Here is a 56,749-nt window from a genome sequence, read left to right as displayed (position 1 = left end):
ATATCTTCAGGATCATCATACGATGCCGCCTGCACAGCGTCGTTACCGGTTTTGACAGATTTGTTTTGGGAAGGAGTTTTCATAGTGGTGTGCTCTTTTTGATTTTCACAAATTTACGCATTCCCAAATGGAGTAGGAAACCGTTAAATCGTCACACGATAATTACTACTTCATAAACCTGATCAGCCCAATCTCGACTAACAGAAAGAACAGCGCCGCGTACAAAAAGAACTTCCATAGGTTGGTCCCCATATTCTGTTGCTGGAATGCGGTGGAAAAGGCGTCATCGTCGATGCGGTCGAAGACCTGGATGTTCTTTTTTCCGGAAAATGCGGCCCGCAACTCGTCGGGAGAATAATATTGTAGTCTGGACTCGGCGTGGTTGTGGTTGAGGGCGATAATCTGTTCTGTTTTGTTATCCAGGACAAGCTCGAAATAGCCGGCAGTGAGACCATCTGCGGCCTGGTCACCCTGCGGGATTTCGAGTAACAACTGGTTGCCAGCCACGCGCTGCACAGGGATTATCTCGGTTTTGTTGCGCCTTAGTTTGTAAACAGAATTGGGCTTGGGTTTATCGATCGTCAGACTGATCGGATTCTCATCGAAAGTGAATGAGGTCCGCTGCTGCCTTACGCTCGAAGCGGCGATTTTATACATTACAGGCACAAATATGGCGTGCTGGGCCACATTCCCATTCTCCTGATTTAAAGGTGCCGCGAATAGGTAGGTTTTTCCGGAGCCCGCCAGCACCTGATTAAGGTAAGTCTGTCCATTGCGCAGAGTGAGCAACTGCTGCCCAGCGCTTGCCCAGCTCCACACAGGCAATGCATTGGGCAGGTTAAGGTTCATTTCCTGCCGCATCGATTCCTCGAAAACATCGCTGAAAAACGGATTATTGCGGTCGGGTACTGCGAGTGGGAGAGCGCCCTGGGCTTTTTCCGAAGTGATTCCGTTCATCCCCAAAACGCTCAGGAAACGTCCGTAACTGTCGGCCGCTGGTGAGGCGGGAGGAATAATTGCCAGGCTCCCACCTTGCCTTACAAAGTCCTGCAAATCCTGCGGCAAGGTTCCGGAGAGCTGCGTCACACCTTCCAGTACTACCAGGTCCGAGTTTTTGATCAGGCCCGGGTCCACATTCTGGGCGCTGTAACTCTGGAGTGTAAAAAGGCTATCGTTGGCGTAAACATTCTCGATGTAATTTCCTTCCGGCTTTTGCCCATACACGTGCAGCACGCGGATGAGCGGCGAGGCATTGAGTACAAAATAGTAGTCGTTATCGAATGTGACAGGGAAATCGTCGAATGTGATCTGTCCTTTTTTATATCCTTTTCCTTTCAGATTGAAATTAAACTTCGCAGTCGCGCTGCCATTGGCAGGTACATTGACAGACGCCGTCGACGCCTGGGTATTATCGAGACTGAGCCTGAGCACCACATTCCGCGCCTCGCGGTTGCCGGAATTGCTCACTTTGACGAATAATATATTGTTCTGAAGTTCGCGGATGAACGGGGTATTGAGCCAGGCCGAATCTACAAATACATTCTTTTCGGCTTCCGCTTGCACAGGCACGAGGAAAATCTGGTTGGTCGAGTCGGTTTGTATGGCCGAAAGGTCGCCGGCGGTGCTTTTCTGGAAGTCCGAAAACCAGAAAAGCTGATTTTTGCCGGATTGGGAATGGCGGGCCATGAGGTTTTCCTGGCGCTTGTAAACCTGTTCGAGCGTGCGTGGTGTCCCCGACAGCCCGATGGTCGTCAGACGGTCACGCAGCTTTTCGGCAGGGTAGAGGCCTTGTTCCTGGGCGGAAAAATCGTTGGTGACAAGTTGTAGCGACGTCGCATTTTTGAATAGCCCTAACAAATCACCCAATCGGCCGGTAGCAATGTCGAGATAGCGCTTGTTGTTCAGTTCGCTTTCCATGCTCAGGGAATTATCCAGATACAGGCTCGTAATACCGCGCCTGTCGACAGCCACATTGCTTTCCGCGGGGATGAATGGCTGGGAGAACGCGAATGCCAGACAGGCGATAGCGAGTATTCGGGCGGCCATCACCAGCCAATGCTTGATCTGACGGATTGACTTTGTCTGGGTTTCAACCGCTTTCAGGAATGCTACGTTGGTAAAGTATACCCTTTTTGTCCGCCTGAAATTGAAAATATGTACGGCAATCGGAACCGATATGGCCAGCAAACCCCACAGGAAGGACGGAAAAAGGAAACTCATGTAGCTTAGGATAGTCTTATTTCAAGGATCAGTTGCCGAATATGGCTTCAAAACGGCACTTTTCAAATGTTCAACGCAGTTAGTAAAGACAAATTACACCAAATTCTCATAACAGTTTTTTATTTGAGGAGCTTTCTCATATCTCGGGCGCTTTTTTCTAACTTTGCACTTCATTTTGCCCGGACAATGTTTTGAACACCCGTCGCAAAAGGAGAAGATCGTTAATTTAAACAGAGTTATGGCCAAAGTTTCGGTAAACAAACACCAGCCCGTCTATCAAATGCCTACGAACCCGGCTGCGGTTCGTACCAAGAAGTACGCCTTACCTACCCAAAAATACATTTCCCTGGCCATGCGTTATTTTTTCAAGACGCAGCTTAAATGGGTACTGGTACCCGTGGCTCTGATCCTGATCAATGCGGTGATCAGCCTCACAGGCATTTATCCCAATTTGTGGATTTACTTCACCGTTGTGGTTGCTTCTCTCCTTTATGTGTTGTTCTGGTTGATCCAGTTTACGGGCATCACGCAGTTGGCGCAGTACAAGCCGATGTTCGAGAAGTTCTCTTACGAGATCGACAACCGTCAGATCATCATGAAGTTGAACATGAAGGAGGGTAGCGTGATGAAATGGGAGCAGATCCTGGAAGGTTATAAGGATAAGGACGCCTATGTGCTGGTCATTTCAAAAGGACAATTCCTGCATTTGCCGTTCAATATTTTCACTTCGGAGCACGATATCAAAGTTTTCGAACGGATTTTGAAACAAAAAGAAATTTTGAAAGCCTGATTCGACGGCATTCAACAAAAGAGGCCCGGCTTTTAAAGTCGGGCCTCTTTTGTTGAAATTTGATCCGAAGCTATTTGATGCTCGCTTCGTGATGTTGCTTGGTGAAATTCTTTTCGCCTGCCGCAACCGCGATCGCCAGATGGTTGTTTAGCGGTGGGATCGGGCAGTTGTAGCCGGTACTGTATGCACAATAGGGGTTGTAGGCCTTGTTGAAGTCGAGGACACAGGTTCCTCCTTTCAGATCGGTCGTTTTCAGATCGATGTAGCGGCCACCGCCATAGGTGTCGGCACCGTTGGTCTTGTCTTTAAAAGGAACAAAAAGATAATCTTTGTATTTGGCAAGTTGTTGCAGGCTAAGGCTGCGGTACACTGTCAGTTTTTGTCTACGGCCATTTACCTTGAATTTCAATACCCCGTACTTGACATAGGTCTTATTCATTCCGCTGTAAGTCGGCATTTCGAAGGATTTGCCTTTCGCTTTTTCAAAATGAGCTACCACGCGATACGTGGAATCGGGCTCATAGAATTGTAAATAGGACAAATCCGCTGCTTTGAGCGGTGAGTTCTCCGAGTGCAGGAACTCCTCCTTGTAATGATTTCTGTACTGATTAGTCTCTTCGGAAAAAGTTTGTGCTTGTGATCCAAACGCCGCGACCAGAACTGTAAACAGTGTGCTAAAAACAACTTTCATACGGTAGAGAAAAAAGAAATCCGGTAATTTTTACCGGATTTTATAAAATTTATTCCAAAAACCCAAAAATGCGGGAACTTTTTCCTTATTGAGCTGAAATTTTCTTCACTTTCGATTCGTCGATGTTGTATGCTTTCACAACTTCTTCGTAGTTGTTCAGATCCACTTCTGCATTGGCACGTTTGAGCGGGTCGGAAGGAATGACTATTACACGAAACTCGAAATTCCGGGTCCAGTCGGTTGCCAAGCTGCCCAAGTTCACATTGCCGTCCATGAAGATCATCATGTCGTCGTCAGTTCTATCGAAACTGTAAGTAATAATGCCATTCGGATTGGTAAGATAGGCTGTCTGAGGTAGCGGGCGATAGGCTTTCAGGCCTCCCGCATCGTTCCAATACACATATACAAGTACCGCGTCCGTTGGCACTACCTTGATATTCTGCTGTTTGAAATTTAATGTATAGGAATACTTGTTGGCCGCGGTAAAGTCAACTTTAACAATATCGAAAGTTTGTCCCACGTAAGAATCTCCTGGAACGCCCTGGGGGCCTGGGTCTCCTTTCGGACCAGTACAACTTTGAAATAATGCAAGGACAGCGAGTAACAATAGGGGCAAGAGTTTTCTGTTCATGACTCGTGAGTTGAGAAAAATGAGAAATCTGTTAAAAATTTGTGATTAGATAATGATGCAATTATAAAGTTTAAATCCCGATCGGGCATTAACCTTTGTTAACTAAAAAACGCCGTACCACGCATCACAAGGAGGCACATACTGGAACAGAGGACGGTAAGTAATTATTGTGTTTTTAATGCAGGGATTGTTTGCGTAGATATCGTTTGCATGCTACTTTTCCCGGAAACAACGATTTAGGATTTAACATTAAAGGAACAACGATGATTAACCGTAAAGCAACAGCCATTTGGAAAGGTACCGGCAAAGAAGGTACAGGTACGATCAGCACGCAAAGCACAGTTCTGGAAAATACCCAGTACTCTTTCAATACCCGCTTCGCGGACGGTAAGGGAACCAACCCCGAAGAGCTGGTTGCAGCTGCACATGCCGGATGTTTTGCGATGAAGCTGAGCTTCGAACTGAATGCTGCCGGTTTCACAGCCGACGAGCTGAACGCCACCGCTACCGTTTCGCTGGACCCTGCAAAGGGCCAGGTTGTCAAAAGCGCAATCGACCTGAAAGCACAGGTTCCGGGTATCAGCGCCGAGCAGTTCGCGCAGGTTGCCGACAAAGCGAAGAAAGAATGCCCTATTTCCCAGTTGCTTAATGCCGAAATTACATTGAACGCAGAGCTGGTATAAGTCAATGAATCGGTTCGCCAGGGCATGACAGCCCGGCGAACCGATTTCAATCAATAAAAAGATCGCTTGCAATGCGGTCGGCGAAGAGTTTGCCGGCCTCGGTGAGCAGCAATATCCCGGCATCTTCCCTGATCCAGCCCTTCCGGGTTATCCTTCCTAATTCCTCTTCGGCCTGTACTCCGAATTTTCCTGCCGAAAGTGCTTCCAGTTTTTGTAATTCAACGCCCCATTTGGTCCGCAGTCCGGTCAACAGGTACTCATTGGTCTGGTCAGCAGGAGAAAGCGTCTCTACCGTTGCCGGAATATGGTCGTTCCGGATTGCTTCGAGATATTTGGTATTATTGGAAATATTATACTCGCGGCTAACGCCATTGTGCGAGTGCGCGCTCGGGCCTACGCCCAGATAGGGATGCTGTTTCCAATAAGAGCTGTTATGGTTGCTGTAAAGGCTGTTTCGGGCAAAATTGGAGATTTCGTACTGCTCATAACCATTTTCACGGAGGGCGCCGATGAGTATTTCAAATTGCTGGGCCGCGTATTCCTCCTCGATAGGTTTTATCTTCTTCTTTTTCAGCCAGCTACCAAAAGCAGTTTGCGGCTCGATGGTAAGGCAGTAAGCTGAGATATGCGGGACGTTCAGTGTAAATGCTTTGGACAAATCACGCAGCAGAATGTCGTGATTCTCCGAGGGGATGGCGTAAATGAGGTCAATGGAAATATTGTCGATACCCGCGTCCTGAGCCACCTTGACGCATTGCTCGGCTTCGACCGCGGAATGCGCACGGTTCATAAAACGCAAATGCGGCTCGTGAAATGATTGAATACCAATGCTGAGGCGGTTAATACCCGCTCGGGCAAACATTTGAAGGGTGGCCGCATTCAAATCGTCCGGGTTTGCTTCGAGCGTTACCTCGGCATTGGGCGCTACCCGAAATTGTCGGTGAATGGTGTCAAGCAGGAAGCGCAGCTCCACTTCATCGAGCATTGAGGGGGTACCCCCGCCGAAATAGATGGTCTCCATATCCCCGTCCGGCAAATAGGACTGCCTCAAAACGATTTCCCGCGCGATGGCCTCCACTACGGCACGTTTGTGGGTGGTGTTGGTACTGAAATGGAAATCGCAATAGTGGCAAGCCTGTTTGCAAAAGGGGATATGGATGTATAAATGCATTATTTTGAGTTTTTCTGCCACTCCCAGCCGATCTTCACACCAGCCCAGAGGTTGTTTTTCGGCGCGCCATTGTAATAGCGGTTCCCGAACGCATTGAGGTCGTAGCCAAGGCTGTAAATGCCCGCATTGACCTTTTCTGCGGATGCCGACAGTTCACTGTACAAATGTTTTCCCCAACTTTTCTTCCAGCTAACACGCGCCATCCATTGGTTGTAAGCGGTGTTTTTAACCGTGTTCGCATCATTGAGATAGAACGAATCGCCGTGCTGGTAGGTGAGGAATGCGGAAATGCCGTATTTGAGCAATACATCCAGGCCTGTCGACTGCGAGAAACGCGGAATTCCCGGGATGAGTTTCCCGCTCAGATCTGCGTCGGCCTGCCGGAATTCTTCGTAAGTATATTTCGTGTAAGTCCCCGTATTCCAGAGTTTCAGCATAACTGGCAGTTTTGGATCGGAGAGGATGTCCCAATTGATGTTCCATTCCACGCCGTTCTGCCTGGTTTTTCCTGCATTGACAAAGTACTCGGCCCCCGCTTCATCGAGCCTGCGCACGATCGCATTGCGCAGCCCAAAATGATACAGGCTGATTTCCCCGGAAATGACTTTTCCCACTTTCCGGATGCCGATTTCAGTATTGTTACCTTTTTCAGCTTCCAGGTCCTTCCGGAAACCACCCGCCGACGGGCGCACTTCCTGCAAAGTAGGAGGGGAGAACCCACCGCTGTATGAGGCCGTAACCGACCAGTTGCCGGCGATCACCTTGTTGGCCGCAAAACGGGGAATGAATATGCCGTCGAAAGTCTTCTGATCTTTGTTGAATGGGAGCGGAAAATAGCGTTCGTATTTGTATCTCGAAGTATTGTAGCTCAAACCTGCGCTCAGGGTCAGGTCGGTGAGCAGAGTGGCTTCCAATTGACTAAATACGGACAGATTTGTGGTGCGGATATCCTCTACGGTTTGCTGCTTGTCGGCAATGCCACCTTTGTTGTCGTAATTGCGCTGCGCCGATTTACCATATTGCCATTCGAAACCGCTGGTCCAGTTGGTTTTCACATTCCCCCATTCCGATTTGTTTTGCCAGATATTTCGTCCGCCAATGCCATTTTCATCCCTTTTTTCGAAGTTGGAAATAAATGGGTTGGCAAAATCCGTGAAAGTCAGATATAGTGCTGTGGATTGCGTCCATTTCTCCGATAGTGGCAATACATAATTGCCGCCCAGTAATGCGAGTCGGGTATAAATCGCTGCTTTTTGAGCCTCGCTGCCCGGCACGGTCGGCGTCGACTGACGGGCGAGTTTGGGATCTGTCTGATACTGCGCAAGGTTGATTCCCCCGGGAGTTTGGTAATACAAATCCGAATACATTCCCAACAGCGACAAAGTGCCTTTCTCGCCAATGCTGGAAGTGGATGTAAACCGTATCGCATCGCGCACCATGCCGCTATTGTTGCGGTAGCCGTCCTGCTCGCTGTGACCATATTGAATGGAAATATCACCGATCTGCAAGGTGGAATTGCGGCTTTGGAAACCATATTTGCCAAAACTCACGCTTTGTTCCGCACGGTTCTGAAATTCATTGTCGGGGCGGCTATGCATAAGCACCACGCCCCCGGTACCTGCTCCATAAATGCTGCTACCCGGCCCTTTGATCACCTCCATGCTTTGAATAGCGCCGTAGTCGACCGAGTTCAACGGGGTATTGCCGCTCGCATCGGTGAAGGGGATACCATTCCAGTAAAACTTCACATTGCGCACACCAAATGGTGAGCGTATCAGGCTTCCGCGGACCGAAAACCGGTAGCTGCCCGGCGAGCGCTCTTCCATGCGCACACCCGGAATCGTGTTGACCGCATTCGCCCACGTATAATTGGAAAACCGGCCCAGTGAACGCGGCGTAAGCATTCCTACGGTTGCGGTAGTGGTAAGCGGGTCTTTCTCGGATTCAAATGCACGCACGGTGACCTCGCGCAGGTCGCGCGCTTGCAACGAATCGCTCTGGGCGAATGCCGGACCCGAATCGTGGAAAATGATAAAAGCCGCAAGAACGCCGGTAATAGAGATTTTGAACATAAGAGTTTAGGGGATATCAATAAAATGCAAAGCTGATCATAAATGCCAACAGTTTCAACCCATCGCTATCCGGTTAACCGTGCAGTATGATGCGAAGTTCACCGACTTCCGGCGGTCTGAGAAGAAATTTCCACAAAAACTACGTGCGTATACGCCATGCGCGCTGGTAAGATTTTTGCTCAGGCAATGGCATTCACATAGTAATTGCAACCAACCTTAATACCCAAAAACATGAAAAAGATCACCTGGATTGTCGCCTCTCTGCTACTCGTCGGTACGCTTTCGTTGACGAGCTGCTCGGACAAAACAAAAGACTCCGCGAAAGAGACCGTGGAGGAAGCGAAAAACGATATGGAAGAAAACGTGGCTGACGCCAAAGCCGATATCAAGGAAGCAGGGGATGATTTTGAGGCCAAAGTGAAGCAGGATAAGGACGATTTGAAGAAAGATATCGACGACGCTATCGGCAAGCTCGACCGTAAAATAGAAGAAGCCGACGCCAAAATAGACAAGGCCGCCGACAAGGAAAAAGCCAAATGGCGAGAGCGCAAAAAGGAGCTGAATGCCGAGAAAGAAGAATTACAGGCTTCCTGGAAACGCGCCCAGAACGAGACCGCCGACAAGTGGGACGAGTTCAAGGCCAACACCAAAGAAAAGATCGCCAAAGTGAAGGCAGATTTGAAGGACTAATAAATTGATGAGGGTTATGGATTAATGAAAAATGCTCCGTTTGTTTCGGAGCATTTTCATTATCTGACGGGCAAGTGAATCTCGGTCATCATACACCGGGCGGAGCCGCCTCCGTTGCCTTCGATCACCGAAAGGTCGGTGTGGAGCAACAGCGCGTAGTCGTCGAGCCGGTCCTTCTGCCGGGGCGTGAGCGATTCGTAGGCTTGCGTGGACATGACCAGGAACTTGTCGCCCTTTCCATTCCGCACCATGAGCATATTGCCCGCGAAATGCCGCATTTGTTCCAGCGATATTTCGATCACTTCTTTATGGGTCTCTTCCAGAACCGACCTCACCATTAACCGTTCATCCGGGTCTTTGATAGCTTCCAGGCACACGACAGCGAAGATATCACCTACGCACATGAGCACATTGGTATGGTAAATGGGTTTATCGTGCTCGTCGGAGGCCGAGAATGTAATAATTTCATAGCCCAATGCGTCCGCAAACGCATCCAGTACCTCCCTATGCGTGCGTGGGGACAGGCACGCGTAGGCGATCTTGTAACGGCGGTCGAATACCATGCTTCCAGTGCCTTCCAGGTACTTGCCCTCCGCTTCGAAATGAGTCAGATCAATCACTTCTTCCACTTTGAAATCGCCGGCAAGCGATTCGATAATGTCGTTTCGGCGTTCCAGCCGGCGGTTTTCGGCCATCATCGGGTACAGTACCACTTTTCCGCTCTGATGAAACGAAACCCAGTTGTTGGAAAAAACAGCGTCGGGGCGGTCCACCTCGTCGGTATCGTCAAAAATATGCAGTTCCAGACCGGCTTTTTGCAGCTGGTCGATCATCAGGTCGAATTCTTCGCGGGCCGTTTCCTGGGCTGTGCCTTTGGTTTGCTGCGCGAACGACTCCTGCTGAAACTCGTTGCTTCCGGCGGTTTCCTCATTGAAACCGAACCGCACAGGCCTGATCATCATGATCCGGCATGTCGACTGCGGCTGGATTTGAGCGGATGAAGTGATGACGCGCATAGGAGTATCTGGTAGTGATTGGGAATGTATTGTCAGAACAAAGTCATGTATTGTCCTGTATGCAATTTACGATTCTGACGGCTCGATTACAATAGTAAAATCGGGTAAATCTCGCGTGTCAGGCAGCTACCCACGAAGCAGCGGCATGCTCATGCAATGCGATCCGCCGCGTGCGCGGGAAAGCTCCGCCGAGGGTAATGTGATGAATGTGTCAGTAAGGTCTTCGGGCGCAAGCCCGTCGTGCTCGAACTTTTCGAGCAACCTTTTGGCGGTTATTACCTTAAAACCTTCTTTTTTGAATGCTTCGAGCGTTTTATCGTTGCGATCATAGCCGATCACGACGCCATCGCGCAATGCGAGCAGGTTGCACGAGTCGGTCCATTGCTCGCGCTCGCCATAGGGGAATTCATTGCCGCCCGAGTAAATAAAGCGGACTTTGCCACTGACGCCGAGATCGTCACGGCTGATTTCGGTCAGCAAATCTTCCAGGTTTTCGATTTCCCGCGGCTGTTGCTCATTGCCTTTGACAAATTGCAGAATCCTGAACTCCTTATTCACATCCACAGGCGCAAAGAAATGCAGTACGTCTTTTTTCTTAGCCTCGTCGCCCACGCGAGCCAGCGCGCTCAACAGCACCCAGGTATCCTTTTTAACCTGCGTAAAAATGGTGTCGATGTGCATATAATCCCGTTTTTTAGGGATTTTGATGATGGTAATCTTTTTAACCACATTTTTGTCAAACAAAATCTTCATCACCTGTTGCGCCGCGTAAATGGATGTGCGTTCGCTGCAACCGATCAGCAAATGCCCTGGTGCTACCATCATCACGTCACCTCCTTCAAGCGTACAGCGGTTGTAGTCACTGGCCTTTTCGTCGTCTGGTAGCAGGAAATGCCGCTCGTTTTCGGGTATTTCAATGATATTTTTCCGGATGTGGGCAAACATCGGGTGGTAGAAGAATACAAACTGTGCCAGTATGGATTCTCTCGTCCGCGCTGCTTTGGCCGGCTTGTTGAGCAGAATGTGGTCGTTGATCACAATGCCGATGTCGCGCGTGAAAATCAGGTTAGGCAGCGGCGCGAAAAGCATTCTTTTGTCCGAACAATATCCTGAAATGAAAATACGGGCCAGCTCATGTGCATCGAAACCGTGCAGCTCTTCCTGGATCTGGTAGGAGCAGCGTTCGATACCGCAAATGGCGGCGGTGAGTTTAATGCGGATATTCGGGTCTTCCAATATGTCGCCAAGCAGCCGCTGAATGTCCACCACGTGGTCGGAAGCGAAGTATTTATCCGTACCGGGAATGAAGAACGAACGTGTCGGATCGTCATTAATTTCGGCGAGCTTGCCTTTGATTTTTTCCGGGTCGAGGAAGTAGAGAAGCAATTTTACATAATAATCGTACTCTTTCCTGCGCATGGTGTCCAGGTGCACGATGTCCTCAAAAAGCCAGTCCTGCGCTTTGCTGGGTACTACTTTGCCCAGGCCACGGTCAGGACTGTGGATCAGCAGCCTTTGAAGGGTGCCTGTTTCGGAGGATACGCCGATGGGAAGTCCGGATATCGGATTAATAGCCATAAATGAAGTGTTTGGAACGCTGGGGGCACAAAGTAAATGTTTCTTGGGGAATTAAAAACCGGCGTTTCTTCAACCCGTTTATTCTCTGACCATTTAAGGCATAAATATCTCTTGTACGGGAACATCCTGCCACTTAAAAAGGTTGTACAAAAAGAGTGTCCCGCGGTTTAAGACATTGACGCTCATTTTCATTTACGGCTAATGCGTATTACTTTTGCGGGAAATTACCACGAACTATCTTTTAAGTATAAATCAGTTATGCTCTCTATTAATGACTTGCGTGCCTCCATTGAAGGTAAGGAAATATTAAAAGGCATCAATCTGGAAGTCAAGCCGGGTGAAGTGCATGCGATTATGGGGCCCAATGGTTCCGGTAAAAGTACTTTGGCTTCGGTGTTGGCAGGAAGGGAAGAGTACGAGGTTACTGGCGGAAATGTAGTTTTTGACGGAAAAGAAATCCTTGAAATGGCGCCTGAGGAAAGAGCGGCTGAAGGAATTTTCCTTGCATTCCAATATCCGGTGGAAATTCCGGGCGTTACGACCATTAACTTTCTGAAAACGGCTGTTAACGAAATCCGTAAATATAAAGGTGAAGCTCCGCTGGACGCCGCGCAGTTCCTGAAAATGGTGCGCGAAAAAGCCAAGCTGGTGAGCATGAACGACTCCCTGCTGAAACGTGCATTGAACGAAGGATTCTCCGGCGGTGAGAAAAAACGCAACGAAATCTTCCAGATGGCGGTGCTCGAACCGAAACTGGCGATCCTCGATGAAACCGATTCTGGTCTGGATATTGATGCGCTTCGCATTGTGGCAGAGGGTGTTAACTCACTTCGCTCACCTGAGCGTTCGACGATCGTTGTAACGCACTACCAACGCCTTTTGGATTATATCGTGCCTGACTATGTACACGTGTTGTACAAAGGACGAATCGTCAAATCCGGACCGAAGGAGCTTGCGCTCGAACTGGAAGAAAAAGGTTACGATTGGATCAAAGCGGAAGTTGAAGCGGTAGGTTAAGTATAAGGCGCATTGTCTATCCAAAACTTAACCCCATACAGCACCATACCCCATTATCGATGAGTACCGAGACCATAGATTTAAAAACCAGACTGATCACTGATTTTCATGCGCGTGAGGCGGTGATGAACGGTGAGGCGTCTTCTGAATTTCACCAAAAAAAGCGCGCAGGACTGGCCCTTTTTGAGCAATTAGGCTTCCCGACAATCAAGCACGAGGAGTGGAAATATAGCAATGTAAGAGACCTGATCAGTGTTTCTTATGATTTCAATGCGGAAAGCTCTATCGGCCTTGCCGAGCTGGAAGACCTGAAAGTTCCCAAACAGGAAGCGAATATCCTCTATTTCGTAAATGGCCGCTACAAAGCGGAGCTTTCAACGATCATTTCACCCGTTGAAAAAATTACGATCAGCGCGCTTTCGGAGGCGTATAAAAACGATCCGGTGAAGGTGGCATCGTATTTCAATGAGCTAACCAAGGATGCCAACGATGCATTCACTGCGTTGAATACCGCATTTACGCAGGACGGCGTGTTTATCCATATTCCTGATAACCAGTCGGTAGAGCACCCGATTATCCTGCGTTTCGTGAGCGATGCGCGTGAGCAGAATGTGGGCAGCCAGCCGCGGAATATCATTTCAGTGGGTAAAAATGCGCACGTGAAACTGGCAGAAGCGTTCCGTACACTGGGCGACCAGCGCTCATTTACCAATTCAGTGACTGAAATTCACGTGGCGGAAGAAGCCAACGTGCAATATTATAAAGTACAAAACGAGAGCGAGAATGCTTACCACGTGGGCACTACGCAGGTGCGTATGCTCGATGGCTCGCATTTCTACGCAGGTACTGTGACATTGAACGGCAAGTTCACACGCAATAACCTGAACATCGTTCTCGATGGCGAGCATTGCGATGCGCATATGTACGGCCTGTACTTCCCGGATGGCTCCCAGCATGTTGACAACCATACCGTTGCCGACCACCAAAAGCCTAACTCGGAAAGCAATGAGCTTTACAAAGGTATTTTGCGTGATAAATCGAAAGGTGTTTTCAATGGAAAGATCTTCGTTCGGCCTGACGCGCAGAAAACCAATGCGTTCCAGTCTTGCAAGAATATCGTTCTCTCGCCGGACGCGACGATGAACACCAAACCACAGCTGGAAATCTTTGCCGACGATGTGAAATGCTCGCACGGGACTACTACCGGGCAAATCGATGAGGAAGCGTTGTTTTACATGCGCTCCCGCGGGATTTCGCAATCGGAGGCCATGTCGCTGCTGATGTTTGCATTCTGTGCTGACGTAGTGCAGCAGATCAAGATCGATTCGGTTCGTGAATACCTCGAAAACGTGATCACGCAGAAGCTGGCTTCAAAATAGCTTTTAGCGGGTTTGAATACCCGAATTAATACATTTCCTGGTACCCAACCGCCATTTTTGGGGTTGGGTATTTTTCTTAAATGACGAATCACAATGAACCACAACCTCAATATCGCATCCATCCGCAACGACTTCCCGATTTTGAACGAAGTCGTCAATGGCAAACAACTCGTCTATTTTGATAATGCCGCAACGACCCAGAAGCCAAGGCTGGTGCTGGACGCGCTCTCGGGTTACTATGAGCATTACAATGCCAATATTCACCGGGGTATTCACCATTTGGCCGAAAAAGCTACCTCCGCATTCGAGCAGTCGCGGAAGCGTTTGCAGGCATTTCTGAATGCGGCGCATCCGGAGGAAATCATTTTTACCTACGGCACCACCGATGGTATCAACCTTGTGGCGTCGGCCTACGGTCGGAAATTTTTGAAGGAAGGCGATGAAGTGATCATCTCGACCATGGAGCACCATTCGAACATTGTGCCCTGGCAAATGCTTTGTGAGGAGAAAGGCTGCATCCTGAAAGTGATCCCGATCAATGATCAGGGTGAGCTGTTGATGGACGAATACGAGAAGTTGCTTACCGAAAAGACCAAATTCGTATCGGTCGTGCACGTTTCCAATGCATTGGGTACCATTAACCCGATCAAGGAGATTATCGCCAAGGCCCACGCGGTAGGCGCGAAAGTGCTCATTGATGGCGCGCAAGCTAGCTCTCACATTGAAATTGACGTGCAAGACCTGGATTGCGATTTTTATTCGCTTTCCCTGCACAAAATATACGGCCCTACCGGTATGGGTATCCTGTACGGCAAGCGCGATTTGTTGAATGCGATGCCTCCTTACCGCGGCGGTGGCGAGATGATCAAGGAAGTGACTTTCGCCAAAACGACATACAACGAGCTGCCTTACAAGTTTGAAGCGGGTACACCGAACATTGCGGATGTGGTGGCTGCTAAATTTGCATTGGATTATGTGGATGCATTGGGTAAGCCCAACATAGCAGCCTATGAGAATGAACTGCTGGCCTATGCTACCGAGGCTGTTAAAGAGATCGAAGGATTGCGCATTATCGGCCAGGCGAAAGAGAAGGTAAGTGTGCTGTCATTCGTCATCGACGGGATTCACCACCAGGACATCGGTGTGCTGCTCGACCAGCAAGGCATTGCCGTTCGCACGGGTCACCATTGTACACAACCCCTGATGAACCGCTTCGGCATTACCGGAACCTCACGTGCGTCGTTTGCTGTTTATAACACGACCGAGGAGATCGATAAGCTCATTCAGGGGCTGCATAAGGTGAAGCGGATGTTGGGATAATTTTTTAAATTACTGGCATTAATCACTTTAAAACTATGTACACATTATGGAAGAAACAGTAAGTGAAGCCAGAAGATATATAAACAATGCGAAGAAGCTGCTGCGAGAAAAAGCGGGGAAAGAAAATGGTGTGTATCAGGACCGAAAATACGTCAGGCTGGCTGGACATGCAGCTTATTTGGGAGTGTTGGTAGCCTTGGATAAATTGTTTGATGTAAAGAAAGGAACAAGAAAAAGCGTAGAATGGTATCAGGAACAGCTCCGTAAGACTGACAGGAAATTACTTGATTCGTTCAATTCGGCATATGATACCCTACACCTCGCAATGGGTTACGACGGTAACATTTCCGCGGGAGTTTCTGCTGACGGAATTACAACGGCTGAAAATATTATCAACTGGGTTGAAACCCGCACCGCAGCAGCTTGATTGCATAATTACACTAGCTTATTTACTTTCAATTTTTAGCTATATACGCATTATGGAAAATTCAGTACAGGAAGCGAGAAGGTACCTTGACAATGCAAAAGACCTACTCAGAGATAAGGCTAAGAAGGAGGGGAAATATTACCAGGATAAGAAGTATGTTAAACTAGCCGGACATGCGGCATATTCCGGTGTCCTGATTGCATTAGATGTTCTTATCGGAGGAAAGAAAGGCAGGAAGAGTGCCGAATGGTATCAGGAGAATCTTCGTAAAATAGATCGAAAGGCCCTGGATACATTTAATAGTATTTATAACATTCTGCACCTGTCGATGGCCTACGATGGTGAGCGAAATGTAGTTGTCTCAAAAGAAGGATTGGACGAAGCCGAAGAACTCATCAACTGGGTTGAAACCCGCACGGCAGCGGCTTAAAAATAGAATTACACAATGACCATAAACGAAACACAGGACGAACTAATTTCGGATTTTGAATTGTTTGATGACTGGGAGAGCAAGTACGAGTTCATTATCGACCTCGGAAAGCAGTTCCCGCCGTTGAAAGAACAATACAAAACCGAGGATAATATTATCAAAGGATGTCAGTCGCGGGTGTGGCTGAATGCTTACATGGACGGCGACCTTTTGAAATTTGAGGCGGACAGCGACGCGATCATCGTGCGAGGACTGGTAAGTATGCTGGTGAAAGTACTTTCGGGACACACACCCGAGGAGATCGCGAAAGCCGATGTGTATTTTATGGAAAAAGTCGGCCTGCATCAGCATTTGGCACAAACCCGGTCGAACGGGCTGGCGGCGATGCTGAAACAAATGAAGGCATATGGCTTTGCCTTCCAGGCCAAATCAATTAATGCATAACAATTAATAAGACTTGCGATGTCAGAGTCAGATTTGAAAGAAGAAGTTATCCGGGCGATCAAAACGGTTTACGACCCTGAAATACCGGTCGACGTGTATGAGCTTGGCTTGATATACGATCTGAAAGTATTTCCGATCAACAATGTATTTGTGTCGATGACACTGACGTCGCCTTCGTGTCCTTCGGCAGGAACGCTCCCCGGCGAAGTGGAGCAGAAGATCCGTGAAGTGGAAGGTGTGAACGATGTGAGCGTGGAGCTGACATTCGATCCGCCGTATTCGACCGAAATGATGTCCGAGGAGGCGAAACTTGAACTGGGGTTCATGTAGGAACTTGGGCTGTCGGCTATCGGCCGTCGGCTTTTTTTAAACTTCGATTGCCGACAGCCAAGGCAATATAAAGGCCGAAAGCCGATTGCCGACAGCCGAAGTACAAATTAGTACCAACAACTTTTAAACATTAACATATATGTATCCACCACAATTAGTGGCTCCCATGAAGGCCGAACTGGTAAATGTCGGTTTTCAGGATTTGACAACCGCCGAGGAAGTCGATAACTTCATGCAAAACACCAAAGGAACTGCTTTGGTAGTGATCAATTCGGTATGTGGCTGTGCGGCGGGTGCTGCACGTCCGGGTGTGCGCGCGGCGCTCGCAGGAAGCGATGTGAAGCCTGACCACCTGGCGACTGTGTTTGCAGGAGCTGACCTGGAAGCTACCGCTAAAATGCGTGAGTACACTTTGCCTTATCCACCTTCTTCGCCAGCCGTAGCGCTGTTCAAAGACGGTGAGCTGATCCACTTCGTAGAGCGTCACCACATCGAAGGCCGCTCGGCACAAATGATCGCTGAGCACCTGAAAATGGCTTTTGAAGAATTCTGCACAGAAGAGGCATAATTCAAAACCGATTTAACGACTGGACGGCTACTTTCGATTACATTTGAAAGTAGCCGTCTGTTTTCAATACCTGCCGATATGCGAGGACACCGTTTCACGAAATACATTCCGCCCGAGCAAGGGCCCAACAGCAAGTTCGATCAGCTTTTTGATATTTTTCAACAGCTGCTGCTGATGACTTCGGGCGATGTTTCCGAGGCCATGTCGTGGCTGAGCCAGCTCGACCGCCAGTATAATCTCACCAACGACTCCTACGGCATCGGCGATTTCTTCGACGATCTGAAAAAGAAAGGTTATGTGACCGAGGAAAAGCAGGAAGGTGAAGGGAGGCTCATTATGACGCCGAAAGCCGAGAAAAGCATTCGCAAAAGTGCATTGGACGAGATTTTCGGTAAACTCAAAAGGTCTAAATCCGGCGGTAACCATCACACGCCGCACCTGGGCGCGGGCGACGAGCTCACGAGCGATATCCGTGATTTCCAGTTCGGCGACACGCTCGACCAGATCTCCATGACCGAATCCATCAAAAATGCCCAGGTCAATCACGGGATCGGGGATTTTATGCTGATGGAAAACGATCTGGAAGTAGTGGAGCGCGAGCAGAAGACCACTACCGCAACGGTGGTGATGATCGATATCAGCCATTCGATGATCCTGTATGGCGAAGACCGCATTACGCCCGCCAAAAAAGTGGCATTGGCACTCGCGGAATTGATCAGGACCAAGTATCCCAAAGATTCACTGGACATTATCGTGTTTGGCAATGACGCCTGGCAAATCCAGCTCAAAGACCTGCCATACCTCGAAGTAGGCCCTTACCACACCAATACCGTAGCGGGTTTGGAGCTCGCGATGGACATTCTGCGCCGCAAAAAGACGCGTAACAAGCAGATTTTCATGATTACCGACGGTAAGCCGACGTGTTTGAAAGAAGGTATCCGCTATTACAAAAACAGCTTCGGCCTCGACCGCAAGATTATCAACAAAACGCTCACGTTAGCCGCGCAATGCCGCAGGCTCGACATTCCGGTGACGACGTTCATGATCGCGACCGATCCTTACCTGAAACAGTTCGTGCAGAATTTCACGCAGGTCAACAATGGCCGGGCCTATTACAGCAATTTACAGGGGCTAGGGGGATTTGTTCTCGAAGATTTTCAACGGAACAGGCGGAAGAACGTCAAGTAGGGTTAGGTGTGGTCAGGTGTGGTCAGGTGTGGTCATGTATTGTCAGATATAGTCATTTGAGAAATGCATATCTTTCCTGACAACATTTGACTATTCCTGACAACACCTGACTAAATTTGACAACACCTCACCATTTCTGACAACACCCGACAACTTCTTGACCAACGACGCTCATTACTTGGTGCGGCCGACCGAAATCATATTCGCGAACAGCCGGTACGCACCAGTAACGCCCGCAGGCAGCTCGCGGAAGAACGAAAGGCCGGTGTAGATGTAATGCCCTTTGCCATACTGCGCATAAAGCGTACTGCCTTCGCGGGCTGGTTCGTCTTTGTCGTGAGCCGAAAATAGCGCCACGTAGTTCTTTTTATCCCAATCCTGGGCGAAATACAGCCCACGCTCCTGGATCCAGCCCTCGAAATCTTTTTGCGTGATTTTATTGGGATAATTCAAAATGGGGTTTTCGGGTTGCAGAAAGTGCATTTCCGCATCTTCCTCAGTCACCCGCTCGCGTCCCAGTTCAATATCATAAGGGCCGATTTGCTTTACTTTTTGCCCGCCGGGAATGGTATATTGAACCACCATCGTTCCCCCGTTTTTGACATAATCCATCAGTTTTGCCTGATAATTGTTCAGGTACGCCTCCGTGTTGTACGCGCGTACGCCGACCACGATCGCGTCGTAAACGTTCAGATCTTTGGCCAATGCGGCTTCGTTGAGCATCGTTACCTGACAATCCATCTGCCGCAAGGCGGTGGGAACATCATCGCCCGCACCGGCAATGTAGCCTATGTTTTTGGCGCCAATCTTAACATCGATTTTTGCCAGTTTGGCCGCCGATTCTGGAAAAAGCGTCTGGCTCGGAATGTGCTGATAGGCAATGGTCTTGACCGATTTGTCGTAATTTTTGCCATTCACAATCGCCACGGCTTTGATAACAGCTTCCTGATTACCAGCCGGTGGCGTGACGATGAACGAGAAATATTGCTGTTGGTACTTATTGCTCAAATTGAATTCGGCCGATTCAGGAACAGCTTTCCAACCAACCGGGATTTGCGGTTTTAAAGTGCCTTTCACATTGCTGCGCTGGGCTTCCACGACGATGTTCACCGTTTTGGGCTCCATGGAAGGGAATATGAAAACAGGCTCGGTAATGGTCGTCGTTACAAGCGGCCGGATTTCAAATGGCCGGTAAATCTCGCCTTCCGCCGGATCGACTGATTTGTAAACCCAGGGCCTTTCAAATTCGAACTGCTGTCCGCCGATCTCGAACTTGTAGGTAGTTTTGGTTTCCGGACGGTTTTCCGGGTAACCGATATCCTGCTGATTATCGATCTGGAAAATGCCGCGTTCGATGGGTTTTTCGAGCCAGTAAGGCTGGCTGGTTTTCAAACTGGCCGGAAGCAATGCCATTTTTGGGAAAGCATTCATCTCGTTACTTTCCAATGGGAGGTTCAACACGCTGTCCACCGACTTGCCTGTCCAGCGTAGCGAAACGAGCTTCACAGGATAATCAGACCGTTTTACGATACCGATATTAATTCGCGCTTCGTCGCCGGCAACGCCGGAAAAGTCATGGGGATTTGTCTCAAACCAAAGCCCCACGCATTGCTGGATCAGGTCTTTGACTTCCTCTTTTTTAGTTTTGACATAAATATTTTCCCCATCCAGTTTATCCAGCTCTGTATTGATTTTCAAAAGTTCAGGAACGGAGGCAGATGGTTTATTGACCGAATAATTCTTAATCGCCGCGGCAATTAGCGCATGTACTTTCTCGCTCCCCTTCACGCGTTTCCAGCTCACATCGATGCCGTCAAAAAGATTCTTTTGCGCCGGCGTGCCTACTTTGTGCAGAAAGTAATCCACGCGATCACCCCGTTGTGGGGCGCTACCAAAGCCCTGACTGCGGTGCTGACTGCGGCTTAATGCGGCAATCTCCGTATACGATTTGCCTAAAACCGGGTTATAACCGCCAATTTCAATCGAAATGAACGGGTTCTTCTCGTCGCTAGGGGCTTTATTGGTGAAGCCGGGCGTGAATGTATTCCAAACAAGGCGTTTGGTTTGCCAGGTTTTTACAAATTTCAGCTGGTCCGGGTATGCTTTCGGGTCGGCAGCCAGATTAAAGCCTTCTTCGGCCAGGTAAGCCGAGGTCTGGTGGTGACCATGGCCCGCGCGGGGGTCGGGTGGAAAGCGGGTAATGATTACGTCGGGTTGGAATTTGCGGATCATCCACACCACATCGCCGAGTATTTTGTCACGGTCCCAGAAGTTAAGCGTTTCATCCCGGGTTTTGGAAAAACCGAAGTCGTATGCCCTTGAAAAGAACTGTTGCGCGCCGTCGACGCGCCGCGCCGCCAGCAACTCCTGTGTACGGATCACCCCGATATTATAGCCTTGTTCGGAGCCGATCAGGTTTTGACCGCCGTCACCGCGGGTAAGTGAGAGGTAACCGGTGCGCACGAGCTGGTCCTTGGACAGGTAGGAGAGCATCAGCGTATTTTCATCGTCAGGGTGGGCTGCAATGTAGAGCACCGAGCCCAGTACATCGAGTTTTTTAATGTTTTGAAAGATTTCACTGGACGACAGGGCGGGTGTCTGCGCGAAAAGCCTGGTGGCAAACAGTACGAGTACGAGCGTAAAGAAACGATGCATAACGGGTTAAGGTGGTTGATTTTGGGCTGGTTAAAGGGTCCAGGTCAGGACATAATCTTCAAATGTATCAAATTGAATCTGTATCGTTTCCGGCAAGTCCCCTTTTTGCAGGTTAACTTCAAATCGGCTGTTTTGGTTGCCGGAAAACGCATGAATGATAATATGTTTTTTCAGATCGATAGAAGCATCGCCGGCATACTTGAATACCGACTCCTTGGCCGACCAGATCAGGTGCATTTGCAGATTGTTGTCCAGGTCGGCCCATTGCAGCTCTTCATCATTCAAAAAATAGAATGCCCCCTTTGAAATGGATGGCTTCATCTGCTGAACATCGACCCCCACAGACGCGCCTTTGCGCAGGTACACGCACACATATTCGCCCGAATGCGACATGGATATTTCAACGTCTGTGTCGACCAGATGCGGCTTGCGCTCCGGGTCGTAGCCTATGATCGCATTCGTTCCGTGCATTTCCCTTACCAACATCCTGCAAGCCAGCCATTCCTGTTTGCGTTTTTCTTTCGAAATGCGGTCGAATACCGCCATTTCGGAAGCCGGTAAGTCGAGCATTCCAAGCAAATCTTCCCACGGTTCGGTCATACGCCAGAGCCCCAGTTTCGATACCGGTGAAATGGTTTTTATGGAAACGATACCCATTTATTGCTAATTTTGATATCAGATGCGGCGTCAGAGTATGCGCCCGTCCAGCTGATTTTATGTGGCCTAAAAACAAAGTCCTGCGTTCCGCACTCAAAGCATTCTCCATTTTCCTTCTGATCGTCGGGATACTCTTCGGATTGTTCATCTGGCGTATCCGTGTGCCAAAGCCGGAGCTTGAAAGTACTAAAACTGTTGAAAGTTACAAACGCGAGCAAGTGGGGGAGAACCATTACCGCGTGGGTAACAACTGGCTGCGGAAAAACAAGCATGGCATCTGGGAAATGTACCTGGAAGGGGCACCTTATGAGCGAGGGCTTATTTACGGCATCCTCGCCCGGGAGCTCATGGAAAAACAGGAAGTACATTTCGTAGGGCAGATTAAGGAAATGATCCCGAGTGCGATGTTCCTGCAAGTATTAAAAGGTTTTGTAGGCTGGTTCAACCGGGATATTTACAAATACATTCCCAAGGAAAATCAGCAGGAAATTTACGGCGTTTCGCAGTCGTTTTCGGATCAGTTCAATTATATAGGCCCCAAATATTACCGCATTCTCAATTACCACGCCGCGCACGACATCGGCCACGCATTGACCGACCTGAACATGGTGGGCTGCACCTCATTTGCGGTTAACCACTCGCTTACCGAAGATTCGACTTTGCTCATTGCCCGCAACTTCGACTTTTATATGGGCGATGCATTTGCAGAAGACAAGCTGATCGTCTTTATGAACCCCGATAAAGGCTACAAATTCGCCTCCTACGCGTGGGCGGGGCTTACGGGCGTGGTTTCGGGCATCAATGAAAAGGGTATTACTGTTACGCTCAATGCCTCGAAATCGGATATTCCATTCGCGGCGAAAGAGCCCATTTCTATTCTGGCCAGGGAGATTCTGCAATATGCGGGTACCATCGAAGAGGCACGGAAAATCGCTTCTAAAAGCGAGACATTCGTTTCGGAATCGCTGCTGATCGGCTCGGCAGCGGATGATAAAGCGGTGATTATCGAGAAATCGCCCCAGAAAATGGACGTGTATGACTCAGGTAAGGATGCCCTGGTTTGCGCGAACCATTACCAGAGCAATGCTTTCATCAAGGATTCGGTGAATATCCATAATATTAAAGATACCGATTCCAAAGCCCGTTTCGACCGGATGACTCAGCTCATCGGGCGCATGCATCCGATGGACGTCAACCAGGCCGCGGGCATTTTGCGTGACCAGAAGGGTGTGGACGATAAATTCATTGGTTACGGCAATTCCAAACTGCTCAACCAGCTCATAGCGCATCACGGTATTGTTTTCAAGCCGGCCAGAAAGGAATTCTGGATTTCGGCACCGCCTTATCAGCTGGGAGCGTTTGTAGGTTATGACCTGAATCGTGTTTTTTTGCAAAGAGGTCATTTTCAGTCATTTGACTCGCTGGATATTGACCGTGACCCTTTCCTGGAATCGGCCGGTTATAAAAAGTTTGAGGCATTTAAATCAGTGAGACAGAAAATCACTAAATATGTGATGCTGGATGCGCCGCTTTCGTTGACGCCACGGGATGAGGAGGCATTCATCGCGAATAATGCGCAGAGTTACCTCCCGTATTTTTTCCTTGGTGAGTACCATCAGAAGAAAGGCGATTTCAGCAAAGCGATCGGCTATTACGAGCAGGCTTTGAAACATGAAGTTTCTTCGTTGAACGAGGAGAAATCAATCCGGGAACGGATAGCCGAAAGCAAAAAGGGCAAGCATTAATGCCCCGTTGCATATTTAGCATTTCCATACCAACCTTTGAATGCCATGAGTCCAGATACACAGCAGCCCGCCTTGCAGCAGCTTTTGTTGCACGTTTCTAATTACTCGAATTACTACAAACGTATTTTCCGCGAGCACAATATCAACGTCGATGCGATCAAAACGATGGCCGACCTGGCTCAGCTGCCATTTACGACCAAAGACGATCTGGCGCAATACAACGACGACTTCCTGTGTGTGCCCAAAAGCCGCATTACTGATTTCGTAACTACCTCGGGCACGCTCTCGGACCCGGTAGCATTTTACCTTACGGACTCGGATGTCGAAAGGCTTGCTACCAACGAGTCGGAATCGTTCCGTTGTGCGGGAGGTTCTGAAAACGACATTTACCAGCTGATGACTACGATCGACCGCCGCTTTATGGCCGGGCTCGCGTACTGGATGGGCGCGCGCAAGATGGGCGCGGGGATGATCCGTGTAGGGCCGGGAGCCCCGTTTCTGCAATGGGAGTCGATCCAGCGGTTTTCGCCGACGGTGATCATTGCCATCCCTTCATTTATCCCCAGGCTGATCGACTACGCCGTGGCGAACGATATCGATTTCGCCGCTTCGAGCATAAAATCCATTATCTGTATCGGCGAGCCGATTCGCAACCCGGATTTCTCATTGAATGAACTGGGTAAGCGCATTACCTCGCAATGGGACGTGAAACTGTATTCAACCTACGCCTCCACTGAAATGGGAGCGGCATTCACCGAATGCAGTGAAGGCAAAGGAGGGCACCTGAATCCGGATCTGCTGATCCTGGAAGTGGTGGACGATGAAGGCAATGCAGTGAAAGACGGCGAGCTCGGCGAAGTGGTAGTAACCACACTGGGCGTGGAAGGTATGCCGCTGCTGCGCTATAAGACCGGCGATCTTTGCCATGTGTATTACCAGTCTTGTGCGTGCGGGCGAACGAGCCCGCGCCTGGGACCTGTGGTAGGGCGCAAACAGCAAATGATCAAATTCAAAGGTACGACCATCTTCCCGCCGGCATTATTTGACGTGCTGGATGCGGTGAAGGAAATCGAATTGTATCAGGTGGTCGTATCTAAAAACGAGTTCGGAAACGACGAGATCACCGTGGTGCTTCCGATGCAGTTACAGACTTCGGCATTCAAGGAAACCATGCATTCATTGTTCAAATCCAGGCTCCGCGTTTCACCGGCATTAACTTTCGTAACCGCTGAAGAACTAACTTTCCGGATCTACAAACAGGAGAAACGCAAACCTGAAAAATTGATCTATATTTGACCCCTCTGTTACCATAAAAATAAAAATACGATCATGAAAAAGTTCATTTATGCGTCAGCAATAGCGATTTCGTTCCTCGCCGCTGATGCAGCCCTCGCCCAACGCGTCGACCTCCGTTCCGGCGATGTAAGCGTATTGTCGGGCCAGAAAACCGTTAACGTTGTCTACGATTATTCAGAGTTTGGAGTAGGTAAATTTGCCACCGAGCAGGAGTATCTGGATAAAAAATCGGCCGAGTATAATGCCAAGGAAGCCGGTAAGGGCGATGCCTGGAAAAAGGCATGGGTGGAGGACCGAAAGGCACGCTATGAGCCTAAGTTCGAGGAGCTTTTCAACAAAGGTATGGCAGATAAGGGACTGACGGCTGTTACGGCCCGTCCGGACGCACAATATACCCTCATTGTGAAAACCAAATTCGTCGAGCCCGGCTTCAACGTGGGGGTGATGCGCAAGAATGCCTACGTCGACTTTGAAATAGACCTGGTTGAATCAGCTAACAAATCCAATAAAGTTGCTGAAATTGGAATGAGAAATGTTCCAGGCGGCCAGTTCGGCGGTTTCGACTTCGATACCGGCGTCCGCATTGCTGAATCTTATGCGAAAGCGGGCAAATCCCTGGCGGCATTTCTGGATAAAAAACTGAAATAAACTAACCGTTCCCAATTACTCAGAGTATGAAAAAGTTATTACTGATCGCATTCGTGTTGTTCAATGCTGCCGTTGTTAAGGCGGATAACACCATGGCCGACCTCTTCGCTGGTAAAACCAAGCTGGTTTTCCTGGGCCTTGATTTTACCCAAGCCAAATACATTGGTAAAGCAGGTTTTATGGACGCGCAGGCCATCCAGAATCAGCACATCGTGAGCTGGAACAACCTGATCGAGCTCGAACCCAAGAAGTTTTCGCTGCAAAAAGCATTCAGTCTCAAAGACGACCAGTACAAGTCGAAAGTGGAAGACATGGTGACTTTGAACAAATCGGTGAATGTAGAGAAGAATATCACCGACGACGAGTACAGCATTACCGAAGATCAGGTGAAAAAGTCGGTAGCTAAGTATTCACTAAGTGAAAAGGATGGCATTGGGATCGTTTATGTCGTGGAAAGCCTTAACAAGAACGCCGAGAAGCTGGTTGCCTGGGTTACATTCATCGACCTGGCCACTAAAAAGGTGATTCACACCGAAAAAGTCGAAGGTAAAGCGGGTGGTTTTGGTTTCCGCAACTACTGGGCCGGCGCTGTTTACAAGATTAACCAGGAGATCGACAAAAACCTTTACAAAAAGTGGAGCAAATCGTTCAAAGCTTAAAAAGTAAATAGATTTGCTTATTTTTAAAGCTCAGATTAATTACCGATACCGTATCATTCTTTTGTAAGCTGTGAGCTGTTTGCCTGAGTCTGGTGAACGTTCACAGCTTACTGTTTAAAAAACCGCTAACCCGTTATCGTGCGCATAGCCAACTCATTTTTCCTGCTGCTCGTATGCCTGCTTTTTACCAGCTGCGGTAAAATGCTCTACCGTTCGGCGGCAAAGGCGTTCACGAAAGGGGCCAAGGAAGCTCCGTATGACGCGGTTATCGTTCCAGGCTTTCCTTACAATGGTGGAAAATGGGACATGGTATTGCAACTGCGCATTCACTGGGCCTATTATCTGTATTCCAAAGGTTATACAAAAAACGTCATTTTTTCGGGCGGCGCAGTGGCTACTCCCTACATCGAGAGCCAGGTAATGGCCAACTACGCTGAGGCATTGGGGATTCCGCGCGAGCATTTGTTCACCGAAGAAAAAGCCCAGCACAGTACAGAAAATGTATATTATTCCTACCGCCTTGCAAAAGACCTCGGCTTTTCGAAAATTGCGCTTTCCACCGATCCGATACAGACAAGTTACATGAGAAAGTTCATCAAAAAGTATGAGCTTCCGGTAGGCTTGTTACCGACGGTGATCGATACGGTGAAAACATTAAACGTATACGAGCCAAAAGCAGATCAGAGCAATGCGATGGTGAAGGAGGGGTTCGTCAAACTGTCAGATAAGGAAGGTTTTTTCAAACGTTTCCGCGGTACAATGGGTAAGTACATCGTCTGGCATGAAGACGATTTGAAAAAGGCAAAGTACAGAAGGAGATATAAGGATCGGATGATACCCTCTTCCGAACAATCAGGGAACAATTAAAGCGTACAATGAAAAAAGAATTGTCGGCTATTGAAGCCAAGTATGAAGCACAGAAGATAGCGTTTGGTCCGATGTACTTTCAGTCGGTGGTGGCGCTCAGGGACCTGGGCATTTTGCAGTACATCAGCGAAAACCGCAAGGGAGTGAGCATTGCCAACATTATCGAAAATGTGAATGTCTCCGAATACGGCGTAACCCTTTTGCTGGAAGCGGCGGAAATCGTGGGCGTGGTGGAAATAGAAGATGATATTGTCAAGATCAGTAAAATAGGCTTCTTCCTCTTAAAGGACGAAATGACCCGCGTGAACATGAATTTCATGAAAGACGTGTGTTACCTGGGCGCGAGCCATATGACCGAAAGTATCGTCAACGGCAAGCCCGAAGGACTCAAAGAGCTGGGTAATTGGCCGACGATCTATGAAGGACTCTCGATTTTGCCTGAACCTGCCAAAACTTCCTGGTTCGAATTCGATCATTATTACTCTGACAACGCATTTCCCGACGCGCTGAAAATCGTGTTCGCCAAAAAACCGAAAATGCTTTTCGATATTGGGGGAAACACCGGGAAATGGTCGTTTGCATGCTGTGACTATGATGCGGATGTGCGGATTAAAATACTCGATCTGCCGGTGCAGCTCAATGTGGCCCGGGCGAATGCAACCGAGCGGGGCCTGACCGACCGTATCGATTTTCACGCGATCAACCTGCTGGATACGACCCAGAAAATCCCGCAGGGTGCCGATGTGATCTGGATGAGCCAGTTTCTGGATTGTTTTTCGAAAGAACAAATCGTGGCGATCCTGGAAAATGCTTACCAGGCCGCTTCTGAAAACACCACAGTGTACATTCTGGAACCATTTTTTGATAACCAGAATTATCCTGCTGCACATTATAGCCTGGTGGCGACATCTTTGTATTTCACCATCATGGCCAACGGCAACAGCAAAATGTACAGGATCGGCGTGATGAAGGAGCTGGTATGCCAGGCTGGGTTTGAGGTCGTTAACACCTACCCGCTGATCGGTGACAGCTATCATACGATTCTGGAATGCAGGAAAAAGGCTTGATGCCCGATCCTTTTAAATCCGGAATACGTAAATATTGATTGTTATGAAGCGAATAGTGGCGTTTGGCCTTGTTCTTCTGCTCGCGGCTGTCTTTACGGCTCATGCGCAGGTTGATAAAGGAGTTTACTATAAAGCATTGTCGAGCGGCGAAGAAGCATCTATCGATAAAGTGCTCGCCCGGCTCGAAAATGAAAAATCCTCATCGAAAGTGAATGCCTATAAAGGCGCGCTGACGATGAAAAAGGCAGGTTTTGTGAAAGGGGTAGGAGGGAAAGTGAAGACGTTCAAAAAAGGGGCGCACCTGCTCGAAGACGAGATCAAAAGTAACCCGGGCAATACCGAGTTCCGTTTCCTGCGCCTGACCGTGCAGGAACATGCGCCCGGGATTTTAAAATACAACAAAGAAATAGATGCCGATAAACAGGCCGTCGTTTCGGGCTACGACAAGCTGGACGCCGACCTTAAAAACGTCATCGCCGATTATGCGAAGGATTCGAAGGTGTTGAAAGAATCGGATCTCAAATAGAAGAGCATTAACAGGATTTTACGGATCAATGAAAAACATATTAGTCGTAAACTACTCTCAATCAGGTCAGTTGAATGAAATTATCGATCAGTTCCTGATTCCGTTTCAACCTGAAACAGTAGAGCGTCTGGAAATTTTTCCCGCAAAATCCTTTGTGTTTCCCTGGACTTCGGATGAGTTTTTCGACAAAATGCCCGAGTGTGTGCAGGAAGACCCGATAGAGCTCAAACCGCTGCATTTCGGTGCGGAGCGTTACGATTTGATCGTGCTGGGCTATCAGCCCTGGTTTTTGTCGCCGTCTTTGCCTATAACGTCGTTGCTAAAGAGCCAGGAGTTTAAACTCCTGGCTGATGGAACGCCTATCGTAACGGTGATCGGCGGGCGGAATATGTGGCTCAATTCGCAGGAAAGCATTAAAAAGCTGATCGCCGATGCAGGAGGAAAGCTGGTAGGAAATATCCCGCTGATGGACCGCGTTTCCAACCTTGTCAGCGCAGTAACGATTTTGCATTGGATGCTTACCGGCCGCAAAGACCGCAAATGGGGGATTTTTCCGAAGCCGGGCGTGAGTGATGAAGATATTCAAAGCGCGTCCCGTTTCGGGGCGATCGTCAAAAAGCATTACGACAACCGGGAGTACAGCGGATTACAGAAGGAAATCATGGCCACAGGCCTTATTAACATACCCACTGATATCCTTTTTATAGAAGGGCGGGCCAAGAAGCTGTTCAGGATCTGGGCTAACCTGATCAAAACGAAGGGTACCACGCCTGAAAAACGGAAACGATTGGTTGGTTTTTTCAAATACTACCTGCTCGTGGCACTTTTTATGGTGGCGCCGGTGCTGGTCACGGTTTACCGGTTACTGATCGCCCCGTTCGCTGCCAATGCGATTAAGAAGAAAAAAGAATACTTTTGTGGTGTAGAAACCAAATCATAATGTCAGAAGCATATATTACCAGAATTGCCAAGTTTTTACCGAATGAGTCCGTTTCCAACGAGGAAATGGAAGAATACTTAGGATACATCAACGGAAAACCTTCCAAATCAAAAGCCATTGTTTTGCGCAATAACGGTATCAAAAACCGCTACTATGCGCTGCGCAAAGACGGAACGCCTACGCATACCAATGCGGAGATGGCAGCTCTTGCTATTAAAGAACTATTCAGCAGCAATCCGGCCGAAATCGGCCAAATGGACCTGCTGAGCTGCGCCACATCCAGCCCCGACCAACTGATGCCTTCGCACGGTTCGATGGTACATGGCTACTTGCCCGAGGCAGCGTCGATAGAGGTAGTGTCCCCGTCGGGCGTGTGCTGTGCGGGAATGCACGCTTTCAAATATGCCTACATGGCTGTGAAGCTGGGTGAGAAGGAAAAGGCGGTTGCCTGCGCTTCGGAGCGCCTGTCGACCGTGCTGCGTTCGGACCAGTTCGAGGATGAAATCCAGCAGCTGACACGCCTTGAAAAGAATCCCTTCCTTGCTTTTGAAAAAGATTTTCTGCGCTGGATGCTTTCTGACGGCGCAGGCGCATTCCTGGTGGAATCGGCTCCGAACCAGGAAGGAATCTCGCTGAAAATAGACTGGATTGAAGGCTGCTCGTATGCCAATGAGGTGGAGGCGTGTATGTACATGGGCGCCGACAAGCTGGAAGACGGCACATTGAAAAGCTACAAGGATTTCTCAGCCGAAGAGATCCAGGAACGTTCTGTTTTGAGTATCAAACAGGATGTGAAGCTATTAGGTGAAAAAATTGTTAAATTGGGTTTCGCCAAACTCAAAGATATTCTTGTAAAAAAAGGAGTAACGATGGACGATGTAAGCTATTTCCTGCCGCACTTGTCAAGTTATTTCTTTGAAGGCAAAATCGACGAGTTTTTCCAGGAAAATGGTATGCCTATTCCCAAGGAAAAATGGTATACCAACCTCGTAACGAAAGGCAACGTAGGCGCGGCGTCTATTTATATGATGCTCGAAGAGGTGTTCAATAGCGGGGCTTTGAAAAAGGGCGAAAAAATATTGCTGGCAGTACCCGAGAGCTCGCGATTCTCGTATATGTTCTGCCTGCTCACCGTGTGCTGAAATCCTACAAAAGCTGCCCATATCGATGAAAAAGGAAGACCTTCCGCAAGACCCCGGAGCGCTCGACAAGTTTACCCGGGAAGTATGCTATGTCAAAAACGACGACGGTAAGTACGAAACCGCATTGAGCAAGGGCTGGGATGTGAAAAAACAGGCGCTGGACAGCGCCTGGGAAGAGGTAAACGAGCGGGTGGAGGAAGCCCGAAAGGCGGTTGCGAATGGCGAAAAAAGCCCGGTATACTATTTTATGGAACTTCGCCTGATGGATTTGCCGGTCCTGTCGGGCTACACGGGGATCTTCCCGTTTTTTATCAAACGGCATTTCAAGCCATCCGTTTTTAAAGGTCTCAGCGAGCGAAAACTGGAAAAATATGCCAGGGCTTTCGACATTACAGTGGACGAGTTGAAAAATTTTAAAGGTTGATCCAGTGAATATTGACAGTCAAACGGATGAATTCCATCACGTCCAGACCGCCCATTGCGAAAACGGGGTTACCACGGCTTTGCTGCGTTACCACGGCCTGGATTTCATGACCGAGCCATTGGCATTCGGCATGGGCTCGGGCCTGTTTTACATACAAATACCTTTTTTGACGGTCAATAATGGCCCGGCAATCTCGTTCCGGACGATGCCCGGCGCGATTTTCAAACGGACCTGCAAGTCGTTGGGTGTGGAGGTAACCCGCAAGAAATTTTCGAATCCCGCCGCTGCGGAGGCATTTCTGGACAAGAAAGTAAAGGAAGGCGTGCCGGTAGGCTGCCAGGTGGGCGTTTTTCACCTCACTTATTTTCCCAAAGAATACCGCTTCCATTTCAACGCACACAACCTTATCGTCTTCGGCGAGGAAAATGGTCGCTACCTGGTAAGCGACCCGGTCATGGAAGATGTGACCTCTCTTTCCAAAGAAGAACTCTCGCGCGTGCGTTTCGCACAAGGCCCGCTCGCTCCTAAGGGGCATATTTATTTCCCCGAAAAAATAAAACCCATTACCGGGGATATGATCCGTAAAGGCATTGTGACCGGTATCCGGCGGAATGTGCGGGATATGCTCAGCATTCCGGGCAATTTCGCCGGAGTGAATGGTATCCGTCATACCTCCAACCATGTCCGCAAATGGCGCGATAAGCTGGGTTTGCGTAAGGCGAGCCTTTATTTGGGTCAGATCGTGCGCATGCAGGAAGAAATCGGCACGGGCGGCGGCGGTTTCCGTTTCCTTTATGGGGCATTCCTCGAAGAAGCAGCGGCCTATCTGCAGGACGACCGCGTAGCTAATGTTTCGGAGGATTTTACCAAAGCCGGCGACATGTGGCGTGCCAGCGCCATCAAAATGTCAGGCGTGTATAAGGGCCGCCTGACCGAACAGAAAGACTTCGAAGAAATTGCCGATATGATGCTGGAAATCCGTCAGGTAGAGAAAGAAGCATTTCAGAAGCTTTCCAGCCTGAAACTGGGTAAATAAGTGCGGATAGGTATGGCGGGTCAGGTGTGCATTGAGATCAGGGACGTGTATAAGCGTTATAAATCCGCCCAGGAGGACAGCCTGTCACAGGTTTCGCTGAGCATTATGCAGTCGGACGTGTTTGGTTTGCTGGGCCCCAACGGCGCCGGTAAAACGACGCTGATTTCGATTCTCTGCGGCATTATCCCTGTTTCTACCGGCGATGTTCAGTTTTTTTACAACGGCAAACCCTATTCTGACCGTGAGAGAAAAAGCCGCATTGGTTTTGTTCCCCAGGAATACGCCTTCTATCAGGAACTGACTCCACGCCAGAACCTGGATTACTTCGGTGCGATGTATAACCTGCCTCCCCAAAAGCTGGAAGCGCGCCGCGAGCATTTGCTGGAAGTACTGGGCCTTGAAAAAGCGGCTGACAAGAAGATCGGGACGTTTTCAGGCGGTATGAAACGCCGGGTAAACCTGGCGATCGGCATTATCCATGAACCGGATATTCTCTTCCTCGACGAACCTACGGTAGGCGTGGATGTGCAGAGCCGGAATGCGATCATCCGCTATTTGCAGCAGGTTAATCAGGCCGGAACGACCATCGTTTATACTTCGCATCATATGTCGGAGGCAGAGGAATTTTGCAAGAATATCGCGCTGATCGACCATGGAAAGGTGATCGCAGCAGGAGGATTGCAGCATTTGAAAAGTGTTCACCATGCAGGCAGCCTGCAAACATTATTCATCAACCTGACCGGCGAAGAATACCGCGATTAAAAGCCTATGTTTAAATTATACGCATCATTACGCAAAGAACTCCTCCTGCTGATCAACGATAAAGTAGGGCTGGCCTTGATGTTTCTGATGCCCTTGCTGCTGGTTTTTATCATTACCATTATTCAGGACAGCGCCTATAAGATGGTAAATGAGAACCAGATACCGCTCTTGGTGGTCAATCATGACAACGGCAAAGAGGGCGGGAAACTGGTGGATTTGCTGACAAAATCAGGGCTTTTTAAGATCGATTCGCAGAACGCGATCCCGCAGGAGTCGTTGAAGTCGGAATTATTATCCAGGGGCAAAATGATCGCATTGTACATTCCGGCCACGTTTTCGGCGGGGCTTGAAAGTAATGCGGAAGATGTGAGCACGATTCTGATGGACGATCTGGGCCTGGAACGCGACACAACGGCGCGAGAAAAGGTTTCGATGCCGAAGCTCTCGTTTTATAATGACCCGGTTTTGCAGGAGAATTACAGTTATTCGGTCATGAGCGTGATCCAGTCGTACATGAGCGTGATCGAAAACTCGCTGATGATCGACCGTATGTATGCCAACATGGACATTGCCGAAAGGTCTGCGAAGCTGAAAGACAAAATGATTTCCAACCGCGTCGGCATCGATCAGATCGTGGCGCGGAATAATAACTCGACTGCCATTCCCAATTCCACCCAGCATAACGTTCCAGCGTGGACGATTTTTGCGATGTTTTTCATGGTCGTCTCGCTGGGTAGCAACATTGTGAAAGAGCGCATTAACGGCAGTTTTCTCCGGTTGAAAACCATGCCAACCACATTTATGGTGGTCATGTTTAGTAAAATGGCGGTTTACGTGGTGGTAGCGGCGTTACAAGTGGCGCTCACCTTTTCGATGGGCATCTGGATTCTGCCCAAACTCGGCCTGCCGAAACTCAGCGTTCCCGACAATGTCATTGCCACCATCGCGGTGATTTTCATCAGTAGTATGGCCGCCGTGAGTTATGCTTTGATGATCGGCGCATTTGCCAAAACAGAGCAGCAAGCCAACGGATTCGGCGCGATATCCATTATCATCTTCGGGGCGATAGGGGGGATTCTGGTGCCAACGTTCGTAATGCCGGGTTTTATGCAGTTTTTCAGCAACTTTTCACCATTGCACTGGTGCCTGGAAGGTTTCTATGTATTATTCCTCAAAGGCGGCAGCTGGCAGGATCTGCGGACGGTGTTCGCTTTTCTGGGCATTTTTATAGTGTTTTGCCAATTGGGCACATATTTTAAGTTGAGGTTCGAAAGAATTATTTAAGTTTGATATTCCCCGGCCGGTTCGCAAAGCTGTAACCGGCAATTACATGAGTGATTAACAAATCAATATGGACATAGAAAGCCTGAAGCCCATTCTGAAAGGGCAAATTGTACAATACCTGAACCTGCTGGACATTAACCCTGCCGACATCAAGGATGACGAACCGCTTTTCGGCGGCGATTTGGGGCTGGACTCCATCGACTCGCTCGAACTGGTGGTGCTGCTCGAAAGAGAATACGGTATCAAAATCAACAATCCGGCTGAGGGACGCAAGATACTCGTCGATGTAAACCACATGGCCGAGTACATTCTCGCGCATACAAAAGCCGCTTAATTTTCGATGGGAAGGGTGTTGGTGACGGGTATGGGCATGATTTCGGCCATTGGCAACAATGTGCAGGAAAATCATACGAGCTTGCGTAACGGTTGTTCCGGAATCGGTAAGGTGGCTTTTTTCGAATCGCTGTACGCTTCGCGGTTGCCGTTTGGCGAAGTGAAGCTCAGCAACGACGAGCTTAAAAAAGCACAGCAATTGGAAACAGCTACCGGCTACACGCGTACCTGCTTGCTGGCAGATAAGGCTTTCAGCGAGGCTGTCGCCGATGCAGCATTGACGCCGGGCCAGGTATCCTCGCTCGATACCGCGTTAATATCGGCCAGCACCGTGGGCGGCATGTGCCTTACCGATCAGCTTTACGAAGACGCCAATCACAAGTCGGAGGGTTCGGAGTACCTGGAATCCTATGGCTGCTCGGCACATACGCTGAAACTGATCAAACGCTACCGCATCAAAGGTTTTACCGATACGATTAACACGGCCTGCTCTTCGTCTGCCAACGCGATTATGCTTGGTGCGCGGCTGATCCGCTCAGGAAGGGTGAAAAGAGCGATCGTGGGCGGTGTGGACAGCCTGGCCAAATACACGGTCAATGGTTTTAATGCATTAAAAATCCTGTCGGAATCGCCCTGTAAACCATTCGATGTGAACCGCGACGGCCTGAACCTGGGCGAAGGCGCGGCTTACCTTGTGCTGGAAGCGGAAGAGCTGGCAGCAGGCAAAAAAGTATACGCGGAAATAGCCGGCTTTGGCAATGCGAACGATGCACACCACCCGTCGGCGATGTCCGATGAGGCTACGGGCGCGATCCGCTGCATGCGCGAGGCAATCCGCTCGGCAGGGATCCAGCCCTCACAAATCGGGTATATCAATGCGCACGGCACCGGCACGCAGAACAACGACCAGGTCGAGTTTTTCGGAATGGGAGAGTTGTTTGACCAGATACCGCCTTACAGTTCCACCAAATCATTCACAGGGCACACGTTAGGCGCGGCCGGCGCCGTGGAGGCTATTTATAGTGTCCTGGGCATCGTGCATTCGGAATTGTTTCCGGGCTTAAATGTGGAGGAAGCTATCAGCGGGCCCGGGCTTGCGCCAGTTTCGCAGTGGCAGGGCGAATACCCACTGCGCTACGTTTTATCCAACTCCTTCGGCTTCGGGGGGAATTGTACTTCACTTGTTTTTGCAGGAATAAATTAGTCTTCCATCAGTTTGGTCAGAATCTCCTGTGCGGCCAGGGAGATGACAGTGCCGGGACCGAAAATGCCTTTTACGCCCGCATCGTAGAGAAACTGGTAATCCTGCGCCGGGATGACGCCTCCGGCGATGACCATAATATCGCCTCTGCCCAATTTATTTAATTCGCCGATCAGCTCGGGAATGAGCGTTTTATGCCCGGCAGCCAGGCTCGATGCGCCGATGATGTGCACGTCGTTTTCAACGGCTTGCCTGGCCACTTCCTGCGGCGTCTGGAACAAGGGCGCAATGTCTACGTCAAAGCCCAGGTCGGCAAAACTGGTTGCGATCACTTTCGCGCCCCGGTCGTGCCCGTCCTGGCCCATTTTAGCCACCATTATCCTTGGCCTGCGACCTTCCAGCCGGGCAAACTCGTCGGACATTTCGCGCGCCCGCCGGAAATTTTCGTCGTCGGAGACTTCGGTCCGGTAAACACCCGAAACCGAGCGGATTGTGGACTGGTACCTGCCGAATTCCTTTTCCATAGCCTCAGAAATTTCTCCTAATGTAGCTCTTTTGCGCGCCGCCTCCACAGCCAGCGCCAGCAGATTTGAATGCATGTCCCTGCCGCCCGTTTCCTTGCAGGCCCGGGTGATGCGGTCCAGCGCCTGGCGCACTTCCGGTTCCTTACGATGCGCCCGGATAGCTTCCAGCCGTTCAATCTGCGCGTTTCTTACTGCCTGATTGTCAATTTGTAGTATTTCAAAAGACGGCTTCTCGTCGGTTTTGTACTGGTTAACCCCCACTATAACCTCCTTGCCTGCATCGATCCGTGCTTGTTTTCGCGCGGCGGCTTCTTCAATACGCATTTTGGGCAGGCCGGTTTCGATGGCCCGGGTCATACCACCCAAAGCTTCTACCTCTTCAATCAGCTCCCAGGCCTTTTCAGCGAGTTGCATAGTCAGGTATTCGACGTAATAGGAGCCGCCCCACGGATCGACAGCTTTGCAGAGGTCTGTTTCGTTTTGAATAAAAAGCTGCGTATCCCGCGCAATGCGAGCCGAAAAATCGGTAGGCAACGCAATGGCCTCGTCGAATGAATTGGTATGGAGTGATTGCGTGTGCCCCATGACGGCAGCCATCGCTTCGATGGTCGTGCGGGTGATATTGTTAAACGGTACCTGCTCGGTAAGGCTGTAACCGCTCGTCTGACAATGCGTGCGGAGCATCAGCGATTTTTCGTTCTGCGGGTCGAACTGCCGGACAATTTTTGCCCAGAGCATCCTTCCTGCCCGCATTTTGGCGATTTCCATGAAGTGGTTCATTCCTATACCCCAGAAAAACGACAGCCGGGGCGCAAAATCGTCGATCCGAATCCCTGCCGCAAGTCCTGTGCGGATGTATTCGAGCCCGTCCGCGAGTGTGTATGCCAGCTCGATGTGTGCGGGGGCGCCTGCTTCGTGCATGTGATAGCCGCTAATGCTGATCGAATTGAAGCGCGGCATATTTTGGGAAGCATAGGCAAAAATATCGCCGACAATACGCATCGACGGTCCCGGCGGGTAAATGTAGGTGTTGCGCACCATAAACTCTTTCAGGATGTCGTTCTGGATCGTCCCGGTAAGTTGCTCGGGCTGTACGCCCTGCTCTTCGGCAGCGACGATAAAAAAGGCCATTATCGGTATTACCGCGCCATTCATCGTCATCGATACCGACATTTGATCCAGTGGTATCTGGTCAAACAGCGTTTTCATATCCTCCACTGAATCGATCGCCACGCCGGCTTTGCCTACATCGCCTGTGACGCGCGGGTGATCGGAGTCATAGCCGCGGTGGGTCGCCAGGTCAAATGCGACCGACAATCCCTTTTGACCGGCTGCGAGGTTACGGCGGTAGAATGCATTGGATTCGGTAGCGGTAGAAAAGCCCGCATATTGCCGGATCGTCCACGGGCGTTCGAGGTACATGCTCGCGTAGGGCCCGCGAAGGAATGGGGGAGTGCCTGCGCCGAACGCGAGATGTTGGGCACCGTCGAGGTCTTTTGCGGTAAATTGGGTTTTGATTGAAATGCCTTCGGCGGTTTGAAACGGTGCCTTCTGGCCGGTGTTTCGGATTCCCGCAGTGATTTTACCACCTGTATTTTTGAAAATGTTACTGTCTGCCGTTTTTGAAAATATTTCCCAGGCAGCATTGGCCAGTTTCAAAGTCATATCTTCCAATGCAAATGCACCCGCCGCCGGGTCGGCCACTTTGGCAAAATGGCTTTCATGGTCGAGAATGTAAGAAACATGCGTGGCCAGCCGACGAGTCAAGGCATTATCCGCATTATCAAATGGTAGCACAGTAAGCGCATCGCATCCGCCGATAATGGCGCTCATAGCCTCCGCAGTGGCCCTTATGAGATTGGTATAGTCGGTTTCATTCTGCCGGTAGCGGATGAATGTCGTTGCGTGAATGAAGGGTATGCTTTGCGTTTCGGGCAATCCGAATGCGCGTGCTATTTTCTTTAACAGATACCTTAATGCTCTCAATCCGGCAATTTCAGTCAGGTATTTCGGACCGATCCAAACCGAGAATGTGGTTTGATCAAATGCATATTCAGGCGAACCACTGTTGGAATACCCATTGGAAAAAGAAATAAGGGCTGCTACCAGCTGTGCCACCGGGTCCGGACCATGGAGTTCGATCCGCAATGGCCGGGATTCGCTTAAAGGCGCTGCATTTACATTAATCCAACCGGCGGTTTGCTTTTGGGCATGCTGAATTTCCGCAACAGCCGCCCAATCGATCTCCTGGGCGGTAACGTAAGGTTTAAAATGCAAATTCTTCGCAATTTCCCACGCTTCGGGCAGCCCGGAGCGCCCTTTCATCTCCTTTGCCGCAAGCTTTTCCCAGGCGTTTTTGTCTGACGGGAGAAATTCGGAAAAGAGTTTTGCTGACATGGGCCGATGGATTGATGAACAGTTTGCGGAAAGACGCCATTAGCAAAACTACAAATTTTGACACGCAATTAAGGGTGCCTAAACATCAAAACCGCTTCTGTAACCTTTTGGGCACGATTACGCTTGCAATTTTATTTTCGGGTTTGCAGATACACTTTGTGACGATTAAATTGAATGTTCGTTTCCTCTGGAGAGATCAGGTATTTTTATATCTTTGCCGTCCTTTTGAACTATGATACTCAGAGTTTGGTAAATTATACATTGGAAAGAATCAGCACAAATAGAGAGGTAGACCAGGTTTGGGATGCTTGCCTGAGGATTATTCAGCAGCACATTCCCGAGCAGAGTTTTAAGACGTGGTTTGAACCCATTCGTCCGTTAAAGCTCTATGGTAAAGTACTTACCGTGCAGGTTCCCAGCCAGTTTTTCTACGAATGGCTGGAAGATAACTATGTCAATCTGCTGAGAAAGGCGCTGGACTACGCGATCGGCCGCGACGGTTTATTGGAATATTCCATTATTGTCGACACTGGTAACGAGAAGCACCAGCCGCTGACGATGAACGTCTCAACCCAGAAATCTCCAAATTATTCCAAGCCGGATAATTTCTCAACCGACCCGCGCATGGGAGCGAGCGTGAAGGAGAAAGACCAGGATTCGCTGACGCTCGATACGTATCTGAACCCCAATTATTCATTCGATAACTTCATCGAAGGTGACTGTAACAGGCTTGCCCGTTCGGCCGGTTTCGCGGTGGCGCAGCGTCCGGGGCTTACCTCGTTCAACCCGCTGATGATGTATGGTGGTGTTGGATTGGGCAAGACGCACCTTGTGCAGGCGATCGGAAACTACATTACCAACCACTACGAGAACAAACTGGTGCTCTACGTTTCTTCGGAGAAGTTTACAAACCAGTTTATCAACTCGATCCGAAACAATACCCTTCAGGAGTTTACCGACTTTTATATGAAGGTGGACGTGCTGGCGATCGACGACGTGCAATTTTTGTCGGGTAAGGAGAAAACGCAGGACACATTCTTCCATATTTTCAACCACCTGCATCAACTCGGCAAGCAGATCATCATGACCAGCGACCGCCCGCCGCGTGAGCTGCAAGGGTTGCAGGACCGTTTGCTATCCCGCTTCAAATGGGGTTTGACGGCCGATTTGCAGGCGCCGGATTTCGAAACGCGTATCGCGATTATTCAGAAGAAGATCCAGTCGGAAGGCATTTCGATCGACTATGATGTGATCGAATACATTGCGCATAGCGTAAACTCGAACGTCAGGGAGCTGGAAGGAGTAATCGTGTCGCTGATGGCGCAGGCCTCGCTTACCCGTCGCAATATCGACGTCGAGCTGGCTAAAAATACACTCCGCAACATCGTCATGAACGAGGATAAGGAGGTAACGATCGACACGATCCAGGAGATTATCGCCGATTACTTCCAGGTTTCGATTGCCGACCTGAAAAGTAAGAGCCGTAAAAAGGAGGTCGTTTACCCGCGCCAACTCGCGATGTACCTCGCCAAAGAATATACCGACCTGCCGCTCAAATCCATCGGCTATCATTTTGGAGGTCGTGACCACAGTACGGTGATCCACTCGATCCAGAGCATTAACCTGCTTATGGACGAAACGCCGGATGTGGAAGAAACTTTGCAGAAGCTGCGCAGTTACTTCAAATAGGTTTTGACGTATCAATGTTCAGCACAAACCCTGAACAACATGGTACCGAAGCCTATCCTTCTTTCCCGGGAGCAGATCGATGCGCGAACCTGGGATAACCACATTCATCATAGCCGGCAATGCGTCATTTACGCGTTAAGCTGGTACCTGGACATCGTCTGTGAGCAATGGGAAGCGCTCGTATGGCCCACTGCCACCGATTACTCGATTGTGATGCCGCTGCCTGTGAGGCGGAAGTTCGGCCGGCGTGTCCTGTACCAGCCACTGTTTTGTCAGTATTTAGGTGTTTTTTCAAAACACGAATTGACGGCGGAGCAGTGCGGGGCATTTCTGCAAGCTTTAACAGCGCACTTCCCTTACATTTCCAACTATTCATTCAACCCCGAAAACTTCGCGGTAATCGGGAAGCCTTGCCTGAAAAGCTTTGAATGGGAGTTGTTTCAAACGCATTGGCTGAATTTGAATCAACCCTATGGCGAACTTTATGCGGGCTATTCCGGGGACCGGAAAGCAAATCTGAGAAGAGGAAGTAAAACAGCCTGGGAAATCGTCGAATCGGAAGATTTTGGGCCGTTAATAGCGCTTTTTACAGAAAATCACGCCGCAGGAATCGGTAGGATAAAAGCGGATGCCTATATGTTGCTAAGACGGCTCGGAATGGAATGTGTTAGAAATGCACATGGCTGTCTCGTGTACGCGCAGGCAGGCGGGCATGTGCGAGCGGGCGTGTTCCTCACACGTTATCGCGGGCGGACAATTTACCTTTTTAATGCAGCCGATCGTGCCGGGCGGAGGGGAAATGCCAGGGCGCTGGTGCTGGACGCTTATTTTCGCGAAAATGCAGGTAGAAAGCTGATTTTTGATTTTGAAAGCCCACCGAAAGTATCCATCGCGGATTACTATGCAGGTTACGGGGCGGTTGCAATGCCATTCTGGTGTGTTAAAAGGAATACATTACCCTTCCCGTTTCGGCAAATGCAGCGGCTTCGAAAATGGCTGATCAGAACCAGGCAATATCTCTTTTCAGCCCTTTGTAGGATTTTAAATCCATTTCCAGCGAACCGATTTTAAGGTCAACCTCGGCTTTTAATGGAATCTTGTTTGAATCGTCAGATACCCACAACGCCATGGGTTCCTCGCCTTTGAAGAACTTGTTGGTCGGAATTTGAGGGGATAGCCTCAATACCTTGCTTTTGCCAAACTTGGTTTTAATCACATCCCTGCCCACGTAGCGAACGCGGAGCTTGTAAACCTCTCCGTCAAAGAAAGTAGGGACTTCGATGATCTCACCTTCGCGGACCTTGTCGAAATTGATGGTACGCAGGAAAAAATAGCCGCTGATAATATCGTGGATGTTGTTGGGAACATTGTAAGTCTTGCTTTCATCCTTCACATTGGAAACCGCTTGATCCTTGCTGTGGTTGAAAAACACGGTTTCCTCCTTGCGGTATTTGTTCTCCTGGATTTGCCGCTCGAACATATGGGGAAGAATCGCGGTAGTGTCGATGTAGGAACGCCAGGTGTCGCGCACGCGTGATATCAGGTCGAACGCGCCTACTGTCCGTCCAATGACGTTGACCCGGTAGCAAGGCCGGTTGTTGATCATGGAAACGGCTTTACCCACCTCGACTTTTGCTTCTGCTGCATTGATGAAGCCGTAATGCACGCGGTACTCGACGCGTTCGCCGGTGCCGAAACTCTTATTGTGAACTACCCGGTCCATTTCCGCACTCTCGTCGTACTGGCGGAAGGAGAACAGCAATGCGAATGTCGATATGGCTAATAGTAATGCGTACGATCTTTTCATGCTCTTAATAACATTACAAGGAAGGGTATTTGCCCTTTAAATGATTGAGGTATTTCTTCAAATCCCCCCCAAACTTCTTTTCAAATTCCTGCCTGAAAGTGTCCTGTTTCGACTTGTAGGTCAGGTAACTGATAAAGTAAGCATTATTGGGAAGTTTTCCGTCGGGCCAGCGGTTTTTGTTTGTTAACGTACGCTTGCCTGAAAGAAGTGTATCCGTATCGCTGACGATATCAGTGATCAATTTCATCTTCAATGAGTCCTTTTCAGGGCTTGGCGTTGGATCCGTACCGAATGTTTTATAAAGACTATCCAAACGGCCTGCCCCCCTGAGCATATGGCGCGAATAGGCGTCATTATATCGTTTGGAATACTCATACTGCCGCATTTGTTCGGAACCGGCGCCATACTTGTATTTTAAGAATCGTATAGTGCCCTGATCACCAACAAAACTGGCCAGGTTTTCATTGAGTTCCAGGTTGTTTTTTACAAAAAGCGTACCATGTGTAAGCTCATGCAATATCAGATTGGTCAGGCTGCCAACACGGCGCAGGAGCATGGTCGACAGGATGGGATCTTTCAGATAGCCGAGCGTCGACCAGGCTGAAACTTCGCCAATATCTGTATCTAATCCGTTGTCGATCAGTGTCTTTTCTTCGGCGACAGCCCGGGTCGAGTCGAAGTAACCTTTGTAGGGGAATGTGCCGACGATCGGAAAGTGCCATTGGTATGGCTCTATTTTATAGCGTTCGGAGGCTGTAATGAGCCATATCAACGGCCGTCCGTGCTGATTGTAGAAGGTGGTATAATTATCAGAAGGCGTCAGGCCGAGCGAGTCCACGCCGAATTGCTTGATCTCCTGGATGAGGCGGATCCTCGCTTTGAGGGAATCGGGAAACGTTTTGTTGGCCAGTACGTCATCTACTTGCTCAACCTGCATGAGTATGCCAATTTGTCCTTTGGCCTGTAAAAAAGCATAGGTGAGCACATCCCTTTGCCAAATGCCGAGCAATACCGCGACAGCCAGCAGGGCAACCAATATTTTCTTGATCACAATTTCAATGTTAAAATGAATGCAGCGAGCCGTCGGACGGCCTTCGGGTAGCACGCGCCGGAAATAGCCTGCCGGGACGCGCTCTTGTCGTTCACAAAAATAGCCAATTGGCGGACATTTAAATATCGGGAACCCAGCTTCTTCACCGTTTGATAATCTGTTCTCTCCACTTGCATATCGCCATTTTTGTACTTCCGTTGCAAATGCTGTAAAATGCGAAAATTTCGGGAAAAATTAAGTTTTAAGGCAAAATTCAGGTTGTTGTTTTAGCGGGAATTAGCTATTTTTACAAAACAATAAAGACCCATTTACGAGCGGTTTTTGTCCTGCAAAAGCCGCTTTTTTATGTACCAACCAAATTACTGTTACCATTTCTATGGCACAAGCAACAACAGATAAAGACAACAAACTAAAAGCGTTACAGACCACGCTCGAAAAGCTCGATAAGACTTACGGAAAAGGTACTGTGATGCGTCTGAGCGACACCAAAGTATTAGATATTCCGGTGATCTCGACCGGTTCACTGGGTCTGGACCTTGCGCTCGGCGTGGGTGGTGTTCCCCGGGGCCGTATCGTGGAGATCTACGGACCTGAATCGTCAGGTAAAACCACGTTGTCGATGCACTGCATTGCCGAGGCGCAGAAAAAAGGCGGTCTGGCAGCGTTCATCGATGCGGAGCACGCATTTGACAGAACTTACGCGGAGAAGCTTGGTATTGACACCAGCAACCTTCTTATTTCACAGCCCGACAGCGGTGAACAGGCGCTCGAAATCGCCGAGCATCTGATCAGCTCGGGCGCAGTGGATATTATCGTCATCGACTCGGTGGCGGCATTGGTGCCGCGCGCAGAGCTCGAGGGCGAAATGGGCGACAGCAAAATGGGCTTGCAGGCACGTTTGATGTCGCAGGCGCTGCGTAAACTGACCGGTGTGATCAACAAAACAGGCTGCTGCTGTATTTTCATCAACCAGCTTCGCGAGAAGATCGGTGTGATGTTCGGTAACCCTGAAACCACTACTGGTGGTAATGCATTGAAATACTACGCATCTGTACGTCTGGATATCCGTCGTGTGGGCCAGATCAAGGAAAGCGCCGACGCAATCCTGGGTAACCGCACGCGTGTGAAGGTGGTTAAAAATAAGGTGGCGCCTCCATTCAAAGTGGTGGAATTCGATATCATGTACGGCGAAGGCGTTTCCAAAGTAGGGGAAATCATCGACCTTGCGGTGGAGCTCGATATCGTGAAGAAATCAGGCTCGTGGTTCAGCTACGAAGGCAACCGCCTCGGACAAGGCCGCGACGCTGTGAAAGCTTTGATTAAAGACAATCCTGAATTGATGGAAGAGTTGGAAGGCAAAATCCGCGGCCAGGTAAACACCGATCCTGATTCACTGATAGACACCAGCGAGCCTAACATTGCCGATGACGGTTCTCCTGAATAAGCATTAGCGAAGCATACAAAAAATGCCCTGTTTTAGCAGGGCATTTTTATTTGTATCCATTCAAATATCAGAAAGGCTTGCGATCGTCGTCCTCGTCGAAGTCGTAATCGTCTTCTTCACCGGGACCAGAGAACATGCTGCTCACCAGATCCTGGAACTTCATGCCCTGATCGAGCGCCTGCTTACCTACGAGCGAGAATTCGGCCATGCCGTGCAATGCAAATTCCATCATGAAAAGCTTTTCTTCGGCATCGCCATAAGCGGAGAGCATATCTACGAAATCGTCCAGGCCGTCGATGGTTTTCAGGCGGGCGACATACTCGCGGTCGGTCATATCGGCAGGCATTTCCATTTCGTTGCCGGCGCCAAACCATTCCACCACTTTCGCGTAAGGATTGATCTTGCTTTTTTTGCTTTTTTCCGGATCCGGGAAGAAGTTCAGGAACTGCGTGCGGATGGCTTTGCCGATCAGGTTCTGGGCCACAATGACCGGGCCTTCCACTTCGCCTTCGTAAACCAGCTCGACTTTCCCACAAATCGCCGAAACAACACCATAAAGGTCGGAAATACGTACGTGAGTCGAGCTTTCGCCATTGATCAGCGCTCTGCGCTCGGCGGTACTCAGAAGGCTTTCATAAGCGGAAATCGTCAAGCGTGCCGAAACGCCGCTTTTAGAATCCACATATTCGCTTTCCCTGGCTTCGAACGCGATCTGCTCTATCAACGTTTTTACCAGCTCGTTGACGCGCACAATGCCTTTTTGCTCGGGTTTTACCACGGCTTCCTGCTCGGTAATGCGCTTGCCGGTTTCGATCGTTTTCGGATAATGCGTCACGATCTGGCTCTCGATCCGGTCTTTAAGCGGTGTTACAATGCTTCCGCGGTTGGTATAGTCCTCGGGATTAGCCGTAAATACAAACTGGATATCCAGCGGCAAACGCAGTTTAAAACCACGGATCTGAATATCGCCTTCCTGCAAAATATTGAACAACGCGACCTGGATACGCGCCTGCAAATCGGGCAGCTCATTGATCACGAAAATGCCGCGGTGAGAGCGAGGGATCAATCCGAAATGGATCACGCGCTCATCAGAATAAGGCAGTTTCAAAGTCGCTGCTTTAATAGGGTCGACGTCCCCGATCAAATCCGCTACCGAGACATCCGGCGTGGCCAGCTTTTCGGTGTAGCGCTCGTCGCGGTGCAACCAGGCTATTTCAGTGCTATCGCCCTGGTCGGCCAGCACATCCTTGGCATACCGCGAAAGAGGCGCCAAAGGGTCGTCGTGCAGTTCCGAATTCTTAATGTAAGGAATATATTCGTCGAGCAGGTTCACCATCATACGCGCGATACGCGTCTTGGCCTGTCCGCGCAAGCCCAGGAAGTTGATGTTATGCATCGAAAGAATGGCCCTTTCCACATCGGGAATGACCGTTTCTTCATAACCCCAGATTCCCGGGAAGACATTCTCCTTGCTTCTGATCTTTTCAATCAGGTTATCTCTCAGCTCCTGCTTGATAGAACGCGACTGATAACCTGCTTTTTTTAGTTCTCCGAGCGTTCGGATTCCCAGTAGTTCTGTGCTTGTCAGCTTTGAGTATGTCATGTATCAAATAGTGGATTAACGCGCGTACGCCACCGACCGCATTTCGCGGATTACCGTGATTTTGATCTGGCCGGGGTACTGCATTTCTTTTTCAATTTTTTGCGAGATATCGAACGACAGCAATCCCGCTTTTTCGTCGGACACATTGTCGGCGTCGATGATCACGCGCAGCTCGCGGCCCGCCTGGATCGCGTAGCATTTCTCGACTCCGTCGAACGACAGGGCCAGGTTTTCCAGGTCGCGCAGACGCTGGATGTATGATTCCATCATTTCGCGGCGTGCGCCCGGGCGTGAGCCTGAAATGGCGTCACAAACCTGGATGATCGGCGAGAGGATAGAAGTCATTTCGATCTCGTCGTGGTGCGCGCCGATCGCATTGCAAACCTCAGGGTTCTCCTTGTATTTCTTGGCCAGCTCCATACCCAGGATTGCGTGTGGCAGATCCGATTCCTCAGGCCATACTTTACCGATATCGTGGAGTAATCCGGCGCGTTTGGCCAGTTTGGTGTTCAAGCCAAGCTCTGCGGCCATGGTAGCACACAATTTGGCCACTTCGCGGGAGTGTTGCAGCAGGTTTTGCCCGTACGACGAACGGAAACGCATACGGCCGATCATTTTTACCAGCTCGGGGTGCAAGCCGTGGATACCCATGTCGATCACAGTTCTTTCGCCGATCTCGACGATTTCGTCTTCGATATTTTTGCGGGTTTTGGCAACCACCTCCTCAATGCGGGCAGGGTGGATGCGCCCGTCCTGCACCAGGCGGTGCAATGAAAGGCGTGCGATTTCCCTTCTTACAGGGTCGAAACCGGAGATAACGATGGCTTCCGGGGTATCATCCACGATGATTTCCACGCCGGTAGCCGCTTCCAGAGCGCGGATGTTACGTCCTTCGCGACCGATGATTTTACCTTTGATATCGTCGTTTTCAATATTGAATACCGACACGCAGTTCTCGATCGCATGCTCGGCGGCGGTGCGCTGGATGGTTTCGATAACGATCTTTTTCGCCTCTTTAGTAGCAGTAAGACGCGCTTCTTCCATAGCGCTTTTGATATAGGACCCCGCGCGGGTTTCCGCTTCCGCTTTCAATGCGTCTACGAGTTGTTCGCGCGCTTGCTCAGCGGTAAGGTTGGCGATTTTTTCAAGTTGGGCAACCTGTTGTTGAAGCGATTTTTCGGCTTCCTCACGGCGCTTGGTAGCCGCTTCGAGTTGCGCGTTGAGGTTATTTTTGAGGTTATCGAGCTCGTTTTCCTTGCGCTTGGTCTGTTCCATGCTCTGGTTCAGGCTCTGCTCGCGCTGTTTGAGTTTCTGCTCGTTGCTTTGCAGGATGCTACGCTTTTTATTGGCGTCTTCTTCGAATTCCGATTTCAACCGGAGGTACTTTTCTTTCGCTTCGAGAATGCGGTCTTTTTTGATGTTTTCGGCTGCTACCTCGGCATTCCGGAGAATTTCAGCGGCACGGTCCTGGGCTTCTTTTTCCTTTGCGTCAAACGATCGCTGAAAGATGTACTTTCCTGCAAAAATACCCACGCCCACGGCGATGATATCGGACAGGATAACGATGAAATACAATGAACTAGACATTTCAATAATGGTTATATATAGTTGGTTTTACCGACTACACCCGCGTTGAAATGCCGAAAATGGAAGAAATTGAAAGTATATTTTTGCAGATACTCTAAAAAATCAAAGGGTCAGGTATGGGTGTCAGCTTTCGATAGCACTGGCGATTGTTTCGTCCAGTTTTTCCACTCTGCTCTTAAAAGCCGCTACCAGGTCGTCCATTTCTTCCTGGTTCCGTTGTAATGCCACCAGGCATTCGATAGAGGTTAATGCAATCGCCTCTATGTCACCGTATACTTTCCCTTTTAATTTATGCTGTTGCACACGCTGCATGAACACCTCATACCCATCCCTGTAAAATTTCTCCTGATCCGCCGGAACGCTCAGTTTGAAACCTCTGTCCAGCAGTTTTATAAAGACAGAAACGTCTGGATTAGGTATGCTATTTTTTTTCATAAGGTATCTTCAAGCAATTCGATGCACTTATCGATCTCCTGGATATATCTTTCAACTGATTCTTTCAGCTCGGCAATTGCGCCTGTTGGTGTCAGTTTACTAGTGACAAGTTTAGCGAAACTTTTAGACTTATTAAAGTCTTTTTCTAAAGAGGTGTATTTTTTCCTTATTTCTTTCGATTCTTCCGTGAGCTTCGCATTAGCCGCCCGGAGCTCCGCGTTTTCACGCTGGAGCTCTGAGATCGACCAGGTTAATTTCTCTTTATGGTTAATCAGGATTTCGAGTTTTTTCTCGACGTCGGATAGTTTGTGCTCGATAATACGTTCGGTAGTCCGCTCCATTTTCCTCAACTGAAAAAATCCGACAATGAAAAAACTGTGGTTTATTTTCTGATTACCGCTTCAAATTCTCTTTCGTAGGTAGCGATCAACCGCTGCATCGTTTTGTCGATTACCTTGTCGGTGAGCGTTTGCTGCTCGTCCTGCAAAATGAAGCTGATCGAATACGATTTTTTGCCTTCCAGGTTCGCGCCTTCGTACACGTCGAACACGTTTACGGCGCGCAGCAGGTTCCGCTCGGTTTTGTAGGCGGCCTGGCGAAGCTCTTCGAAAGTCACTTTTTTGTTCAGCACCACCGAAAGGTCACGGCGTACTTCGGGGAACTTTGGAACTTCGGTGTATTCAACAGCAGCGTTGTACTGGCGAAGCAGGTATTCCCAATCGAAATCGGCATAGAAGACCGGCGCTTTAATGTCGAGCTTCTTGGCAACGGCTGCATTCAGCAAACCAAAGGATACCACTGGTTTTTTATTAGCCAGCAATGTCAAGCCGCTTTTGAAAATGGCGTTATCGGCCTCCTGCTTCTGCACTTCGCGTATTTTCATCGAAGTCAGTACCTGGTTCACAAATGCAGCCAGATCATGGAAAACTACCTCGCGTGATTTTTCGAACCAGCTTTCCTGGCGGATATTACCCGTCAAAAATACCGACAGACGCTCTTTTTCGCTGTATTTGCCGTCGGTTTCGTGGTAGGTTTTTCCAAATTCGAATACTTTCAGATCCTTCTGACGGCGGTTGCTGTTGTAAGCAATCACTTCAAGACCGGAGAAAAGCAAAGTTTGGCGCATTACAGACAAGTCTTCGCTGAGGTAGTTCAGGATTTTCACCGGGTTGCCCGCGAGTGCTTCGCGCAGTATGGCCTGGTACTCGGGTTTGGTCAACGAGTTGTTGATCATTTCATTGAAACCATTGCCTACCAGCAGCTCCGCAACGCGCAGTTTGAGCTTCTCAGGATCGTTGACTGGGAAATCCGAAAGGTAATCGGAGCTCAATGAGTTAGAGAGTTCCACCTGACCGAACCCGTAAATGCGAAGGATCTCCTCGATCACATCGGCCTCGCGCTGCACGTCCACGCGGTAAGGCGGCACGATCGCGATGAAACCGGCTTCTGTTTCATCCGTAACGCGGATATCGAGCGATTCGAGAATGTCCTTAATCAAATCTTTGCCCAGGGATTTGCCGATCAGCCGGTCGATGTTTTTGTATTTGATATTTACCTTGAAATCTTCAATTGGCTCGGGGTAAATATCGATGACCTCGGAAGAAACGCTTCCGCCAGCAATCTCTTGAATCAGCAATGCAGCCCGTTTCAATGCGAAAAGCGGCATGTTCGGGTCGGTACCGCGCTCGAAGCGGAATGACGAATCGGTTTTCAATGCAAAACGCTGCGCGGTCCTGCGTACCCACACAGGCGAGAAATAGGCCGATTCAAGGAAAATAGAAGTGGTAGTGTCTGTTACGCCGGAAGTAAGTCCGCCAAAAACACCGGCAATGCACATCGGTTCGGGGTTGCCATCGATGCCTTCGCTGCAAATCATCAGGTCGCTGGCCGAGATTTTGCGCTCGATACCATCCAGCGTCACAAATGGCGTATTTTCAGCCACGGTGGTAACGATCACTTTTTTGCCCAAAACCTTATCCGCATCGAATGCGTGCATGGGCTGACCGAGCTCGTGGCAAACATAATTGGTAATGTCGACGATGTTATTGATCGCGCGGATACCGATCGTTTGCAGGCGTTGTTTGAGCCATTCCGGCGATTCGGCCACGGTAATGCCCGAAATCGTAAGGCCGGTATAGCGAGGGCAGGCCTCCGTATTGCGAACCTCCACCGGGATCGGCAGATTTTGATTATCTACTTTGAAGGCCTCAACGGAAGGCAATGTGATCTCGCGCTTCAAAACTGCTTTCAGATCACGCGCGACCCCATAATGCGAAGCCGCGTCCGCGCGGTTAGGTGTGAGGCCGATCTCGATCAGGTAATCGGAGGAAATGCCGAAGTATTCAGCGGCAGGCGTGCCGTTTGGTAGCTGGGTATCGAGCACGAGAATGCCATCGTGCGAGGTTCCCACGCCGAGCTCGTCTTCGGCGCAGATCATCCCTTCCGACAATGCGCCGCGGATTTTGGATTTTTTCAGAACCAGCGGCTGGTCGCTGCCGGTCGGATATAATGTAGCGCCAACGGTCGCTACGATCACTTTTTGTCCGGCAGCCACATTCGGCGCGCCGCAGACGATCGAAAGCGGTGCTTCGCCGCCTACGTCCACGGTCGTCAGGCTCAGTCGGTCGGCCTCGGGATGTTTTTCACGGGTCAGTACCTCACCGATCACCACGCCCCGCAAACCGCCTTTTATCGATTCGATCTCTTCAATACCTTCGACTTCCAGCCCGGTGCCGGTTAATAGCCGGTCGATTTGTTCGGGTGTTTCAGTTATTTCAATTAAATCTTTAAGCCACTTATAAGAGATCTTCATCTAGAATGCTTTAATAACAATAATAAATCAGGCGCTGTAAATACGGCCTGTTTGCAAAATTAATGATTTAGTTTGAACGGCATTCGGGCATTATGCGCCAAGGCCGTTTTTTATGCCGGCGAGCTTACTCGTGTGTCGCTTCCTCGGTTACTTCACCGGCATGAATGGCGACCGTCAATGTATTTTCGGCAGGCGGTACCGGGCAGGCGTAGCTTTCCTGGTAAGCACAGTAGGGATTATACGCCTTGTTGAAGTCCAGTACAATGGTGTTATTCTTGATCTGATCCACCGGGTAGTCCAGGTAGCGGCCGCCGCCATAGGTTTCTTTGCCGCTGGTACCATCGCGGAAAAGCACCGAAATAGTGCCCTCGTTCTTTAAAAGCAGCAGTTTTTGCGACTGGCCTTCAATGCTGAAATTGGCATAGCCGTATTTTTCATATTTCTCGGTCGTACCGTCAGTATATTTCACGATTACCTCCTTATCCTCTTGCATGTAAGGGGAAATATTGGCCTTCACGCGAAATGCAAGGCTGGGCTCGAAATAATGCAGGCCGTGGAAGCTTTCCTTATCCTTGATAGGAGAGTCGTCGCCGGATTTGAACTGCTCGTCCTTGGCCGCGCGTTCTTCGAGGATCTTAGCTTTATAGGCCGCCGGATTGGCCGCGATAGCGTCGTCGGAGCTGGTGCTGCCGCCCATGTTTTCAATAATGAAGTAAGCAAGGATGGCCATGAACATGGCAATCGTGCTGTATCGGATCACTTTATTTTTGAACATAACAAGGAATATTGGGTAATCGGACTGCAAACTTACACCTGATCGCGCGCTTTGAAAAAGTATGGAAGGTTTATTTACTTTTTTGGAATAATTTTGAAACTTCGCGACCATCGGGTTTGCGATGTTGGTTGAAATATATCTAAATTGACCTGGGAAAAAACTTTAAACACAATACCTGCCCATTGTATGTCATACACAAAACGAGTACTCATTGCCGAAGACAGTTCAGTTATTCAAAACCTGGCAAGGAAGATTCTGGAATTTCAGCATTATGAAATCACTTCCGTGAAAAACGGCGAACAAGTGCTGCAATTGCTTGAAAAAGAGGATTTTGATATCATTCTTTTGGACATCAATATGCCTGTGATGGATGGAATGGAATGTGCAAGAAGCATCCGCAAATTGTCCGACGAGAAAAAAGCCAAGACACCGATCGTGGCGATCACGGGCAATGCCAAAAATTACTCAGACGAAGATTTCAAAGAAGCAGGATTTGACGATGCGCTGATGAAACCATTGAATTTCGACCGCCTGGTTGAAGTGGTGGCGCATCTGACCGAATAAACACCTGATGAGGATTACATTTTTAGGAACCGGCACATCGCAGGGAATACCGGTTATTGCCTGCGATTGTGTCGTTTGCCGTTCTAATGACCAGCATGACAAGCGTTTGCGCACTTCCGTGTGGATTCAGGCCCACGGCAAATCGTTTGTAATCGATACCGGTCCCGATTTTCGACAGCAAATGCTGCGGGCCAATGTGCGTAGTCTCGACGCGGCTGTTTTTACCCACCAACACAAAGACCATACTGCGGGCCTGGACGATATCCGGGCATTCAATCATCGCCAGCAGATGGATATGCCGCTCTACGGCAGGCAGGAAGTGCTCAATCAGATCAAAACCGAATTTGCCTATGCGTTTTCAGAAAAGCGCTACCCCGGTGTACCACATTTCGAAATGCATCCCATCGAGAACGAGCCGTTTGAAGTGGCGGGGGTGAAGGTGACCCCAATCGAGGTAATGCACCATAAGTTGCCGGTTTACGGCTACCGTATCGGCGATTTTACCTACATTACCGACGCGAACTACATCTCCGAAGAAGAGCAGGAGAAAATCAAAGGTTCGCAGGTGCTCGTGCTCGATACCTTGCAAAAGGAGCCGCATCTTTCTCATTTCACGCTTCCCGAGGCGCTGGACCTGATCGACAAGCTGAACGTACCGCAAGCTTACCTGACGCATATCAGCCATAAACTCGGCCTGCACGCCGCAGTCGAGAGTGAGCTCCCTCCGCATGTACATCTTGCTTATGACGGCTTGGTGCTGGATATGTAAAAAGAACTTAGTCTAGCTGTACCGATCGTTCCGCCATGGATAAGCCGTATTGGAATACCCTCTCAATTCCCAGAAACCCAGCTGGTTTTTAGGTAAAAACTGAATACGGCTGATCCATTTGCTGCCCTTCCATGCGTAGAGCTGCGGGGTGATCATGCGTACCGGGCCGCCGTGGTCGCGTTCGAGCGGCTTGCCATCGGCGGTATGAACGAGCAGAACGTCTTCTTTCAGTGCCTCTTCCAATGAAAGATTGGTTGTGTATTGGTCATAACCGTGGCACAGAACGTGCGTAGCCGTCGGTTTGGGCATGACCAACGCGGCGATATCCGCCAGGCGCACACCTACCCAGGGCACGTCCATGCGCGACCAGGTGGTCACACAATGGAAATCACTTACATCACTGGTTTGAGGCAGCGCCATAAATTCGTCCCAGGTAAGCGTGACGGGCGATTCCACCTCGCCGTCGACTACGAGCTTCCATTTGCTAAGCGGCACATCGGGCTTGAAACCCAGGTCCAGGACCGGCCATTTCACTGTGCGGGTCTGACCAATAGGCAGTTGGGGCATTCCGTGACGGTTTGGCGCGCCGCTTCCCATGGGCCTGGTATCGGAAACGGAGGGTGTTTCAGCCATTTGTTGTTCGAAGCGGGCTTTCAGTTTCATGCGCGCTTCGACGATTTTATCGAGTTTGCTGTTCTCTTCCATGTCAATCGATGTTTAGATGCTGATCCATTGCATCATTAAAGCAGTTAAATACCCTCCATAAGTTCCGATAGCATATCCCAAAATTGCGAGTAATACGCCAACCGGGGCCAGTGACGGGTGAAAAGCGGCCGCCACCACCGAAGCAGAAGCCGAGCCGCCCACGTTTGCCTGGCTGCCGACAGCGAGAAAGAAGAAAGGTATTTTAAGCCATTTGCATGCTATAACCAGGATTATGCCGTGGATGGAAATCCATATTAAACCAATGGCGAATAGTCCCGGATTGTCGGCGACCGCCCCCAGGTCCATTTGCATACCAATTGTCGCCACGAGCACATACAGGAACACCGAGCCCAGCCTGGATGCGCCATAATATTCCAGCTTGCGCACGGGTGTGAGCGAGAGCAGGATGCCGATCAGGGTGGCGATGCTGATCACCCAGAAGAAATTGGAAGTAAGACTGTATTTTTCCAGTGCCGGATAATTTTTGGCCAGGTAGGGGGTGATAATTTCTGCCAACCCGTGTGCGACGCCTGTCGCCCCGAATCCTGCTGCCGCCAGAAAAATGTAATCGCGCAGCATCGGGTTTTGCTCGTGGGCCTTCTGGTCCGAATCCAGATGCTCCTTCACTTCCTGCACCGCGCGGGCGTCCGCACCCAGGAATACGTCCACACGCGAGGCGATCCCGGCGCCGTAAATCAAAGCGGCCATCCATAACTCGGCGATCAGCACGTCAACGGCCACCATTTGAGAGAAAAGCGCGTCACTTGGGTGGAAAACCTCGCGTAATGCGGTTTGGTTAGCCCCGCCGCCTATCCAGCTTCCGGCGATCGTTGCTAATCCGCGCCAGACGGCATCGGCACCTTCGCCGGCAACGGTGGCCGGGCTGACGGCGCCAACGATCCATAACGCCACCGGCCCTCCGACCATAATACCGGCGGTGCCAATCAACATCGCGGCCAATGCCTTAGGGCCAAGGCGCGTGAGCGACTTCCAATCCATTCCGACCGTGAAAAGCACAAGACAGGCCGGAAGGAAATATTTGGAGACCACCGGATAGAGCTGAGACGTAGCCCCATTGACAATGCCGAACGAATTGAGCAAACCCGGTATGAAATAGCAGAGCAGCAGGGGAGGTATGACGGTGTAAAACCGCTTCCAGCCAGGCTGCGCGGCCGTGTAGAAAATGCCGGCAAGGATAAGCATTAAAAGGCCGAGAACGACAGCGTCGTTGGTAATCATGCGTCAGAATTACAGGTAAGGGAAATGTGAATGGCTAAAAATAGGTGAAAAGTGCCGGAAATGCATTCTTTTGAAGCTTTTGGAATCAGGTACTTGTGTCTGAAACAACCTGTTTGTAACTTACTTGTAATGTATCATTTACTTATATTATGGCTGGTCAGGCAGGTTATTCCAATACAAGTCTTGTCAAAAAGTTGGGCATCAAGGCTGGCTTCAAAATCAGGTTCGTAGATCCGCCGGAGGGCTATTTTGATTTGCTGGAAGGGCTTCCTGCTGATATTGCGGTTTTGGAAGACCCTACGCCGGGCGTAGATTTCATTCATTATTTCACCCAAAAAGCCGCTGATTTGGAAAGAGACCTGCCTGCATTGAAAAAGGAGATCGTATCGAACGGTGTCATCTGGATTTCCTGGCCCAAAAAGGCCTCGAAGGTACCTACCGATGTCACTGAGGACGTAATCCGTAATCTTGCTCTCGCGATTGGCTTGGTAGATGTGAAAGTATGCGCGGTCGACGCGGTTTGGTCGGGTTTGAAGTTGGTGATCAGGGTTAAAGACAGGTAGCGATGTTTGGAATATTCAGAAGATATTTGCTATACTGCTCACCGGCGAGCGCTAGGTAGGATTTGTCGGGATAATTTTGATCCTCCGCACGCGAAGGATGGCAAGTAAATTAATCGTTGAGTTAGGTGCATAAATCTTGGGAAACTCCACTACACCCGAAATGCCGCAGCCATCAACATCTGCTCGCCGCGACCTATTCCAATTTCTCTCGCTAACTTCTGCCATTCAGCCACGGCTGATTTTACTTCTTCTATAATGCCATCCATTTCATTCTCCCTCAAGCGAAAGTAGACGCCAACCTGTTTAGCCAGATCCAATTCAAGTTGGTTGCTGTCCATATCGATGTTCAGGGCGAGTCCATCCTTATCAATTGAGGGGTTGATATCAAAAGCTGGCGAAAGCCTCCATCCTGCGGAAGTGAGCAAAAAACCGTGATTTCTCAAATGGTCATCCGTATTAGATATGAGTATATTGAATACCATTCGTCGCCACAGTTGGGCTAGGTCTTCGGCCACGCCGGCTCCTGAAAACTGTATAAATTCGACTATATCTAGATAGGAAGGAATGTCGTCGCGAATCAGTTCTTCATTCTTACCTGTCATGGTCATGGCGGAGGCAAAATGGATGCGGGAACTCTTTTTTCGGTCGAATCGCTTCGTAAAGAAAGTATGATACTTTCCCGCCACATGCTCTAATTTGCTTTCGGCCATCTCAATTCCTGCATTTATCGCCAGTCGGTAAGCCAGGTATTCCCATGCCGCCCGGTCGATTGTATCATTTTTTGACGGGAATTTAGCGATCCAGGGCTGCCCCTTTTCGTCAAGGATATTGGCTTTCGGTCTTGCCCCACCCAGAGAGGAGCCCGGCGCCATCAACATTGCCAGCCATTTTCTTACTT

The 56,749-nt window shown here is 49.5% G+C and carries 56 protein-coding genes (1 of these 56 cut by a window edge); 33 read left to right on the top strand and 23 right to left on the bottom strand.

Going from position 1 to position 56,749, the window contains the following annotated elements; genetic code table 11:
* Together J7619_RS25450 and J7619_RS25445 are read right to left on the bottom strand one after the other, a co-directional pair.
* Positions 1-83, bottom strand: partial view of a hypothetical protein gene (locus J7619_RS25450; RefSeq protein WP_291205563.1) — the 5' portion only. It extends 193 nt beyond the left edge of the window; only the first 83 of its 276 coding nucleotides appear in the window; the start codon lies at positions 81-83; its stop codon lies beyond the left edge, outside the window.
* An 82-nt stretch (positions 84-165) separates the two neighbouring features.
* A complete protein-coding gene (locus J7619_RS25445) occupies positions 166-2,220 on the bottom strand; it encodes a BatA domain-containing protein (protein ID WP_291205560.1) in 2,055 nt (684 codons plus the stop codon).
* A 238-nt stretch (positions 2,221-2,458) separates the two neighbouring features.
* On the opposite strand from J7619_RS25445, the gene J7619_RS25440 reads away from it, so the two are divergent.
* Positions 2,459-3,010: a YcxB family protein gene (locus tag J7619_RS25440; protein ID WP_291205557.1), complete on the top strand. Its 552-nt coding sequence runs from the start codon at positions 2,459-2,461 to the stop codon at positions 3,008-3,010.
* Positions 3,011-3,080: 70 nt separating this feature from the next.
* Here the strand turns inward: J7619_RS25440 and J7619_RS25435 are convergent, their stop codons facing one another.
* Entirely contained in the window at positions 3,081-3,701 is a 621-nt protein-coding gene (locus J7619_RS25435; protein WP_291205554.1) for a DUF1684 domain-containing protein, read from the bottom strand.
* 85 nt (positions 3,702-3,786) lie between these two features.
* Positions 3,787-4,332, bottom strand: coding sequence for a hypothetical protein (locus J7619_RS25430; RefSeq protein WP_291205551.1), 546 nt, complete (start codon positions 4,330-4,332; stop codon positions 3,787-3,789).
* A gap of 263 nt (positions 4,333-4,595) precedes the next feature.
* Here J7619_RS25430 and J7619_RS25425 point away from each other — a divergent pair, with 263 nt between their 5' ends.
* On the top strand, positions 4,596-5,015 hold the full coding sequence (locus tag J7619_RS25425) for an OsmC family protein (protein WP_106598032.1): 420 nt from the start codon (positions 4,596-4,598) through the stop codon (positions 5,013-5,015).
* A gap of 46 nt (positions 5,016-5,061) precedes the next feature.
* Here the strand turns inward: J7619_RS25425 and hemW are convergent, their stop codons facing one another.
* A complete protein-coding gene (hemW, locus tag J7619_RS25420) occupies positions 5,062-6,186 on the bottom strand; it encodes a radical SAM family heme chaperone HemW (protein ID WP_291205547.1) in 1,125 nt (374 codons plus the stop codon).
* The gene (locus J7619_RS25415; RefSeq protein ID WP_291205544.1) at positions 6,186-8,258 is read right to left on the bottom strand and encodes a TonB-dependent receptor; all 2,073 of its coding nucleotides are present in this window, start codon (positions 8,256-8,258) and stop codon (positions 6,186-6,188) included. Before J7619_RS25415 ends, hemW begins: the two co-directional genes overlap by 1 nt.
* Positions 8,259-8,489: 231 nt before the next feature.
* Here J7619_RS25415 and J7619_RS25410 point away from each other — a divergent pair, with 231 nt between their 5' ends.
* Entirely contained in the window at positions 8,490-8,948 is a 459-nt protein-coding gene (locus tag J7619_RS25410; RefSeq protein ID WP_291205541.1) for a hypothetical protein, read from the top strand.
* A gap of 59 nt (positions 8,949-9,007) precedes the next feature.
* Here J7619_RS25410 and ctlX read toward each other — a convergent pair whose 3' ends face one another.
* The gene (ctlX, locus tag J7619_RS25405; RefSeq protein WP_291205538.1) at positions 9,008-9,964 is read right to left on the bottom strand and encodes a citrulline utilization hydrolase CtlX; all 957 of its coding nucleotides are present in this window, start codon (positions 9,962-9,964) and stop codon (positions 9,008-9,010) included.
* 126 nt (positions 9,965-10,090) lie between these two features.
* Complete coding sequence (locus tag J7619_RS25400) at positions 10,091-11,542, bottom strand: arginine deiminase family protein (RefSeq protein WP_291205535.1); 1,452 nt, start codon at positions 11,540-11,542, stop codon at positions 10,091-10,093.
* Positions 11,543-11,800: 258 nt separating this feature from the next.
* Here J7619_RS25400 and sufC point away from each other — a divergent pair, with 258 nt between their 5' ends.
* The 9 genes from sufC (at position 11,801) to J7619_RS25355 (ending at position 18,645) form a co-directional block, all read left to right on the top strand.
* Entirely contained in the window at positions 11,801-12,559 is a 759-nt protein-coding gene (sufC, locus tag J7619_RS25395) for a Fe-S cluster assembly ATPase SufC (RefSeq protein WP_291205532.1), read from the top strand.
* A gap of 59 nt (positions 12,560-12,618) precedes the next feature.
* A complete protein-coding gene (gene sufD / locus J7619_RS25390; protein ID WP_291205529.1) occupies positions 12,619-13,938 on the top strand; it encodes a Fe-S cluster assembly protein SufD in 1,320 nt (439 codons plus the stop codon).
* 93 nt (positions 13,939-14,031) lie between these two features.
* Complete coding sequence (locus J7619_RS25385) at positions 14,032-15,258, top strand: cysteine desulfurase (RefSeq protein ID WP_291205526.1); 1,227 nt, start codon at positions 14,032-14,034, stop codon at positions 15,256-15,258.
* 46 nt (positions 15,259-15,304) lie between these two features.
* Positions 15,305-15,685 carry a DUF5618 family protein gene (locus J7619_RS25380; RefSeq protein ID WP_291205523.1) on the top strand — a complete coding sequence of 127 codons (381 nt, stop codon included), beginning with the start codon at positions 15,305-15,307 and terminating at the stop codon, positions 15,683-15,685.
* Positions 15,686-15,737: 52 nt separating this feature from the next.
* Positions 15,738-16,115: a DUF5618 family protein gene (locus tag J7619_RS25375; RefSeq protein ID WP_291205520.1), complete on the top strand. Its 378-nt coding sequence runs from the start codon at positions 15,738-15,740 to the stop codon at positions 16,113-16,115.
* Between the two features lie 15 nt (positions 16,116-16,130).
* Positions 16,131-16,559: a SufE family protein gene (locus J7619_RS25370; protein ID WP_291205517.1), complete on the top strand. Its 429-nt coding sequence runs from the start codon at positions 16,131-16,133 to the stop codon at positions 16,557-16,559.
* Between the two features lie 18 nt (positions 16,560-16,577).
* Entirely contained in the window at positions 16,578-16,889 is a 312-nt protein-coding gene (locus J7619_RS25365) for an SUF system Fe-S cluster assembly protein (protein ID WP_291205514.1), read from the top strand.
* Positions 16,890-17,028: 139 nt separating this feature from the next.
* Entirely contained in the window at positions 17,029-17,457 is a 429-nt protein-coding gene (locus J7619_RS25360; RefSeq protein ID WP_291205511.1) for a BrxA/BrxB family bacilliredoxin, read from the top strand.
* Between the two features lie 78 nt (positions 17,458-17,535).
* The gene (locus J7619_RS25355) at positions 17,536-18,645 is read left to right on the top strand and encodes a VWA domain-containing protein (protein WP_291205508.1); all 1,110 of its coding nucleotides are present in this window, start codon (positions 17,536-17,538) and stop codon (positions 18,643-18,645) included.
* A 174-nt stretch (positions 18,646-18,819) separates the two neighbouring features.
* Here J7619_RS25355 and J7619_RS25350 read toward each other — a convergent pair whose 3' ends face one another.
* On the bottom strand, positions 18,820-21,300 hold the full coding sequence (locus tag J7619_RS25350; RefSeq protein ID WP_291205505.1) for a PIG-L family deacetylase: 2,481 nt from the start codon (positions 21,298-21,300) through the stop codon (positions 18,820-18,822).
* A 30-nt stretch (positions 21,301-21,330) separates the two neighbouring features.
* Entirely contained in the window at positions 21,331-21,957 is a 627-nt protein-coding gene (locus J7619_RS25345; RefSeq protein ID WP_291205502.1) for a 4'-phosphopantetheinyl transferase superfamily protein, read from the bottom strand.
* 59 nt (positions 21,958-22,016) lie between these two features.
* Between J7619_RS25345 and J7619_RS25340 the strand changes: the two genes are divergently transcribed.
* The 15 genes from J7619_RS25340 to J7619_RS25270 all read left to right on the top strand — a co-directional run bounded on the left by J7619_RS25340 (position 22,017) and on the right by J7619_RS25270 (position 35,890).
* Entirely contained in the window at positions 22,017-23,702 is a 1,686-nt protein-coding gene (locus J7619_RS25340) for a C45 family autoproteolytic acyltransferase/hydolase (protein WP_291205499.1), read from the top strand.
* 45 nt (positions 23,703-23,747) lie between these two features.
* Complete coding sequence (locus tag J7619_RS25335; RefSeq protein WP_291205496.1) at positions 23,748-24,998, top strand: phenylacetate--CoA ligase family protein; 1,251 nt, start codon at positions 23,748-23,750, stop codon at positions 24,996-24,998.
* A gap of 33 nt (positions 24,999-25,031) precedes the next feature.
* Positions 25,032-25,646, top strand: coding sequence for a hypothetical protein (locus tag J7619_RS25330; protein WP_291205493.1), 615 nt, complete (start codon positions 25,032-25,034; stop codon positions 25,644-25,646).
* 26 nt (positions 25,647-25,672) lie between these two features.
* Positions 25,673-26,305 (top strand): hypothetical protein, encoded by a 633-nt coding sequence (locus tag J7619_RS25325; protein ID WP_291205490.1) that lies wholly within the window; start codon positions 25,673-25,675, stop codon positions 26,303-26,305.
* A 138-nt stretch (positions 26,306-26,443) separates the two neighbouring features.
* Positions 26,444-27,172, top strand: a complete 729-nt coding sequence (locus J7619_RS25320) for a YdcF family protein (RefSeq protein WP_291205487.1) — start codon at positions 26,444-26,446, stop codon at positions 27,170-27,172.
* 8 nt (positions 27,173-27,180) lie between these two features.
* Positions 27,181-28,239, top strand: coding sequence for a methyltransferase (locus J7619_RS25315; protein ID WP_291205484.1), 1,059 nt, complete (start codon positions 27,181-27,183; stop codon positions 28,237-28,239).
* Between the two features lie 43 nt (positions 28,240-28,282).
* Positions 28,283-28,765 (top strand): hypothetical protein, encoded by a 483-nt coding sequence (locus J7619_RS25310; RefSeq protein ID WP_291205481.1) that lies wholly within the window; start codon positions 28,283-28,285, stop codon positions 28,763-28,765.
* Positions 28,766-28,793: 28 nt separating this feature from the next.
* The gene (locus J7619_RS25305) at positions 28,794-29,705 is read left to right on the top strand and encodes a hypothetical protein (protein ID WP_291205478.1); all 912 of its coding nucleotides are present in this window, start codon (positions 28,794-28,796) and stop codon (positions 29,703-29,705) included.
* Entirely contained in the window at positions 29,705-30,847 is a 1,143-nt protein-coding gene (locus J7619_RS25300; RefSeq protein ID WP_291205475.1) for a beta-ketoacyl-ACP synthase III, read from the top strand. The genes J7619_RS25305 and J7619_RS25300 overlap by 1 nt, the downstream gene beginning before the upstream one ends.
* 25 nt (positions 30,848-30,872) lie before the next feature.
* The gene (locus J7619_RS25295) at positions 30,873-31,271 is read left to right on the top strand and encodes a hypothetical protein (RefSeq protein WP_291205472.1); all 399 of its coding nucleotides are present in this window, start codon (positions 30,873-30,875) and stop codon (positions 31,269-31,271) included.
* A 4-nt stretch (positions 31,272-31,275) separates the two neighbouring features.
* The gene (locus J7619_RS25290; protein WP_291205469.1) at positions 31,276-32,307 is read left to right on the top strand and encodes a BtrH N-terminal domain-containing protein; all 1,032 of its coding nucleotides are present in this window, start codon (positions 31,276-31,278) and stop codon (positions 32,305-32,307) included.
* Between the two features lie 12 nt (positions 32,308-32,319).
* A complete protein-coding gene (locus J7619_RS25285; protein ID WP_291205466.1) occupies positions 32,320-33,069 on the top strand; it encodes an ABC transporter ATP-binding protein in 750 nt (249 codons plus the stop codon).
* Positions 33,070-33,075: 6 nt separating this feature from the next.
* A complete protein-coding gene (locus J7619_RS25280) occupies positions 33,076-34,353 on the top strand; it encodes an ABC transporter permease (protein WP_291205463.1) in 1,278 nt (425 codons plus the stop codon).
* Positions 34,354-34,420: 67 nt separating this feature from the next.
* Entirely contained in the window at positions 34,421-34,687 is a 267-nt protein-coding gene (locus J7619_RS25275) for a phosphopantetheine-binding protein (protein ID WP_106598059.1), read from the top strand.
* Between the two features lie 6 nt (positions 34,688-34,693).
* Positions 34,694-35,890, top strand: a complete 1,197-nt coding sequence (locus J7619_RS25270) for a beta-ketoacyl-[acyl-carrier-protein] synthase family protein (RefSeq protein WP_291205460.1) — start codon at positions 34,694-34,696, stop codon at positions 35,888-35,890.
* Here J7619_RS25270 and scpA read toward each other — a convergent pair.
* On the bottom strand, positions 35,887-38,808 hold the full coding sequence (gene scpA / locus J7619_RS25265; RefSeq protein ID WP_409012768.1) for a methylmalonyl-CoA mutase: 2,922 nt from the start codon (positions 38,806-38,808) through the stop codon (positions 35,887-35,889). The genes J7619_RS25270 and scpA overlap by 4 nt on opposite strands.
* Before the next feature lie 261 nt (positions 38,809-39,069).
* On the opposite strand from scpA, the gene dnaA reads away from it, so the two are divergent.
* Both dnaA and J7619_RS25250 read left to right on the top strand, forming a co-directional pair.
* Complete coding sequence (gene dnaA / locus J7619_RS25255; RefSeq protein ID WP_223400454.1) at positions 39,070-40,497, top strand: chromosomal replication initiator protein DnaA; 1,428 nt, start codon at positions 39,070-39,072, stop codon at positions 40,495-40,497.
* Positions 40,498-40,536: 39 nt separating this feature from the next.
* Complete coding sequence (locus J7619_RS25250) at positions 40,537-41,568, top strand: GNAT family N-acetyltransferase (protein WP_291205455.1); 1,032 nt, start codon at positions 40,537-40,539, stop codon at positions 41,566-41,568.
* Here the strand turns inward: J7619_RS25250 and J7619_RS25245 are convergent.
* Genes J7619_RS25245 through J7619_RS25235 form a run of 3 tightly spaced genes read right to left on the bottom strand, consistent with a single transcriptional unit; the run spans position 41,498 to position 43,531 of the window.
* A complete protein-coding gene (locus tag J7619_RS25245) occupies positions 41,498-42,304 on the bottom strand; it encodes a DUF3108 domain-containing protein (protein WP_291205452.1) in 807 nt (268 codons plus the stop codon). The two genes, J7619_RS25250 and J7619_RS25245, sit on opposite strands and share 71 nt — an antisense overlap.
* A 13-nt stretch (positions 42,305-42,317) precedes the next feature.
* Positions 42,318-43,355 (bottom strand): aminopeptidase, encoded by a 1,038-nt coding sequence (locus J7619_RS25240; RefSeq protein WP_291205449.1) that lies wholly within the window; start codon positions 43,353-43,355, stop codon positions 42,318-42,320.
* The gene (locus J7619_RS25235; protein ID WP_291205446.1) at positions 43,352-43,531 is read right to left on the bottom strand and encodes a hypothetical protein; all 180 of its coding nucleotides are present in this window, start codon (positions 43,529-43,531) and stop codon (positions 43,352-43,354) included. The genes J7619_RS25240 and J7619_RS25235 overlap by 4 nt, the downstream gene beginning before the upstream one ends.
* 200 nt (positions 43,532-43,731) lie before the next feature.
* Between J7619_RS25235 and recA the strand changes: the two genes are divergently transcribed.
* Positions 43,732-44,799, top strand: a complete 1,068-nt coding sequence (recA, locus tag J7619_RS25230; protein WP_291205442.1) for a recombinase RecA — start codon at positions 43,732-43,734, stop codon at positions 44,797-44,799.
* A 67-nt stretch (positions 44,800-44,866) separates the two neighbouring features.
* Here recA and J7619_RS25225 read toward each other — a convergent pair whose 3' ends face one another.
* The 6 genes from J7619_RS25225 to J7619_RS25200 all read right to left on the bottom strand — a co-directional run bounded on the left by J7619_RS25225 (position 44,867) and on the right by J7619_RS25200 (position 52,011).
* Entirely contained in the window at positions 44,867-46,402 is a 1,536-nt protein-coding gene (locus tag J7619_RS25225; protein ID WP_291205439.1) for a sigma 54-interacting transcriptional regulator, read from the bottom strand.
* A 15-nt stretch (positions 46,403-46,417) separates the two neighbouring features.
* Positions 46,418-47,989: a ribonuclease Y gene (gene rny, locus J7619_RS25220; RefSeq protein ID WP_291205436.1), complete on the bottom strand. Its 1,572-nt coding sequence runs from the start codon at positions 47,987-47,989 to the stop codon at positions 46,418-46,420.
* A 123-nt stretch (positions 47,990-48,112) separates the two neighbouring features.
* Positions 48,113-48,424, bottom strand: coding sequence for a cell division protein ZapA (gene zapA / locus J7619_RS25215; RefSeq protein WP_106598074.1), 312 nt, complete (start codon positions 48,422-48,424; stop codon positions 48,113-48,115).
* Complete coding sequence (locus tag J7619_RS25210) at positions 48,421-48,765, bottom strand: hypothetical protein (RefSeq protein ID WP_291205433.1); 345 nt, start codon at positions 48,763-48,765, stop codon at positions 48,421-48,423. The genes zapA and J7619_RS25210 overlap by 4 nt, the downstream gene beginning before the upstream one ends.
* A gap of 41 nt (positions 48,766-48,806) precedes the next feature.
* On the bottom strand, positions 48,807-51,236 hold the full coding sequence (gene pheT, locus J7619_RS25205) for a phenylalanine--tRNA ligase subunit beta (RefSeq protein ID WP_291205430.1): 2,430 nt from the start codon (positions 51,234-51,236) through the stop codon (positions 48,807-48,809).
* A gap of 124 nt (positions 51,237-51,360) precedes the next feature.
* Complete coding sequence (locus J7619_RS25200; RefSeq protein WP_291205428.1) at positions 51,361-52,011, bottom strand: DUF1684 domain-containing protein; 651 nt, start codon at positions 52,009-52,011, stop codon at positions 51,361-51,363.
* A 186-nt stretch (positions 52,012-52,197) separates the two neighbouring features.
* Here J7619_RS25200 and J7619_RS25195 point away from each other — a divergent pair, with 186 nt between their 5' ends.
* Positions 52,198-52,575: a response regulator gene (locus J7619_RS25195; RefSeq protein ID WP_090148939.1), complete on the top strand. Its 378-nt coding sequence runs from the start codon at positions 52,198-52,200 to the stop codon at positions 52,573-52,575.
* Positions 52,576-52,582: 7 nt separating this feature from the next.
* The gene (locus tag J7619_RS25190) at positions 52,583-53,344 is read left to right on the top strand and encodes an MBL fold metallo-hydrolase (protein WP_291205422.1); all 762 of its coding nucleotides are present in this window, start codon (positions 52,583-52,585) and stop codon (positions 53,342-53,344) included.
* Between the two features lie 12 nt (positions 53,345-53,356).
* On the opposite strand, the gene J7619_RS25185 is transcribed toward J7619_RS25190, so the two are convergent.
* Positions 53,357-54,049: a molybdopterin-dependent oxidoreductase gene (locus J7619_RS25185; RefSeq protein ID WP_291205419.1), complete on the bottom strand. Its 693-nt coding sequence runs from the start codon at positions 54,047-54,049 to the stop codon at positions 53,357-53,359.
* A 12-nt stretch (positions 54,050-54,061) separates the two neighbouring features.
* Positions 54,062-55,288, bottom strand: coding sequence for a DUF819 domain-containing protein (locus J7619_RS25180; RefSeq protein WP_291205415.1), 1,227 nt, complete (start codon positions 55,286-55,288; stop codon positions 54,062-54,064).
* A gap of 149 nt (positions 55,289-55,437) precedes the next feature.
* On the opposite strand from J7619_RS25180, the gene J7619_RS25175 reads away from it, so the two are divergent.
* Positions 55,438-55,851: a DUF3052 domain-containing protein gene (locus J7619_RS25175; RefSeq protein WP_291205412.1), complete on the top strand. Its 414-nt coding sequence runs from the start codon at positions 55,438-55,440 to the stop codon at positions 55,849-55,851.
* 149 nt (positions 55,852-56,000) lie between these two features.
* On the opposite strand, the gene J7619_RS25170 is transcribed toward J7619_RS25175, so the two are convergent.
* The coding region (locus J7619_RS25170) for a type II toxin-antitoxin system HipA family toxin (protein WP_291205409.1) at positions 56,001-56,749 on the bottom strand (749 nt) is incomplete at its 5' end.

Origin of the sequence: Dyadobacter sp. (assembly GCF_017744695.1) — a bacterium.
Lineage (GTDB): Bacteria > Bacteroidota > Bacteroidia > Cytophagales > Spirosomataceae > Dyadobacter.
The sequence above is the reverse complement of the archived record's forward strand: the minus strand, read 5'-3'. Positions and strand labels throughout refer to the sequence as shown.

What these genes read in the sequence shown, in the direction of transcription:
- J7619_RS25445 (WP_291205560.1), bottom strand. Translation starts at nt 2,220, where the DNA reads ATGAGTTTCCTTTTTCCGTCCTTCCTGTGGGGTTTGCTGGCCATATCG.
- J7619_RS25440 (WP_291205557.1), top strand. Translation starts at nt 2,459, where the DNA reads ATGGCCAAAGTTTCGGTAAACAAACACCAGCCCGTCTATCAAATGCCT.
- J7619_RS25435 (WP_291205554.1), bottom strand. Translation starts at nt 3,701, where the DNA reads ATGAAAGTTGTTTTTAGCACACTGTTTACAGTTCTGGTCGCGGCGTTT.
- J7619_RS25430 (WP_291205551.1), bottom strand. Translation starts at nt 4,332, where the DNA reads ATGAACAGAAAACTCTTGCCCCTATTGTTACTCGCTGTCCTTGCATTA.
- J7619_RS25425 (WP_106598032.1), top strand. Translation starts at nt 4,596, where the DNA reads ATGATTAACCGTAAAGCAACAGCCATTTGGAAAGGTACCGGCAAAGAA.
- hemW (WP_291205547.1), bottom strand. Translation starts at nt 6,186, where the DNA reads ATGCATTTATACATCCATATCCCCTTTTGCAAACAGGCTTGCCACTAT.
- J7619_RS25415 (WP_291205544.1), bottom strand. Translation starts at nt 8,258, where the DNA reads ATGTTCAAAATCTCTATTACCGGCGTTCTTGCGGCTTTTATCATTTTC.
- J7619_RS25410 (WP_291205541.1), top strand. Translation starts at nt 8,490, where the DNA reads ATGAAAAAGATCACCTGGATTGTCGCCTCTCTGCTACTCGTCGGTACG.
- ctlX (WP_291205538.1), bottom strand. Translation starts at nt 9,964, where the DNA reads ATGCGCGTCATCACTTCATCCGCTCAAATCCAGCCGCAGTCGACATGC.
- J7619_RS25400 (WP_291205535.1), bottom strand. Translation starts at nt 11,542, where the DNA reads ATGGCTATTAATCCGATATCCGGACTTCCCATCGGCGTATCCTCCGAA.
- sufC (WP_291205532.1), top strand. Translation starts at nt 11,801, where the DNA reads ATGCTCTCTATTAATGACTTGCGTGCCTCCATTGAAGGTAAGGAAATA.
- sufD (WP_291205529.1), top strand. Translation starts at nt 12,619, where the DNA reads ATGAGTACCGAGACCATAGATTTAAAAACCAGACTGATCACTGATTTT.
- J7619_RS25385 (WP_291205526.1), top strand. Translation starts at nt 14,032, where the DNA reads ATGAACCACAACCTCAATATCGCATCCATCCGCAACGACTTCCCGATT.
- J7619_RS25380 (WP_291205523.1), top strand. Translation starts at nt 15,305, where the DNA reads ATGGAAGAAACAGTAAGTGAAGCCAGAAGATATATAAACAATGCGAAG.
- J7619_RS25375 (WP_291205520.1), top strand. Translation starts at nt 15,738, where the DNA reads ATGGAAAATTCAGTACAGGAAGCGAGAAGGTACCTTGACAATGCAAAA.
- J7619_RS25370 (WP_291205517.1), top strand. Translation starts at nt 16,131, where the DNA reads ATGACCATAAACGAAACACAGGACGAACTAATTTCGGATTTTGAATTG.
- J7619_RS25365 (WP_291205514.1), top strand. Translation starts at nt 16,578, where the DNA reads ATGTCAGAGTCAGATTTGAAAGAAGAAGTTATCCGGGCGATCAAAACG.
- J7619_RS25360 (WP_291205511.1), top strand. Translation starts at nt 17,029, where the DNA reads ATGTATCCACCACAATTAGTGGCTCCCATGAAGGCCGAACTGGTAAAT.
- J7619_RS25355 (WP_291205508.1), top strand. Translation starts at nt 17,536, where the DNA reads ATGCGAGGACACCGTTTCACGAAATACATTCCGCCCGAGCAAGGGCCC.
- J7619_RS25350 (WP_291205505.1), bottom strand. Translation starts at nt 21,300, where the DNA reads ATGCATCGTTTCTTTACGCTCGTACTCGTACTGTTTGCCACCAGGCTT.
- J7619_RS25345 (WP_291205502.1), bottom strand. Translation starts at nt 21,957, where the DNA reads ATGGGTATCGTTTCCATAAAAACCATTTCACCGGTATCGAAACTGGGG.
- J7619_RS25340 (WP_291205499.1), top strand. Translation starts at nt 22,017, where the DNA reads ATGTGGCCTAAAAACAAAGTCCTGCGTTCCGCACTCAAAGCATTCTCC.
- J7619_RS25335 (WP_291205496.1), top strand. Translation starts at nt 23,748, where the DNA reads ATGAGTCCAGATACACAGCAGCCCGCCTTGCAGCAGCTTTTGTTGCAC.
- J7619_RS25330 (WP_291205493.1), top strand. Translation starts at nt 25,032, where the DNA reads ATGAAAAAGTTCATTTATGCGTCAGCAATAGCGATTTCGTTCCTCGCC.
- J7619_RS25325 (WP_291205490.1), top strand. Translation starts at nt 25,673, where the DNA reads ATGAAAAAGTTATTACTGATCGCATTCGTGTTGTTCAATGCTGCCGTT.
- J7619_RS25315 (WP_291205484.1), top strand. Translation starts at nt 27,181, where the DNA reads ATGAAAAAAGAATTGTCGGCTATTGAAGCCAAGTATGAAGCACAGAAG.
- J7619_RS25310 (WP_291205481.1), top strand. Translation starts at nt 28,283, where the DNA reads ATGAAGCGAATAGTGGCGTTTGGCCTTGTTCTTCTGCTCGCGGCTGTC.
- J7619_RS25305 (WP_291205478.1), top strand. Translation starts at nt 28,794, where the DNA reads ATGAAAAACATATTAGTCGTAAACTACTCTCAATCAGGTCAGTTGAAT.
- J7619_RS25300 (WP_291205475.1), top strand. Translation starts at nt 29,705, where the DNA reads ATGTCAGAAGCATATATTACCAGAATTGCCAAGTTTTTACCGAATGAG.
- J7619_RS25295 (WP_291205472.1), top strand. Translation starts at nt 30,873, where the DNA reads ATGAAAAAGGAAGACCTTCCGCAAGACCCCGGAGCGCTCGACAAGTTT.
- J7619_RS25285 (WP_291205466.1), top strand. Translation starts at nt 32,320, where the DNA reads ATGGCGGGTCAGGTGTGCATTGAGATCAGGGACGTGTATAAGCGTTAT.
- J7619_RS25280 (WP_291205463.1), top strand. Translation starts at nt 33,076, where the DNA reads ATGTTTAAATTATACGCATCATTACGCAAAGAACTCCTCCTGCTGATC.
- J7619_RS25275 (WP_106598059.1), top strand. Translation starts at nt 34,421, where the DNA reads ATGGACATAGAAAGCCTGAAGCCCATTCTGAAAGGGCAAATTGTACAA.
- J7619_RS25270 (WP_291205460.1), top strand. Translation starts at nt 34,694, where the DNA reads ATGGGAAGGGTGTTGGTGACGGGTATGGGCATGATTTCGGCCATTGGC.
- scpA (WP_409012768.1), bottom strand. Translation starts at nt 38,808, where the DNA reads ATGTCAGCAAAACTCTTTTCCGAATTTCTCCCGTCAGACAAAAACGCC.
- J7619_RS25250 (WP_291205455.1), top strand. Translation starts at nt 40,537, where the DNA reads ATGGTACCGAAGCCTATCCTTCTTTCCCGGGAGCAGATCGATGCGCGA.
- J7619_RS25245 (WP_291205452.1), bottom strand. Translation starts at nt 42,304, where the DNA reads ATGAAAAGATCGTACGCATTACTATTAGCCATATCGACATTCGCATTG.
- J7619_RS25235 (WP_291205446.1), bottom strand. Translation starts at nt 43,531, where the DNA reads ATGCAAGTGGAGAGAACAGATTATCAAACGGTGAAGAAGCTGGGTTCC.
- recA (WP_291205442.1), top strand. Translation starts at nt 43,732, where the DNA reads ATGGCACAAGCAACAACAGATAAAGACAACAAACTAAAAGCGTTACAG.
- J7619_RS25225 (WP_291205439.1), bottom strand. Translation starts at nt 46,402, where the DNA reads ATGACATACTCAAAGCTGACAAGCACAGAACTACTGGGAATCCGAACG.
- rny (WP_291205436.1), bottom strand. Translation starts at nt 47,989, where the DNA reads ATGTCTAGTTCATTGTATTTCATCGTTATCCTGTCCGATATCATCGCC.
- zapA (WP_106598074.1), bottom strand. Translation starts at nt 48,424, where the DNA reads ATGAAAAAAAATAGCATACCTAATCCAGACGTTTCTGTCTTTATAAAA.
- J7619_RS25210 (WP_291205433.1), bottom strand. Translation starts at nt 48,765, where the DNA reads ATGGAGCGGACTACCGAACGTATTATCGAGCACAAACTATCCGACGTC.
- pheT (WP_291205430.1), bottom strand. Translation starts at nt 51,236, where the DNA reads ATGAAGATCTCTTATAAGTGGCTTAAAGATTTAATTGAAATAACTGAA.
- J7619_RS25200 (WP_291205428.1), bottom strand. Translation starts at nt 52,011, where the DNA reads ATGTTCAAAAATAAAGTGATCCGATACAGCACGATTGCCATGTTCATG.
- J7619_RS25195 (WP_090148939.1), top strand. Translation starts at nt 52,198, where the DNA reads ATGTCATACACAAAACGAGTACTCATTGCCGAAGACAGTTCAGTTATT.
- J7619_RS25190 (WP_291205422.1), top strand. Translation starts at nt 52,583, where the DNA reads ATGAGGATTACATTTTTAGGAACCGGCACATCGCAGGGAATACCGGTT.
- J7619_RS25185 (WP_291205419.1), bottom strand. Translation starts at nt 54,049, where the DNA reads ATGGAAGAGAACAGCAAACTCGATAAAATCGTCGAAGCGCGCATGAAA.
- J7619_RS25180 (WP_291205415.1), bottom strand. Translation starts at nt 55,288, where the DNA reads ATGATTACCAACGACGCTGTCGTTCTCGGCCTTTTAATGCTTATCCTT.
- J7619_RS25175 (WP_291205412.1), top strand. Translation starts at nt 55,438, where the DNA reads ATGGCTGGTCAGGCAGGTTATTCCAATACAAGTCTTGTCAAAAAGTTG.